The following is a 40,975-nucleotide window of genomic DNA, read 5'->3' on the forward strand; positions in this document are numbered from 1 at the left end:
AATGAAGATCGCACAAGTAAAAAAAATACGCAGGATGCAGTTTCTTCACAGGACGATACAAGTCAGGGTTTGCGTGAGTTATTTGAAGATGAATTAAAGGACATATATTGGGCTGAAAAGGCCTTGGTTAAGGCAATTCCCAAAATGATAAAGGAATCGACTTCTGAGGAATTAGCAGCAGCACTCTCTGACCACCTTTCTGTTACGAAGGAACAGGTAAGCCGGGTGGAAGAAATTTTTGATTCAATTGGCGCTCCAGCCGAGGTAAAGAAATGTGAAGCGATGGCTGGTTTAATTAAGGAGAGTGAGCAAATTATGAAATATAGCGAAAAGGGATTCGTACGTGATGCCGGTATTATTTCGGCAGCTCAGAAAGTGGAACATTATGAAATAGCCAGTTATGGAACGCTTGCTGCGTTTGCAAAAATATTAGGTGAAAACAAGGCTGTCACATTGCTTAACGAAACACTTAATGAAGAAAAAGAAGCTGATGAGAGACTTTCTGAAATTGCAGAATCTTCCATTAATATTGAAGCAGTTAATGCAGAGTAGATAATAACATATAAATTTTTCGAGTACCAAATAATCAATTTAATTAAACAATTTAAAACCTAAACAAAATGTCAGAAAATCAAAAAGACCAACGGTTTCAAAACAATCCAAATGGTCAACAACAAAATCAAAAAGGTCAACAAAATCAAGCTAACCGTAATCAACGTGAAGTTACTGCTGAGGAAGAAAGAACTAACACTTCAGAGACAGAAAACGAAGATCTAGGTACTTCAATGCCTGGTCGTGAAGGCAAAACTCCCGTTGCAGGACAAGAGAACCGCCAGGGAGGGACTAAAACTTCAGGTGAGAGCCGGGATTATAGTTCGAGTTACAACCAGAGTAGTCAAAGCAGTGGAAAGCAAAGTAAATAAGCTACCGTGGAGGGCATAGCGCCGGTTTGTACCCCGGCGTTATGCCTTAACTATTTTACATAGCAAAATAATTGTGTTGTCCGCTTCCTGAAGGAAGTGTCTATATAAATAAATTCAAGAATTTGGTTAGATATTTAATTTGATAGGATAATAGTCTCCAATCACAATTAAATAACACAAATTAACTTGAGTTTGTTCCCGCGATTTTCACTCGTTTGGATTATTCGGTATATGATTAATCTAAAGCGGGTGATTTCGTGTATATAATTATTTTGTGTATGATAGAGGTTATATCGAATTAGATTATTATATACATTTTCAAAAAAATATATGGAAAAACCTGACCGGCAGGTATAGAGTTTTCGTGTTTTGGTGGCCAAAATCAAATTGCCACTAAAGCACAAAAACACTAAATCCCACAAAAGGCGTATTCAAGATAAATTCTAATATTTCCCCTAAAAAAATTTTGATAGTACTTGGGTTGAGAGTTGGAAAACAAAAAAAGAAAGTTTACTCCTTAAAATAAAATTTATTTACTTAATCAATAGTCCAGTAATTTTAACGCTAAATATGCAGTTTGTTCATTTAGACTATTGTTAACAACAGTAGATTTATTTATAAATTATCGATCCTCGGTAGGAACTAGAGCTTCAGTGTGAGTGGGAGGATAATTGCCGGAATCATGTCGGTTAATGAACCGCTTAATAAAGTTGTTTAAAGAATTGAAAATCGAAGTAGAATATTTATCTAACACCGGTACAGCCACTTTTTCAATTATTACCGATGAAAGGAATCCTTTTAAAGATGTTGATCTGCCAAATATTCTACCAATGAAGTAACTTGCCCAGGCATTTAAGCTTATACTTTTCAGGTCCCTCTTCACCTCATTGTTTTGTGAAAGCTTATGTAATAAATTATCTAAAATAGTTAAGGGATGAATTGTATAATAAATTTCCTTAATACCTTTTTTGAGTTCTTGTTCCTGATCGTATTTTTGAACTCTCAATTGCATAATTCTGCGTTGAAGATCAATATAATTATTGATCGCCTTTTTTTCAGTGCCTGTTGTCATAAAGCATTATTTTTAAAACTGGTCTTCCTTACATATTTCTTTAATAATCTTATTTTGGAGGGGCTTTTCCAGCAGCATCTTTCTGAAACAGATCATAATTATGCTTAAAGCAAGATAAGCTCCTCCAACAATAAGAAATCCTTCATAATCATTATTGAGAACAGAGGAAATGTATAATGCAGCAGCAAAGCTTAGAAAAACAACACTTAAAATTATAACGGGAATAATTAAAAACCGGGAAACAATTCTTGATATGTTAACCGAAACCTTTTCGGAAATTTTTAAAACCGTTAAATCATAACAGGTATCTATATATCTCTTAAATTTATCCAGTATATTTTCAAATGGCTGTTCGTACTGCATAAAACATTTTTTAAATAAATAATAATTGAATTGTTTATTTACAGCTATACCCTGGAATACTGTTCCGCTGATGACTTTTGTTGATCTGCTTTACCATTGGCAGATTTCTTTAATTCATCTTCAGCTCTTTCTCCAAAACTTTCTACTTTGTCTTTAAATTTTCCAGCTTTGCTTTTTAAATTATCCGTCAGGTCTTTGCTGCGCCAATTGCTGCTCCGAATAATAACGCACCGATAGTTTTTCCATAATTTTCCATGTTTTCATTTTTTTAAGCCTTCCCTGTAAATCAGTTAAAGGCGAGTTAATTAATAGTTTTATCCTTATATATTCTTCAATATTGTGCCACAATCTGTTTGTTTTATAAATGCATCATTAATAGGTAATTAGAGAAAAACAAATCAGTTACAGAAATAACACTGGGGAAACCTTTTCCCCAGTGTGGGAAGTTTGATAATTACCAGCTTTCAGAATGTGATATATTTTTATTTTCATTGGAATCGGTTAGAGAGCATTTATCTGCAAATCTTATTCCTTCGGATCTGTAATTATTGTAGTGATGTATAAAATAAGCATAGCTAATAAAAATGTAGCAAAATGTGATAATCCTAAATTGAACTTTTGGCTAGTTCTGTACCTCGTGTTCCTTTTTGGATATTTCCTCCACTTGCGTTATGAATGCGGTAATTTTGCTATCGGAGTATGGTCCGTAAGCATCTGATATTGCACCCTTTTTTTTATCCGATGTTTCAATTGCGTAAAGAATACAATTGTCTGCAGGGTCACTTTCTCCTTCGAAACGATAAAAATTAACTATCCTTACTTGTTCAGGAGTGTACTTATTCCTATTTTCAGCCACCAGGAAATTCCCCTTAATGAGAAAATTTTCGGTATAGCCTTCTTCTATTAGTTTTGCCATGCATTCCACTAATGTGGTCATTTCCGTTTTTTGGGTTTTGGTTTTCATGATTTTTTAAATTATAAATCCATATTCACTAATAATCTTTAAATACAATCATATAGTAATTTCCAGCTCATACATACCGAAAATATAATCCGGTTATACTTTATTGAAGTGTCAGATCCTAGACAAGATCCACACCATTTTGAACTTGTACCACCCCTTCACCATGGTAAGGTGTAATCCCGATAGTTACATCAACTTTATAATAATAGTTTCCTCCATTTAATTTACCAAAGTCGGCGTACCCGTTTCCATCTGTATTTTTTGAGGCAAGTATAATATCGGATGACAAGTCTGATTGAGAAACTGCAATCTTGATAGTCGCATTTGGAACTGCATTACCATCTTTTTTTACTCTAAATGCCAAACCGCCTTTAAATGAAAAGTTAGGTGAGGTACTTTGATTGGTTGGCTGAACATCATTTGTTTTTTTACAACTAACAAAAAGGATTGAACCTATTATACACAATCCTATAAATAGATTATTAAATGTTTTCATAAAATATATAATTTAAATATTCCTACTCTCTTTAAGGCTTTTCGGTTTCCGCCATGATCGCTAAACCAATAAAATACCAAATGCAATTATTTTTTTTAATTGGTTTATATTATTCAGGTACAGCGAATTGCTTTTGTCAAAAAAAACAAATTCGATTTCATACAATTTGTGTTTTGTAGAATTAAAGCCTCGTTTCGAGTAAAATATTGCTATTCAATTATAAAACCCGTCGTATAAATAAAAGAATCCTCCCGGCTTTTTTATTTGTAAGCGTCTTTGTTTTAAAGTATTCAGCTTTTAAGTGTTTCCATTTTTTTCTGTGCTGGTTTTATCTCCACCTGGATCAGGGTTTGTTTTATCTGAATTATTGCCTGATTGGTTGAATTCAGAATTATACTTGCTGGTTTTATCGCCCGGATTGATTGTATCATAGGGCATAACCCGACTAGCCTCTTTATCAGTAGCGAACCCGGTTTCATAATCACTTTTTAAATCGGTGTTATTATTAATGGAGTTCTCCTTCTTGCGGTTTTGTTCGCCTGAGGGTTTATTGTCAGAATTGTCTTTTTTTCTTGAGCTGTCAAAATCGCTTTCCTTTTTCCAATAGTCTTCATTGGTGTTTTTTTCAGGCTCTGGCATACCTGAGCGTTCTCTTGTTTTACCTGTGCGAGTCGCAGTGGTTTTTTTCGTGGTTTTCATGACTATTTTTTAATGAATGAATATTATATTATAATAATGCGTGTAATAATTATACCTTATTTTTTATTGTCACAAATAATTAATTGCCAATTAATTATAGCTTGCGTATTGTGCCCATTGTATAACACAGATGTGGAATAATATTCCTGAGTTGAGTAATAATTATCCGTCTTTTATCCTTTAATATTGTGTAATTCATTATATACATACGTTTTCTGCTTTGGCATATTTTTTATATCAGTTTACATCTAACCAATAAAATAATAATCATGAAAAAAAATCAAGAAAGATCTGCTGGCTCAAGCCGGGAAAGATCAAATCAACAAAGGGGTAAAACCGGTTCTACCCGTAATCAGACTGATACAACCAGAACAAAAAGTCAGTATACGGAGAAGAAGAAAAATGACCAATCGAGAACAAGGGACGATGAAGATTTAAGGGATGATGACGATTATTAGAGTTCTACATCCAATTCTTGACAAACGGTATCGAAAAAATGCGAGTAGTTTACTCGCATTTTTTTTGAAAAAGAAAAAATTACGCAGCCGAAAACATGAAAGTAAAACTCTTACTTAAAGACCATTTCTTACACAAGAAAAAAGCTATACAGGATCATTTCCCCTGATTACTCTTAAAATAATCGCTATCAGCGCAATTAACAATAAGAGATGTATTAATCCACTGGCGCTGTAAGCAAAAAAGCTAATTGCCCACACAATAACTAATACAACGGCAACAAAATAGAGCAGCTTATTCATAATTAAAAGATTTAAAGAATTTATACTAAATTATTATTTAAGATGTGGCCAATTATTATGCCATCCCTGCTAAACCTCTTTAAGCAGTTTGAATGAACGATTAAATAAAAGAGTGAACCCTAAAGTGTGGAAAACAGTCCCGACAGTGGAGAAATATGTACGCTGATTTTTAAATTTGCTGTGTGACCTATTGAAAGAATTATTTTTTCTTTTTCCCGAATAGTTTTTCCAAAAATGTTTTGTTAAGATCGTCCTCTAATTTATAAATATTGATAGAGTGGTCGATCGAAGGTTTTAGGGCATGAACAAAGGCATTCCTTAAAAGATAACTTATAGCCTTCCACATATTGGCGTCGGGAGAATCAAACTTGCCTTTAATCGAAACTTTGGTCCCGATTTGATCCGAATAATTATTTTTAAGCAATTCAGCGGCCCCTCCAACAATCAGTTCCCACAATACCTGTTTTAATTTTTCATCTTTCTTCCAGATCGCGACTTTTATATCTTTTATCAAAGGTTTTACATATCCCCCGAATTCCCCATTCTTTGCGGCAAATTCAGTATACAATCCGAAACGACCTGTGGTCACTTCAAAATTACCGTAAGCTCTCAGTAAATCATTTAACAGTACAAGGTTCAGCTCTGTCAGTTCTGCGTTCATATCAAATGTTGGAATTTCATTTAATGCGTCAAAATCAACATTCATAGTAAAGTTCCCTCCATAAGCATGTCCTGTGGCCTGGAGGTGTGCAGGAAGCAATTTGTTGCTGTCATTTACGTTTGAAAGATTCGTGGCTTTTATAGTAACGTCTTTTAAAGCTACATCAACCATAGGTTTAGCCGCATGATCTATATAATGTATCTGCCCGTTCATAATTTCAAAATGGTTAATGGTGAGCGGGAATAGATCCTTAATAAGCTTCTTAAAATCAGCAGTATCAGCTTTTACATTTTCATTTTTGTGAACACCTCTTACAAAATTTAATACAGGATCTTCTACATATATTTCTCCAACGACAGAACCTTTTAGCAATGCACGCCATTCAACAGATAAATCAATAACAGGAGAGGTAAAAAAAGGGATAGTGTCTTTTTGGGTACCTTTCACATTGTCGATCTTCACTAATTTAATATCTTTTATAACGTATGCTCCTCTTATGAGTGCCATATCAATGTCCTTTACATGACCGTAATATTCACTCAGCTCTGCCAGTTTTTTATTTACATAATTAAGTACTAAGTAGGGTAACGAAATACGGAATAAAATGAGTAAAGCAAAAATGGAAATTAAAATCCAGCGTAGTTGTTTATTTTTTTTTATGCTTTGCAACATTTCTCTCTGTAAATTTTTAATAAAAGTCAAAACCAGGTGTCGTTTTTAAAGCAGCAGCCTCCGGTATTTCTGTAAAATAAAAAGAGCAAGTATTTTTTTAATAATTAATCCATGCCTTTTAGTTTTAGCTATTGAAAATAGCCTGAATCAAAGAAAATAAACGTTAATTTTCGATTAATCATCCTGAATTGTAGTTATGTTGCACGGCAACGGAGATAGGTGTACGCGATTGAAGGTAAAACATAAATATGCCGGAGGTGCAGAAATTTGTTCCCAAGCTGGGAATAGATTTTCAGTGAAAATTTCTCATATAATTGAAGAAGAACAAAAAACAGCACTTTATTTATTGGCACTATATTTTGACAGGAAATTTTAAATTTAAAGAAAATGAAAAAAATATTCTTAAGTATAATTCAATTTACGATTGCTACTATAGCAATTTCACAAAACACGTATGTACTGGATAAAAACCATACAAGTGTTGGATTCAGTGCAACTCATTTTGGAATTTCTCACGTAGAAGGCAGATTCAAAAATGTAGAAGCAACTATTAAGGCAAGTAAAGATGATTTTACGGATGCGGTTATTGAAATGACTGCATCTGTTAATTCTATAGATACAGACATTGAAATGCGCGATAATGATTTGAAAAGTGAAAAATGGTTTAATGCAGCGCAGTATCCTACGATTGTTTTTAAGAGTACTTCATTTAAAAAAATAAACGATAAAAATTATAAACTCGAGGGCAACATTACAATCCGGGGTATAAAAAAGCCAATAACCTTTGATGTTGTTTATAATGGCAAGGTGTTGAACCCGATGAGTAAAAAGAACTCCGTAGGATTTACCATTACAGGAAAACTGAACCGGAATGATTTTGAAGTAGGTGCCGATTCACCTACTGCTGTAGTTGGCAACGAAATTGAATTGAGATCAAATGCTGAATTTATTGTTAACTAATCCCAATGAACGATGTAATTTAATATGGAACGATGTTGGCACGATAATTTAGCATCACAGAAAAGATGGTTCTACATTTAATAAAATTTTAAAAACAAATTTGCTATGGAAACAAAAAATGATTTCGAAAAAGACACTGATGATAAATCAGTACCTAATAATCCCCAAAAACGGATTCCAACAAAACCTGATAAGAATCCTGATCCAACGAAACCAATTCCGGGTCGTGAACCTGAAAAAATTGATCCAACACGTATCGACGAACCTTCAAAAACTGATTCGACATATATAGATGAGCCTTCAAAGCCATCGAAAAAATAAAATGGATAGGATTATTGATAAATACAAATAACATGGACACAATTTTAAAATCAATAGAGAAAAGGGGTTTTTTTATCGCACTTTTTCTTGTGATTGCTATATTTATTTCAATGAATGCATTTGATTCTCAGGGGCCGCATGGAGGTAGGATTGAAAAGGCGGAAAATTATTATATAGAACTGAAAAATCCAGGGAAAGACTTATATATCTACTTGTTAGACGGGAAATTAAAAACAGTTAATAGTAAAGGTATTTCCGGTGAAGTGAGATTGTTTTTCAGGGATAGTACTACGTTAAATATTCAGTTAAAGCCTACTGCCGATAGTGCGTTTGTTGCTGAGGCAATTTCGGATTTTTATGCTTGTGATATTAGCTTTAATGTATTTGGAAAAACTGTTTCTGCAAAATTTGATAATCCAGTCCAAGTGGTGGATAAAGGTTTGAAAAGAAAAGGTAAGGAAAGATAAAGAGTGACAAAATCCATCAAATTTTTGTTTAAAAAATGCCCCAAAAAATAATTGATGCATTCTGCCATCCGGCTTAATTAGAGTTAAGCTGGTTTAAAGCATTGTATTAGGTCATAAATCATTTCAAATGAGATGTCATTTAAGATAAAGAATACCCGGATTAATGAATGGGTGAAGAGATTACTAACTAAAACCTCCGATTTATCTCCTGTTTTTTAGCTTTTTTCATCAAAATATCGCCATTTTCTTCATTTTTTTGGCAAAATCTCAAAAAATACCCCTTTATTTTTATAATATCTCCCCTAATCTTATAACTTTGCGCACCTTATTTTACCATATATAATGGCCGGTAAAAGAAAATATATTATTTCATTCAGTGGCCTGAGTCTTGGTAAACATGAGTACGAGTATAACCTTACCGATAAGTTCTTTGAAGCGTTAGAATATTCTGAAATTAAAAAGGGAGATGTTCGGGTTGATGTGCGGCTTAACAAACAGTCAACCATGCTCATACTCGACTTTATTATACGCGGCGAGGTAACAGTGCCTTGCGACCGTTGCGGGGATGATTGCCAGGTAAAGATCAAAGGGGAATACCAGTTGCTTGTAAAATATGTTGGTACAACCGATCTTAATGAGAAGCCTGAGGAAGACATGATAGCGCTATCCGCCAACGATGGTGAACTGGATATCGCCCACCAATTGTATGAATATACGATACTCTCGCTTCCCGCGAAACGCGTTCATGAAAAACTGTTGGAGTGTAACCAGGAAGTGATAAAGAAATTAAAGGAAATTGAATTAGCTGAACAAAATCAAAGTGTTGACCCGCGATGGGACAAGCTTAAAGACATTAAGTTTAACAATTAAAAATAAAGTAAAATGCCAAATCCCAAACGAAGACATTCCAAAGCAAGAACAAGATCGAGAAGAGCTCATTTTAAAGCTCACGGAAGCGCTTTAACTACTTGTCCGACTACCGGGGAAGTACACCTTACGCACCGTGCCTATTGGCACGATGGAAAACTTTACTACAAAGGTAAAGTGGTAATGGAAAAGGCTGCTGCTTAATTAAGCAGGATGTTGCCATCTTAAAATTGTTCCGGTTATCCCTGAAGGAATTAATCTTCTCAAACTGCAATTATTGATGAACATTGGTATTGATGCTATGGGAGGCGATTTTGCCCCTGATGCGGCTGTTTCAGGAGCCGTGTTAGCTTTCAAAGAACTTCCCAAATCTGTCCGTCTTGTTCTCATCGGCGATAAAGAACAGATCATCCCGATCCTTACAAAAAAGGGCGTTGATCCCGCCGATTTTGATATTGTTCATTCCACCGAAGTTATTGCTATGGGTGAACATCCTACAAAGGCTTATTCTCAAAAACCCAACTCCACAATTTCAATAGGCTTTAAAATGCTTAAGGAGGGAAAGCTTGATGCTTTTGCCAGTTGCGGCAATACCGGGGCAATGTTGGTAGGCTGCATGTTTACTATTAAAAGTATACAAGGCGTTATTCGTCCATGCATCACATCATTACTCCCAAAATTCAAAGGCGGTTTCGGTATCATCCTCGATGTGGGGACCAATGCGGATTGTAAGCCCGATGTACTATACCAGTTCGGAGTTTTAGGTTCGTTATACACAAAATATGTTTATGGGATCGAAAACCCTAAGGTTGGTTTGCTGAATATTGGGGAAGAGGCGGAAAAGGGAAACCTCGTATCCCAGGCCACTCACACATTAATGAAAGATTCCAATGATTTTAATTTTATCGGTAATGTTGAAGGCCGCGATATCTTTAACGACAGGGCCGATGTAATCGTATGTGATGGATTTACCGGCAATGTAGTGTTAAAAGAAGCTGAAGGATTTTATTATATGATAAAGAAGCGTGGCATTAAAGATGAATACTTTGATCGGTTCAATTATGAGAATTACGGAGGCACACCGGTTCTGGGAGTTAATGCCAACGTAATTATTGGTCATGGAATATCAAACGATACAGCTTTTAAGAACATGGTATTGTTGTCAAAAAATATTACTGAAGCCAAACTGGCCGAAAAAATTAAACAAGCATTTACATAACAATTCCTTCTGCCTCAGGCGGAAGGTCAGGAGGGTCCTCATGACTAAAATAACAGCTGCCATTACCGCGATAGGAGGATATGTTCCGGATTATGTACTCAGTAACCAGGAACTGGAAAAGATGGTGCCCACTACAGCCGATTGGATAGAATCCCGTACAGGCATCAGGGAGCGGAGGATATTAAAGGGAGAGGGTTTGGGAACATCGGATATGTGTGTGAAAGCCATCGAAGAGCTTTTGAAAAAACGCGGAATCTCTGCACTCGATATAGATCTTGTTATTATAGGAACAGTAACTCCCGACCATGTTTTTCCATCCACGTCAAATATTGTATGTAATAAAATCGGTGCAAAAAATGCCTGGGGATATGATATATCTGCAGCCTGCTCGGGATTTGTTTTTTCACTTGCTACAGGTTCGCAATTCATCGAAACCGGCAAATACAAAAAGGTTATTGTTGTGGGTGCCGATAAAATGTCGGCCATTATAGATTACGAGGATCGTTCTACCTGTATTATTTTTGGAGATGGAGCCGGAGCGGTTCTGCTCGAACCCAATACCGAAGGGTTAGGAATAATCGATTCAATCCTTCATGCTGATGGATCAGGTGCGCAATACCTGCATCAGAAGGCCGGCGGATCAGTGAAGCCTCCTACGCATGCTACTGTGGATGCGAAAGAACATTACGTTTACCAGGAAGGGCAGACTGTTTTCAAACAGGCTGTTGTTGGCATGGCCGAAGTTTCAGCTAAGATAATGGAGCAGAATAAACTTACTTCAGGAGATATAGCATGGTTGGTTCCTCACCAGGCCAATAAACGCATTATTGATGCCACGGCGAACCGGATGGGTCTTACCCTTGAAAAAGTGATGTTGAATATTCAAAAATACGGAAACACAACAGCCGGCACGATCCCTCTCTGTCTTTGGGATTACGAAAAGCAGTTGAAGAAAGGCGATAATATAATTATTTCAACATTTGGCGCCGGGTTCACCTGGGGTTCAATTTATTTGAAGTGGGCGTATAATTCTTAAAAGTGACTATTTAGTATAGTCCCCAAATTATTGTTAAATTCAATCGAATAATCAAGCAATCGTTTTAAATTAAAAATTGGCACATATGAAAATAACTGAAATCCAGGATCTGATAAAGTTTGTTGCTAAATCGGGTGTTAGTGAAGTGGAGCTTCAAACCAAAGACATAAAGATCATTATCAAAACAAAGAACGGCAGCGTTAAATATGCTGAAACTCAGGTTATACAGGCTACTCTTCCTTCAATAACTACACCTGTTTCGCATATTGCCGCTCAACCGGCACAACCTGTTGCCACATCTTCAACCCAGCCGGCGGCAGAGAAAAAATCTGTAACATCAGCAGATGATTCGAAATATGTAACCATTAAATCACCAATGATCGGTACTTTTTATCGGTCTCCGAGCCCTGATAAGCCCCCCTTTGTTAATGTGGGAGATGAAGTGACTGTCGGTAAGCCCGTTTGTATTATTGAAGCTATGAAGTTATTCAATGAGATTGAAAGTGATGTAAAAGGGAAGATTGTAAAAATACTGGTGAATGATTCTACTCCTGTGGAGTATGATCAGCCATTGTTTTTGGTGGATCCCAATTAATTGTACAAATAGTGAATAGTTGCGAATTTACGAATGGACATGTTGGGCTTTTCGCAAATCCGTGAACATTTGTTATCCGCACCAGTTTAAAAAAGGGAAAAATGTTTAAAAAAATATTGATTGCCAACCGTGGTGAAATTGCCTTGCGTGTGATACGTACCTGCAGAGAAATGGGAATACAGACCATTGCTGTGTATTCAACTGCCGACAAGGAAAGCTTACACGTTAAATTTGCCGATGAAGCTGTTTGTATCGGACCTCCTTTGAGCAAAGACTCCTATTTGAATATGCCGAACATTATTTCGGCAGCTGAAATTACAAATGCAGATGCGATTCATCCCGGTTATGGATTTTTATCCGAGAATGCGAAGTTTTCAAAAATATGCAAGGAGCACGATGTGAAATTTATCGGCGCCTCTCCCGAAATGATCGAATCCATGGGCGATAAGGCTTCCGCCAAATCAACCATGATAAAAGCAGGTGTGCCTTGTATTCCAGGATCAGAAGGGTTACTTATTGACCTGGAAGATGCAAAAAAGGTTGCTAAAAAGATCGGATATCCTGTTATTATGAAAGCTACTGCAGGGGGCGGAGGTAAAGGAATGCGTATAGTTTGGGAAGATTCGGAACTTGAAAAAGCATGGACCACAGCCCGTCAGGAAGCTGCCGCTTCTTTCGGCAACGATGGAATGTATATGGAGAAATACATTGAAGAACCCCGGCATATTGAAATACAAATTGTAGGCGATCAGTACGGGAAGGCATGTCATTTAAGTGAGCGTGATTGCTCAATTCAGCGCAGGCACCAGAAATTGGTGGAAGAAACCCCTTCTCCTTTTATGACCAAGGAATTGCGTGATGCTATGGGCGAAGCTGCTATAAAAGCCGCTATGGCTGTGAATTACGAAGGTGTTGGAACGGTTGAATTTTTGGTGGACAAGCACCGGAATTTCTATTTCATGGAAATGAATACCCGTATCCAGGTTGAACACCCGATCACCGAAGAAGTAATTAACTACGACCTGATCCGCGAGCAAATATTGGTAGCCGCCGGGGTCCCAATCTCCGGAAAAAATTATTATCCGCAATTACATGCCATCGAATGCCGTATAAATGCGGAAGACCCATTCAACAATTTCAGGCCTTGTCCCGGAAAAATCACTACGCTTCATACACCAGGTGGCCATGGTGTTCGTGTAGATTCACATATTTACGCAGGTTATACTATCCCTCCGAATTACGATTCAATGATCGCTAAGTTGATCACTGTTGCCCAAACCCGCGAGGAGGCTCTCGCAAAAATGCACCGCGCGCTCAGTGAGTTTGTTATTGAAGGGATTCAAACAACAATCCCGTTCCATTTACGATTGATGAAGAATGAGGATTTCATTAAGGGAAATTACACAACTAAGTTTATGGAGTCGTTTGATCTGAAGAAGTGATTTTTTATAATTGTTAAACGGGTTGCTTCTTGAATCTGGCAGCTTCTATCATCCTGCAATTTATTTGAATTGCATTACAAAACGTTTAACTTTATCTGTGATAGGCGTAGCTCCTAATCTTCTAGTGTAAGCTAATAAAATTTGATTTGACCCTCTTAATGCCGTTAATATGAATATTTTTCATTTTAAACTTTCATTAAAGCAGAACTATTTCACATGGTGTTGTTTGTTTATCTTTCTTATAAATCAGACTTATTCACAAGTGCCCGTTATCCGTTGGGATAAAACCATTGGAGGCATTAATGACGACAATGGATATAGTATAGTTTCACTTCCTGATGGAGGTTTTGTTGTCACTGGCAATTCATCTTCCCTTCCCGGAGGAAATAAGACAGCCCCTTCCATGGGAGGATGGGATTATTGGGTAATACGTCTTGACTCTACGGGAAAGTTGATATGGGATAAGAGTTATGGTGGAATAAAAGATGATGGTTTCCAGGTTACCTCTGGGATTTTCCTTCCGCAGGATAAGGGTCTTCTCCTTGGGGGTTTTTCCAATTCCAATCCCGGCGGGAACAAAATCTCTCCACTCAAATCGATCAACGACATCTGGCTGATTAGGCTCGATTCGGTGGGGAACAAAGTTTGGGAAAAAAGTTTCGGCGGAAGTAATTATCCCAGCTCTTCGACGAATTACCTCAAATTTCTGCAACTGAAAGATGGGAATATACTTATTGGTAGTAACATCACGGGGTCGGGAGGAGATATATCACAACCCAGCTTTGGATATTATGATTACTGGATCATTAAAATAGATATGAACGCAAATAAAATCTGGGATAAGCGTTTTGGAGGCAATCGTGACGATTACCTTTCAGATGTTCTGGAACTTAAAAACGGGGATTTATTACTTGGGGGATATTCTTATTCAGATGCCGGGGGAGCAAAAACTAATCCTAATCAAGGAGGAGTGGGTTCTGTTTATGGTGACTACTGGGTAGTCAAAACAGACTCAACTGGAAAAAAAATCTGGGACAGAACCTATGGAGGGACTCAGGGTGATTATTTATCCTCTATGTGCAAAGTCTCAGATTACTCTATTCTGCTTGCCGGACAATCTAGTTCAGGTATAGGGGGAAATAAAACCTCGCCCAATTATAGCGGAGTTGATTACTGGGTTATTAAAATAGATACTTCAGGCGGAAAAATTTTTGAAAAAACGTTTAATTATAGCAATGGGGATAATTTAATGACTATTGCGCCCCTGTATAATAAAAGCTATCTGCTATCTGGTTTTACTCATAGTCTAAGTTTAAATGACTGGGAGTTTTACATCATAAATATTGATTCTCTCGGGAATAAAAACTGGGAAAAGATAGTCGGAGGCTCAGGAGAGGAAATACTTAAGGGTGCTATAGCTTCGCCGAATGGTTTTGTTCTCACAGGTTCTTCTACCTCACAGACGGGGAAGGACAAATCTGAAAACAGTTTTGGTAAAAACGATGCATGGGTGGTTAAGTTCTGCATTCCTCCTGTTTCCAGAATTACTGTAAATGGGGACAGCGTTCTTTGTCTAGGGAACTCCACAATGCTGGAAGCTCCTCAGGGAAATTATATATATTCCTGGTCAAACGGCGCAAAGACGCCTTCTATATCTGTAAAAGATTCAGGAAGTTATTTTGTTATTGTTTCTGATTCGTCCGGTTGCTCCGCAAAATCCACTCCGGTAAAAATAAAAGTTCAGATACCTGCGCAGATAATAGCCAGTGGGCCTCTTACTTTTTGTGCTGGAGGTTCTGTAAATCTTACTGCTTCACAAGGATTTTCATATACGTGGTCTACAGGAGCCCAAACAAATAGTATTAAAGTAACTTCTCCGGGATCTTATGTTGTTACCGTAGCAAGTGCCTGTGGTATTTTATCAGCGGGACCCGTATCGGTCATAGTTAATCCATTGCCCGGTGCATCTATATCTCCTTCCGGTAATGTGTATACCTGTTATAATAATCTTCCCCTTCTCGCTGCGGGGGGAGGTGTTTCCTATGTTTGGTCCACTGGGGAAACAACATCTTCTATCACAGCAAATGATGATATCTCTTATTACGTTATTGCTAAAGATAATAACGGATGTACAAAGCAGTCTTCCTTTACTAATATTTATTTCGATTATCCGGCCTTTTTTACGATCACAAATGGCGATACTGTAAATTGTAATGGTGAAAGTATTTACCTCTCGCCAAATCCCGGGGCGACTTCTTATTCATGGAATACAGGATCCAACATTCCGGTTCTTTCTGTCACACAAAGCGGAACATACCAGGTAACCATAAGTAATCAATGTGGAACAACGACTTCTCTTCCTCGGAAAATAACATTTTATCCTTATCCGCTTACTTCTATAACCGGGAATCATAGGGCGTGCTCAGGCAGTCCTATACAGCTTAGTGCCCATGGGGCCATGACGTATAAATGGAGCAGCGGAATTTCTTCTTCTGATTCTGTTATTTCTGACATACCTGTGCTAGATAAAAAATATATTGTTCAGGGCTCGAATGGTCCCTGTAGCAGAAATGATACTTTCCTCGTAAAAGTAGATTCATTGCCTCTGGCAGATTTTACTTATACCGTCTACGGTGCAAAAGTAACATTTGGTAATATTTCTAAAGCCTCCGAAAAATTCAAATGGTTTTTTGGCGATGGAAACACTTCTGTTCAAAAGAATCCGGTTCATTTTTATGCTTCTGATAGTATAAGAACATATACAGTATCACTTATTGTATATAGTGACAGTTGCGGATCCGATACTATATCTTATATTTTTAAGGCCGGTCTTGGAGAGGTGAGTACTTTTTCGGGCCGGGGTTTGAGTGGAACATTAGAAGGGCCTCCTAATATTGCAGGCTTTTGCATTCCTATGAGAATCGCCTATTATCCTCGCTCAAAAAAAATCTTCCTCATTGAATCGGCGGGCTTTTGCGGCATGTTCGGATCCACCATCCATATGATAAAACGCTTAGTGCGATTGCGGTAAATAAAAAAGGAGCTGTATTTGTGGCTTCGGGGAATGCTATTTATTATGTTGATACAGTTAAAAAGAATTTAATTGTCTTTGCACAAGGTGCCGACTTTGATTTCATTTCGGGACTGAGTTTTGACCAATACGATAATTTATATGTATGCGATCAAAGTCGCAGAGAAATTAAAATGGTAGACTCTTCAGGCCAGGTATCTTGGATAGCCGGATTTGCCAGTCAATATGGGCATAGTGATGGCTTTGTATATAACGCAACATTTAAATACCCTATCGATCTTTTTATGGATACACTTCAAGATTGTATTTATATTGCCGATGATCAGATGATAAGAAAGATTGATCTAAACAGCAGTTGGGTAAGCACTTTGGCAGGAGATACCATTATAGGTTATGCTGACGGGAAAGGGAAGGCCGCCCGGTTTCGCAATATCACTTCGATATGTGCAGACAAAAACAATAATATTTTTACTGCCGAGCTGGGGCAAGTGATAAGAAGAGTAAGTAATGACAGCAATGTGGTTACAAGGGCAGGTACTACGGTACAAGGTTACAAGGATGGGCCCGCTTCCACCGCTCAGTTTAATGCTCCTTACGGAATTTGCATAGATGAAACAGGTAACCTGTTTGTTTCTGAAGCCGGAAACGATGTTCTGCGGAAAATAAGAGCTCAAAAGAATATTATCAGTAGTATTTCTTCATATTCTATACTTACAGCGAAGAAAAGAATTTCGGTTTATCCTAATCCCTTTGGCGAAACGAGCACGGTTGATCTTTCAGAAATAAAAAAGTCTGTCAACGATAATCTTAGTTTTCATTTATTTAGTGTACTTGGAAAAGAAGTAATGATCCGCAGCAATATTTCCGGCAATAAATTGTTGATCGAAAAAAAAGATATGGCAGTCGGTATTTATCTATATAAAGTAGTGTTGAATGAAAAATGTATTGAAGATGGAAAATTGATTATCCAGTAAATTGGGTAGCTATTTCCCCGCATTCGCAAATAATTCATTTGCCTTATCCCAGTTAACAACGTTCCACCATCCTTCAATATAGTCTGCACGCTTATTCTGATATTTTAGGTAGTAGGCATGTTCCCACAAATCAAGTGCTAAAACAGGTTTCCCTTTAAATTCCGAAACATCCATGAGTGGATTGTCCTGGTTAGGTGTGGAACCGATTTTAAGAGTCTTATTTTCAAGAACATTGTTATCAACTACAAGCCATGTCCAGCCCGAGCCAAAGCGAGTCATCGAAGCTTCGCTGAATTTCTTTTTAAAGTCATCGAATGTTCCGAATGTCTTTTTAATAGCCTCGGCCAGATCTCCTGATGGAAGTCCGCCTCCGCCGGGCTTCATTAATTGCCAAAACAAACTATGATTGTAATGTCCGCCGCCATTGTTGCGTATGGCGGCTGGTTGTTTCGAAATGGCAGGAAACAGGGTTTCAACATTTGGATTCAATCCCGCAAGCCCGGCAGATGCTGCTTTATTTAAATTGTCCACATATGCTTTGTGATGTTTATCATGATGAATCTCCATCGTCATCTTGTCGATATGTGGTTCGAGCGCATCATATGAATAGGGAAGGGTAGGCAATAAAAATGCGCCGCCGGGCTGTTGAAGTTCCTCTTTGTTGATATTCGCGCTAACTTTATTGAGTGACTTAACAAGAGATGAACCTGCCACACCAGCCATAGCTAACAAGGCTCCTTTTTTAATAAAATCTCTTCTGTTTGTATCCATAACATTATACAAAATTTATGAGCACCTGATTTTTTTCAACTGCAGTACCTTTTTTCACATTTATCTTTTTAACAATTCCATCCGTCGGCGATTTTAAAATGTTCTCCATTTTCATAGCTTCCAGTACAATAATCGCATCGCCTTTCTTAACTGCATTTCCTTCGCTCACCCTTACATCAATAACCAGGCCAGGCATGGGAGCTTTAATCTCGTTTACTTTATTGTTATTCAGATTATCTATTCCCAGCGTTTTCAGGAGTTCATCAAACTTGTCTTTTACACTCAACTTATACTTTGTACCATTGACAGTTATTTCAAAAAATTTCTCAATAAGATCAGCTTTCACAACTTCGGCTGTGTAGGATTTATTCCCCAAAATGACATGAAAACTTCCACGTTTTATTTCAATAATATCCCAGCCAACTAATTTGTCGTTTATTTTTCCTTCATTTTGAGAAGTTACATCTACGGCAAATGAATACTTATCATTTACGTTTATTTTATACATGAATTAAAGTTACACTTATTTATTTATCCTTTTTTCGACCTCCCATAAAATACAAGATACTCCGATCCCGATTAACATGCCACCTAATACATCGGTTGGATAATGAACTCCCAGGTACATTCGTGAATATGCCACGGACGAAGCCCACAAAAAAGAAGGGGCAATAACATACCACCTGGGATAAGCAAGACTTAATGAAGTTGCCGTGGCGAAGGCTGAAGAAGTATGTCCCGAGGGGAAAGATAATTTACCTACATTACATTTTTTAGTAATACACGAATTTTCAACAAAAGGGCGCTGCCTTTTAAGGCTGTATTTAAGTGTTGTAGTTAACAATGCAGTTGCGAGTACAGACGAACCGATAAAGTATGCGTTCCTGATTGAAGAAGGATTATTGTGGTAATCGCCGGCGACTAATATACTTACAGGTAATACAATACTGATCGGTGTAACAGACGATGACAACCCCGCATAGAAAATATCTTTATGCAGGTTTTCTCCTGAATTGATCTTATCGAGCAGGCGAATGTCCCGATTTTGAGCATTCGTATTTAGCAAGAGGAGCAATAAATAGCTGAAGAAAGATCCTCTCATTTTATGCCTGTCAAATATGTAAGATCGTAAATCCAGATCAACTAATTTGCTGCCGCAAGTTTGCTTTTATTTTTTTCGTATAACAGGTGTACAATACCATCGGACAAACCTATCTGGGGGACATACATTTTTTCTATTTCGGCTAACCGCATTATGGTAAGAAATATTTTTGACGCGGGCATAATTACATCTGCACGATCAGGTTTAAGCCCCAGCTCACGGATGCGCTCCTCGTAGCTATATGCTTCCAGCAATTCGTAAATTGATTTGAGTTTACTGTAAGAGATAGGCTTGCTTTGTTTTTTGCGGGATAGCGCAAAAAGTTTATTGATATTTCCGCCCGAACCTATTGCTGCCAATGGTTTGTAGCCTTTGGTATTATCCTTTATCCAATCTTTGAACTCGCCCCATAATTCTTTACTCACCTTGTCATGCAGCATGCGTATAGTGCCGATATTAAATGAGCGTGAGACCACAACTTTATTTTTATTGAATAATGTTATTTCTGTGCTGCCACCTCCCACATCAATATACAGGTAGGCGTTGTCGTTGCTTAAATGTTCCGCGATATGATTGGAATAAATAATATCCGCTTCTGTTGAGCCATCTATGACTTCAATTTTTATCCCGGTCTCTTTCTTTATACGATCAATTATCTCGACGCTGTTACTCGCCTCCCGCATTGCTGATGTGGCGCAGGCGCGGTAATCTATAGCATCATAAACATCAATGAGGCATTGAAACGCTTTCATTGATTTGATGAGTTTTTCAATTTTTTTTTCAGATATTTTGCCCTCGAGGAATGCGTCTTCGCCTAAACGGAGAGGGATACGGATAAGTTCGGCTTTTTTGAAGACGGGATCGTGTTTACCATTAAGGACATTGCAAAATAATAATCGCAATGCGTTTGAGCCTATGTCGATAGCTGCAAATTTCAACGTTGTTTAGTTATCAGTTGTTAGTTGTCGGTTGTTGGTGGACACAGATAGCCAACAACCGACAACTAACAACTACTTCCATCTTTTCTGTTTCAACAATCTGTAAATTTCCTCCTGGGCGCGGAATTTAATCTTCGATTCAGTTGTACGGTATTTATTGTCCTGCTTTTTATTTATAATACGCGCTTTGGTATTATCGTTCCATTGAATGTCGATCATTGTCCGCAACATCATTTGTATCGTTTTATTATAAACAGGTGTCGCTACTTCCGAACGATTATCAAAATTCCTTGCCATCCAGTCTGCCGAAGATAAAAAGTATTTTTCATTGTTATTATTGCAAAATATGAACAGGCGGCTGTGCTCAAGGTACTTATCAACAATGCTGATAGCTTCTATATTTTTACTGTACGCTTCTCCGGGAATTAAGCTACACATCCCGCGAATGATCAATTTTATTTTAACGCCCTCCTCACTTGCTTCATATAGCTTTTTAATAATATCACGATCAACCAGGTTGTTCAGTTTTAAAATAATATAAGCAGGCTTCCCGGCCTTCGCGTTTTCAATTTCTTTGTTGATAAGATTATTAATCTTCTTTCGCATAAAGAAGGGGGCTACGAGCAAATGTTTATAAGTTCCCCTTTTAAGATTGTCGGCGTAAAAATTAAAAAGACGGTCCACATCTGCTGTGATGCGCTTGTCAGTTGTAAGTAAGCTATTGTCACAATAAAACCTCGATGTTTGTTCGTTAAAATTTCCTGTACCAATGTGCGCAAATTGAACCGTTTTTCCTCCTTCTTTTCTCGATATTAAAAATAATTTGGAATGAACTTTGAGCCCGGGTACGCCATAAATTACAGTAGCACCTTCTTCTTTCAACTTATCGGCCCAGTGGAGGTTGGCTTCTTCATCAAAACGCGCCTGCAATTCAACCACAACTGTAATTTTTTTTCCGTTTTTAACAGCGTTTATTAATGCATTAACTATACGTGATTGCTTTGCCACACGATATAACGTTATTTTTATTGAAATGACCTTGGGATCAATTGAGGCCTCGCGTAACACATCAATAATATGATGAAAACTTTGGTAAGGATACGACAACAAAACATCCTTTTCACGAATAACATTTAAAAAACTTTTTACACCTGAAAACGCTTCATGATCAAGCGGGTGTGGATTTTTATACTGAAGGTCGGCTGTACCAACATTCGGGAAATGCATAAAATCTTTGAAGTTATGATAGCGGCTGGCCGGGATAAGATTGTCCGTTTTGATCATTTTGATCTTCCTCATTAAAAAGTCAAGCATGTCGTTCGGCATGTCGTTGTCATACGTAAGGCGGACCGGTGCGCCCTTCTTCCTTTTCTTCAGACTCTTTGAAATTTTTTCAACGATACTTTGTGTTACATCATTATCTATATTAAGTTCCGCATCGCGTGTAAGTTTAATGGAATAAGCCTCAACTGATTCATGTTCAAAAATGGCGAACACATCATCAAGGCAAAACCGGATCACGTCGTCCAGCAGGATAATATATTTTTTTTCACCTTGTTTTGGTAAAGTGACAAACCGGGATAATACTTCCGATGGGATCTCTATTAATGAATACTTGGGTTTTTTATCACTCCGGTTTATTTTCACCAGAAAATAAACGGACTTGTCCCGGAGGTAAGGGAAGCTGGGTGAACTATCGACCATAATGGGAACGAGAGCAGGCATTACTTCATCATGAAAATACTGTCGGACAAATTTGCCATGTTCTTCGTTCAGCATGCGTTCATTTAAAATATAAATACTTTGTTTACCGAGTTCATGAAGCAGTTCTTCATAAATACCCTCAAATTTATTGGCCTGACCGATCACCGTTCTTTGAATTTTACCTAACAGCACCCGTACCCTGAAAAACTCGTCGCGATTGTTAGAGAAAATTCCCATGAATTTTATTCGTTCAATAAGGGGAACGGTTTTATCTTCTGCCTCCTGCAACACCCGCTCATTAAATGATAGCCAGCTCAATTCGCGGTTTAATAATTCTACATGTTTGACGCTCATAATAATTATAATAATTTAATGCAGCATGTGGTTCTTCGGGAAGTCAAACCACTTAAAACGGGCTGTTTCAGCTGCTTTCCAACTGGTCGAATCAAATTCAAGGCACACGATCCCGCAAGTGGGGATGTTATCAATGCCGCGGCCCGACAAAATATTGGCTACTTTGGTAATAGTTGGATTGTGTGAAAATAGATATACACTTTTAAATTTATCTTCAATTCCGGCCAGAAGCGTTATAAAATTTTCGGGACTTGTTTCATATAACCCTTTATTGATAGTGATTTTATTCTCCGGGAAATTAAAATTCCTGGAAAAAATAAGTGCGGTGTTCACAGCCCGGATAGCCGGGCTTGAAATGATCGCATCCGGCAATTGTTTTTTTTCGGCCAGTTGTTTGCTCATATAATGCGCGTCACGATAACCTCTTTCGTTTAGCGGCCGGTCAATATCCGGTAATCCATCATAACTCCAATCGGATTTAGCGTGGCGAACCAGGAATAGATGCTTCATAGTTTAATTTTGAAGTAATATGTTTTTAACGCAGGCATAATGTACTGTTCCTACTATTGTGTAACCAAAAATAATGTATTATGATCGCACATTCAATTCAAATTTCGGAATTATTGCCGGATTCCTTTGTTAAAATTATTTTAAATACCGGTAAACATAAATATGGGTATATTCAAAATCCGGCGCCTTCAGATAGTCAGGTACTGCTCTTTCGCGTCCCGATTTGACGGAAAATTTTAATGAAATGTCGTTCGAGATAATCGATTCAGAAACGGTTGTTTCGATCGACTCATTAATGAAATGATCCCGGAAGATCACAATACATCAGCCAAGTGCTTGCTGTTTGTATTTTCTACAATTGACAGTTGCTGTGAGATCCACTGTACTGCCTGAGTTTCGGAGTTAAATAACCTGTAAGGATACCGGGGTTTGTTTCTTTTTAAGTTAAAATACAAGGTTGCTAAAATACGTTGATGCAGAGCTTTTATAACTATTGCCAATGCCATTTGATTTCTATATACGTCGAAATCAAACATTTCCATTTCTCTTGCTTCTTTTGTTATTCCCCCATAAATTCCCGGAATTACAAGTAAGGCATAAGGGTCCGATCCGTTGTTTGTTAATCTGGCACAGGCATCATGAATGTCTAATTGATCGGCAACATCAACTTCATATTCGTCTTTTTTAAAACGTATCTCAATTATTCCGTCTTCTCTCTTGCTTACAATTGCAAGGGTCGTTTCAACCGATGAAACATCGGTTTTGGTGTGCAAGACATTTTCAGTGGATTGAGACATATTAATTAATAATAATTCCTACGGATCATTAAACTCTAAGCAATTAGAGTAAAACAAATTTAAAAAACTTGCGATAACTCTGCAAATCAATGGCTTACTATTTAGCTGCGTAGTATGTAAGAGTAAGCTAAATATGGTCCATCATGGGTGAAACTAAGATCAATTTTATTAATGGATTTATGGTTAATTTGCACACAAGGAGGTCTGCCTTCATCATTTGAAATACTGATTTCAGACATTTCAATCCTTTGGGTTTGAGCAATATGTTTTTTTGCTGATTCTCTTATCGTATGTGATTGTTGTTCGGGTTTGGTTGCTGTGGTTTTTTCAATATTCCATTTTACATGCTTTAAATAGGAAAATTCGGAGGACGCATGACTATAAATAAAATTCCTTGTCACTAACGTTTTTGCGAATAGTTTAAAACCTAAAGCAGATATTGAACTATCCAGAAATTTAACGCCGGAGCTATTTTCCCTATTTATCATTTTACTTTTGAGCAATGCGCTGCTGAGCTGCACTTTATATGATAAAGGCACATATGATCTTATTCCGGTTGATCTGTTGACCACTTTATACGCGCTTTCTTTTATTGACCATAGTACCCAAATCATGTGATCGGGCATATCTGATGCAGAAATTAATTGCTGTTCAGAAGGCGTGAAGAGTTTATCCAGAAAGCGTTTCTGCCCGGACCTGTTTAAATTCCGTCCGTCTTCCATATCAACTATATCATTGCCCAGCATCAGTTCACAGGTAAAATTTCCGGTTATTTACTCTCCCATTTTTTGAAGATGAGGCAGCTGTTCACGTCTCCAAATCCAAAACTTGCTTTCGCGATTATTTTTAAGTTGTTCATTTTTATTTCTTTTCTTACAACTTTTTCTTCGGCTATTAATTTGAGTATTTCAGGATGCACATCTTCGCAATTTATTGATGGATGCAAAAATCCCTTATGTAATTGCAGTACAGCTGCAATACTTTCTATTGCACCCGCAGCTCCCAGGCAATGCCCGATCATTGATTTTGCAGAGTTGACATAAGGAAAATCTTTCCCTTTCCTGTTCAAGGCTTCGGTCCAGTTTTTTATTTCAACCGGATCGGCCATCGTGGAAGTCAGATGACCACTAATGGCATCAATATCTTCCGGTTTGATACCCGATAACTCAACTGCCGACCTGATACATCGCTGTACCCCGTTCGAATTAGGGGCTGTCATTGTTCCACCCTGACGCTGGCCCCCGCAATTTACAGATCCGCCTAACACTTCAGCATAGATCCGCTGCTTTCTTTGTAAAGCCGATTCCAGACTTTCCAACATTAACAACCCGGCGCCTGCACCGGGCACAAATCCAGCAGCAGAAGCGCTCATTGGCCTGGAGGCCGATTCCGGATTAGCATTGGAAACCCTGTTCAGCACTCTCATTGAATCAAACCCGGCCCATAAATAAGTGGAATTTCCTTCGCAGCCTCCCGCCAGCATTCGTTTAGCATGACCCGCTTTTATTCTTTCATATGCATCAATAATCGCTTCTGTTCCTGTACTGCAGGCGCTTGAATTTGTGGTAACCTGGTTGCCCAATGCCAACAGTCCGCCGAGGTATGCACTGGGGCCGCTATTCATACATTGTTCTACCATTGTACTTCCCAGCCTTTTTGTATTCCCATTGTTGATCATTGGCACCGCCGTTTCTCCCAGTATATCCGCTCCCGCCAGGCCGGCTCCCAATACGACCCCGGTATCCCAATCAGGTTCTGCCAGCTCTTCAGGCATTTTCAATCCTGCATCAAGCCATGCTTCATGGCCGGCAATGCATCCGAATAATATACTTGCGCTGAATGATTTAAATAATTCCTTCGGAAAATAGTGTTGTTGCAGCTCTTCACTAACTTCAGGAACACCTCCGATACAAGCGGCAAACCGGAATGCCTCCAGTTCAGGCAAATATTTAATCCCGGAGGTGCCTTTTCGGATAGCCTGCTCAAAGGCACCGATCCCCATTCCATTAGGAGATACAACACCCATGCCGGTAACAACCACTCTGTGTTTAGTATCATTCATGCCTTCACGTACTGACCTGTTAAAATACCGCTGCACAGCAACTCTCCGTTTTCGTTGCGCATCTCTACATTGCTTTTAATATTACCAAGCCGGTAATGCACCAGTTTCCCTTCCACTATTACCCGATCACCCGGCAATACTACTTTTACAAACTCCACCTCTGCTCTTGTAAACAAGATCGCCTTTTTTTTTACTTCTTCCAATGATGTTTTTAAACTTTCCAGGTAGATACCTAATGAAATCAGGCCGATCTGTGCCATAGTTTCTGTAAGGATCACTCCGGGAGTAATGGGATTATTTTTGAAATGTCCTTGGTAAAAATATTCATCTTTTTTAAACCGATAAGCGCCTTTTGCATGATGCTCATCCAATTCCAACAGCTCATCAATAAACCGGAATGGAAAAGTTTGGGGAATAACTTCGAGGATGATTTTAAGGTGGGAATCAGAAAGCATTTTGGGGTTATTCATTCCGCAGATGTTTAAAAAATTTTCGGACAGTATTATTTTGTATGATGCCTGCTCTACTCTCCATTCATCAATCCGCCCGCAATTTGTTCACCTCCATCCGCCCGTATAATCGCACCATTTATCCAGGATGATTCATCCATACATAGTAAATAAATCACTCCCGCCACATCTTCGGGAGTTGTTAAACGCTTAAACGGATTCCTTGACCTGGCAAAGGCCGCTACTTTTTTACTCCCGGGAACCATACGCAGCGCAGGTGTGTCAGTTACTCCTGCCTGAATAATATTAGTACGTATACCATAAGGAGCGAATTCAACTGCCATGGAGCGGCAAAGATTTTCCAATACTCCTTTTGCCATCGATACCGCCGCGTAACCTTTCCAGGCGACAGAGCTGCCCTCGCTTGTTAAGCCAATGATGCGGGCATCCCCTGTAAAATATTTTTTATCAAATAATACTTTGGTCCAAATCGCTAAACTTGTCCCCATCGAAAAAATGGTTCTGGCAAAATCTTCCTCTTCCAGTAAAGCGGTATCGGTTTCTTTGCCATTCTCAGAATGAATCAATGGTTTTAAATTTCCATAAGCAATACTGTGTAATAGCAATCGTATTTTTCCGTTTCCGGCTAATACGTCGGCTAGTTGCGAAAGTATTTCCGTTCTCCCGCTTTCTGTTAAAGCATCGTTGTTGAGTGCGACAAAGCTAACTCCTGTTGATCTTATTTTTTCAAACTCTCCTTCGATATCATTCATCGAACCCCTTCTGTCCTTATGTACAATAAAAATATTCATTCCCTGTTCCGCTAATTTTTTAGCTGCAGCCAACCCAAAGCCGCTGGATCCGCCCAATATCAATGCCCAGTATTTTTTTTCTGAAAATGAACCCATATAGAAATTGGAAATGTCGGAAAGAAAGATCAACCCATTCGACCGGATGTGTGATTATTTCTTGCCGTCGTTTTTAAGAGCTAATTTATCACTTATTACATTTATTGCATCTTCAACGGTAATGATCTTTGCGGCAGAAGGATCGTCAATGGCTATTTCAAAAGCATCTTCAATATCAAGTAAAATATCTACAAATCGCGCCGAATTTATTTTCAGATCTTTAATAATATCTGTTTGTCCGGTAAGTGACGCTAAAACAGTTTCATCTTTAACATAAGGACGTATCACTTCCAATACCTTGGCCTGGATAGTGGTTTTGTCTGCTTTGTTTGTTTCTGCCATAATACATACTAATTTTTATCAGTGCTCCCGGCGGGAGTCGAACCCACAACCTTAGGCTCCGGAGGCCTACACTCTATCCAGTTGAGCTACGGAAGCTAAATAGCTAATGTTTAAAAAAAGCTGAGACATAATATCACCTGCTGATACTGCATAAAAGTTCCAGGTTTCAGGTTTCAGGTTCAAAAAACCTGAAACCTGGAACCATTTTATTTAACCAACTCCTTCAACTCAATCTCATCCTGCACGATAAACGAACTTGGAAAATCAGGAGAAATCTCTTTTAAAAATTTGAACGCTTCTGTCCTTGTTCTGAAATCACCTACGCGGATTTTAAAGTTGGGCTGCTCATATTTTTCGTAGGCCATAGCCGAATTAAATGCCTGCAGGAATTTTGCTTTTATTTCTTTAGCCTTTTCGCGGTCCGAACCAAAATGTATCTGAACCCGGTATCCTTTTACTTTGGCATCCTTTTTTTCATTGATCAGCAGTTTTTTGTTCATCAGTTCAGCTATGCGGTTATCCTGAATATATTCCACTTTGCCGCTATCCACTTTTGCCGTTTGACCCTGAATCCCTTTCAATAAAAAAAAGCTTAGGTATACAGCCGCAAGAAAAATCCTGTAATATTTTCTAATCATAGATCTGCGCAAAGTTAGAATTTATATGCCAAACGCACATATTTTATTCAACGCTGGATGCACTTTTATCGATAAACCATCAAAAAAGCATGACCAAGACTGTTATGCCACTACTAAATTGTTAATATCTAAAAACCAATTGATTACACGTTATTTAGAATCAATATAAATTGCATTTTTTTTAACAAATTTTAACTTTTGAAAGGGTGTAGCAGTTAAATTTGCCACAAGTTGAAAAGCATCATTACATTTTATTAATAAATTGTTAATGCGTATGGCTACTACTCCCTCCCGGAAAATCAAAACATTTTTACTTACAATTACCTTCTTACTTTCATTTTTGATTCTCTCTGTTTCCTCTGTTTTCGGAGCTGATGCGGCCAAACTATTCAAACAAAATTGTGCAGTATGCCACCGCCTTGATGCCACAAAACTCACAGGCCCGGGCCTTGCGGGTATCGCAACACGCGTTCCTTCCGAAAAATGGCTATTCGACTGGGTAAAAAACAATGAAAAATTAAAAAAGAGTGGCGATGCATATGCCACAAAAATAACTGCGGAATATGGCGGAGCTTCCATGAATGTAATGGAGGGAGTTTTGAGTGATGATGAGATTAAATCGGTAATTGAGTATATCAAAAATCCTCCTGTGGAAACCCCCGCTGCAGGTGTTGCCGCTACTTCAACTGAAGGCCCTGCGGTCGAAAGCAACCCGATAAACACCCTTTTGGTACTTGGTGGAATAATCGCATTGCTTTTGATCCTTGCCATAGTGCTTCGCAGTACAAAGTACAACCTGTTAAATGTAATTGCACAAAAGAAGAATCAACCTGAAGTTTCTGATAGCGGCTGGTGGGGAGAGACTAAGATATGGATGAATCAGCACAAGCGTACAGTGGCTTTGGGTATAATTATATTGTTGCTTGCACTTTCAAAAATGGCCTGGGACGGTATGATGAACATTGGTGTTTTTACCGGTTACAAGCCCGAACAGCCGATCAAATTCTCTCATAAAATTCATGCCGGCGATAATGCGATCAATTGTCAGTACTGCCACTCTTCTGTGGAGAAGAGTCGTCACGCAGGGATCCCTTCACCAAACGTTTGTATGAACTGTCATAAAGGAATTGATAAAGGTCCGATCACAGGTACAGCCGAAATTGCCAAGATATATGAAGCCATTGGGTGGGATCCTGCTACGCAGAAGTATGATAAAGCGCCCAAAGGTATTAAATGGGTAAAAGTTCACAATCTCCAGGATTTTGTTTTCTTCAGTCACCAGCAGCACGTTAAAGTTGGTAAGCTCGATTGCAGCAATTGCCATGGTGATGTAAAAACAATGACGGTTGCCGAACAGGTACAGCCACTCACAATGGGCTGGTGTGTTGATTGTCACCGCAAAACTGAAGTGGCCGGCATGAAAGACAATCCATACTATGAAGAATTACACAAAAAATTAGCTGAAAAATACAAAGGACAAAAAATTACGGTCGACAAAATGGGCGGTATTGAATGCGCCAAATGTCACTATTGATAAAAAGTTACTGCGTACGCAAGTACATGTAACAAATAACGTATAATAATAATCTATGGGTAAAGTAACAAAATACTGGAGAGGATTGGAGGAATTGGCCAACAATCCTGAATTTGTTAAGCACCAGCAAAACGAATTTCCTGAAGAAGTTCCGGTTGAACAGTTTTTAGGAAATAATTCGCTCGAAAACACTTCTACTTCCCGCAGGGATTTTCTTAAATTTTTAGGATTCAGTGTTACTGCTGCGTCATTAGCTGCCTGCGAAACGCCTGTTAACAAAGCCATTCCTTATACTATAAAACCCGAGGAGATTACTCCGGGTGTTGCCAACTGGTATGCTTCCACTTATTTTGACGGACAGGATTATGCCGGCATTCTTGTTAAAACCCGTGAAGGTCGCCCTATTAAAATAGAAGGTAACGAAATGTCACCTGTAACGATGGGTGCCACGAATGCGCGTGTACAGGCTTCCGTTCTTTCACTATATGATTCATCGCGTCTTACAGGTCCATTAACTAAAGGATCACCTTCCACGTGGTCCTCTATAGATAAGGATATCGTTCAGAAATTAAACACAATAGCAAGTACCGGTGGCAATATTCGTATACTTAGTTCAACTATCATCAGTCCTTCAACAAAGCAGGCTATCGCTGACTTTACGGCTAAGTATCCTACAACAAAGCATGTTACATATGACGCCGTTTCATGCAGCGCTATTATAAAAGCCAATACACATAGTTTTGAACGTCCCGCTGTTCCTTCCTATTTCTTTGACAAAGCGAATATGATAGTAAGTATAGCCGCCGACTTTTTAGGTAACTGGCTATCCCCTATAGAATTTGCGAAACAATATTCCAAAGGCCGGAAGTTGAGTAAAGAGAAAGCTGAAATGTCAAAACATATTCAGTTTGAAGCCAATCTTTCATTGACCGGCGCTAATGCGGATGAGCGTTATCCTGTTAAACCATCTCAATTGGGTTCAGTTGCTACCTCTTTATATAATGCAGTTGCCGCTATGGCCGGGGTTCCGGCGCTTGAATCATCAAAACTTCCCATTGATGAATCCATTAAAAAGGTTGCAAAGCAACTTTGGGCTAATAAAAAGAAATCGTTGGTAGTATGCGGGATTAATGATGTTGCCATTCAAATGGTGGTGAATGGAATAAATACAATGCTTGACAGTTATGAAAATACTGTTGACCTGCGTACTCCAATGCTTGTTCGTCAGGGTGATGATGAAGCTTTTGTTGAATTAGTGAATGAAATGCAAAATGGGAAAGTTGCGGCACTAATTACTTACAATACCAATCCTGCCTATACTACACCAGGTTCGCTGCATTTTAATGAAGCGTATAAAAAAACAGGATTACGTATTTCCCTTGCCGACAGGGCTGATGAAACAGCTGAAATGGCAGACTACATTTGTCCCGATCACCATTACCTTGAATCGTGGAATGATGCCAATCCTAAAGTTGGTCAATATAGTTTATCACAGCCAACCATTGCTCCCATTTTTTCCAAAGCCACCAGTCATGAAGGAACACGTGCAGCCCAGGAAAGTTTATTGAGATGGGCAGGCATAACTACTGATTATCATTCATACATTCAAAAATATTGGGAAACCAATCTGTTCCCACACCAAACCAAAGAAACAAACTTCCGTACTTTCTGGAATACAAGTTTGCAAAACGGAGTGTTTGAATTAGGCTCAACAGGAGTTGTTGAAATAAAAAAAGATGCAAAAGCGGAGGAGCCTAAAGCTGCCCGCACAGAAAACAGCAAAAAAGAGGAGTCTAAAAATCCGGAAGAGGCCACAGCTGTGGTACGTATGGATTTGGCTATGGCCGCTGCCCGTATCAACAAATATAATTCGAAAGAAGGAAAACTGGAATTGATGTTGTATGAAAAAATATCAATCGGCAATGGCAACCAGGCCAACAATCCCTGGTTACAGGAGTTGCCCGATCCGATCTCTAAAGTAACATGGGACAATTATGTTACCATGTCACCGATAGACATGAAGGAAAAAGGATACAGATTGCAGCAACGTCAGGATCGTGAGGCCAGTATTGTAAATGTAACTCTCGGTAATGCCACCATCACATTGCCGGTATATCCTCAACCCGGACAAGCTCAGGGTACTATCGGCATTGCGCTTGGCTATGGCCGTACTAAAGCAGGTATGCTGAGTGCGAAGTCGGGAGTGGTTGGCCAGAACGTTTACCCGTTTGTACAATTGGTAGATGGAGCAATGCATTACAGTGTTTCCGGGGTTCAGCTTTCGGAAGAGGTTGGAACCACTGAACTTGCAGCTACTCAGGTTCACCATACCATCATGGGCCGGAACCTTATTCGTGAAACTACTTTAGAAGAATATAAAAAGAATCCGGGATCTGGAAATGAAGAGGAAAAATTGGTAACACATGCAGGTAAAAAGGACCCTGTTGAAGTTACATTGTGGGATGAGTTTGACCGCCCTGGTCACAAATGGGGAATGCTGATCGATCTGGGCTCGTGTATAGGTTGCGGATCCTGCGTTGTAAGTTGCACCGCCGAAAATAACGTTGCGGTTGTTGGTAAGGATCAGGTTAGACGCACCCGTGAAATGCACTGGCTGCGTATTGACAGGTATTATCAATCAGACATGACAAAGGAACGCGCCGAAGAAGAGCACCTGGGTTCTGTTGATATGTACCTTGAAATGGAAAATCCAAGTGCGGAAAATCCCAGGGTTATTTTTCAGCCTGTTATGTGTCAACACTGTAATCATGCACCTTGTGAAACAGTTTGCCCCGTGCTTGCTACAAACCATAGTTCAGAAGGCATGAACCAGATGACCTACAACCGGTGTGTAGGGACAAGGTATTGCGCGAATAACTGTCCATTCAAAGTGAGGCGATTCAATTGGTATAATTACAATGAAAATGCAGATTTTGCCGGATTGAATCCGGCGCAGGATGATTTGGGCCGCATGGTGTTGAATCCTGATGTGGTAGTTCGTTCACGCGGTGTTATGGAAAAGTGTTCTCTATGTGTGCAGCGTGTACAGGCCGGCAAATTGGATGCAAAAAAGGCAATGCAAAAATTGCAGGATGGAGCCATTAAAACGGCTTGTCAGCAAAGCTGTCCGACTGAAGCCATTGTATTTGGTGATGTGAATGATGAGAGCAGCAGGATATCGGCATTGCGTAAAGATGAAAGGAATTATTATATGCTTCATGAACTGGATATAAAACCAAACGTTTCGTATCTGGTTAAAGTCAGGAATACAGAATTAGCTGAAGGAGTTGGTCATGAAGGAGGAGGAGAACATAAAGAAGAAAAAAAGGAAGTGGAGAAAGAGGAAAAGAAAGAAGGATAAAATTTCAGGAACAGTAATTAGAAAATTTAATAATACAATATGCATCAGGAATCAGAAATTCGTGAGCCGTTAATTATCGGCAATAAATCGTATAAGGACATTACCGATGACATTATTCGTCCTATTCAGGGCAAAGCCAACAAATATTGGTGGATTGTTTTTACCCTGGCTGCAACAACCTTTACCTGGGGCATATGCTGTTTGGCTTATACTATTGGTACAGGTATTGGTGTATGGGGCTCCAACAACGGTGTTGACTGGGCCTGGGATATCACAAACTTTGTATGGTGGATCGGTATTGGTCATGCCGGAACACTTATTTCTGCGGTACTTTTATTATTCCGTCAAAAATGGCGTATGGCCATCAACCGCTCGGCTGAAGCGATGACAATATTCGCTGTTATGTGTGCGGCTATTTTTGTTACCCTTCACACCGGTCGTCCATGGCTTGACTATTGGCTGTTTCCGCTTCCGAATCAATTCGGTTCGCTTTGGATCAATTTTAACTCCCCGCTTGTTTGGGACGTGTTTGCCGTATCAACTTATTTCTCGGTATCACTTGTATTCTGGTACACAGGCTTGATTCCTGATTTTGCTACGATCCGCGATAGAATGACAAAGCCGCTTGCAAAAAAAATATACAGTATTCTGAGTTTCGGCTGGAGTGGCCGTGCAAAGGATTGGACACGTTTTGAAGAAGTATCATTAGTGCTGGCCGGGTTGTCAACTCCACTTGTATTTTCCGTTCACTCAATAGTATCTACAGACTTTGCTACTGCGGTATTACCGGGCTGGCACACCACAATTTTCCCTCCTTATTTTGTTGCAGGGGCTGTGTTTTCCGGGTTTGCAATGGTACTAACACTCATTTTAATTATGCGCAAAGTGTTTAGCCTGGAGAGTTACATCAATATAAAGCACATTGAATATATGAATATCGTTATTATCATAACCGGTTCTATAGTTGGTGTAGCGTACTTAACAGAATTGTTTATGTCGTGGTATTCAGGAGTGGAATATGAGCAATACGCTTTCCTGAATCGTGCTACAGGTCCGTATTGGTGGGCATATTGGAGTATGATGACCTGTAATGTTATTTCGCCGCAGTTGTTCTGGTTTAAAAAAATACGGACTAGTTTGATCGCGACCTTCATCCTTTCAATTGTTGTTAATATTGGTATGTGGTTTGAGCGGTTTGTAATTATTGTTCCAACACTTTGTCGTACGTTCACTCCTTCAACCTGGAATATGTACCATCCTACTTTTATTGACATTGGTATTTTTGTAGGAACGATCGGAATGTTCTTTACATTTTTCCTGTTGTTTGCCCGCTTTTTTCCTGTAATAGCTCAAAGTGAGTTGAAGTCAATTTTGAAAAGTTCGGGTTCGGAGTGGAAGAAGAAAGGTCATTAATTTTTTAAAGAGTTAATCAGAAGCAGCATAAACCACTGTTTACAAAATAAAAAATATGAGCAAAGTAACTCTACATGGTATTTATGATGATGGCGATCAGTTAAAAAACGGTGCACAAAAAATTGTAGCGTTGGGCATTCGTGTGAAAGAAGTTTTTTCGCCGTTTCCTATTCATGGTATTGATCCGGTTATTGGTGTAGAACGTACCCGTTTAGCAATTTGTTCATTTATTTATGGTATTACTGGGGCCGGCTTAGCCACATTAATGATGTGGTACATGATGATATCCGACTGGCCAACAGAAGTCGGGGGTAAACCAAACTTCACCTATCTGATGAATATGCCGGCGTTCATTCCTATTACATTTGAAAGTACTGTGTTATGTGCTGCGCATGGAATGGCCATTACCTTTTATTTAAGAAGTTGGATCCTTCCCGGGGTAAGTGCTAAAAATCCGGATCCGCGTACCACAGACGATAAATTTTTGATGTTGCTGGAAGTGGATCCGGCGGATCTTTCTAAAGTAGAAGCGGTTTTGAGAGAAACAGGGGCTTCAGAAGTAAATAGAAAGTAAGAAGTAAAACAGGCAGAAGAAAATGATTATTAAATCAACAAATATGATCAGAAAGTTTTTTTCAGGGATGCTGATTCTTGGCTCTTTCGTTGGTATTCTAAGTTCATGTGGTAAGAAAGACGCTAACAGCCCGGGAGTTGAGTTTATGCCCGACATGTATCGTTCTCCGTCAGTTGAGGTTTATAATACAAATCCAATGTACGCGGATAGTATGGGAAATCGTCTTCCGGTTGCCGGGACGGTTCCAAGAGGTTTCATGCCTTATCCTTATGGGAATGATACCGCAGGGTATGCCACCGCGGGCAGGGAATTGAAAAATCCGATCGCTTTAACCACCGGAGTATTACAGGACGGAGAAGAATTGTATGGTAAATTTTGTGTTCATTGTCATGGTGCCCAGGGTGGCGGCGATGGACTTGTTGCTGCAAAGCTTCCCGGCGCACCTCCCGCTTTCGCAGGCGCACTTAAAAATTTACCGGAAGGGAAAATATTTCATACAATAACTTATGGTAAAGGATTGATGGGGTCTCATTCGTCGCAATTAAGCCAGGAAGAGCGCTGGAAATTAGTGCATTATGTGCAAAAGCTGCAGCATGCCAATGATGTGCCCGCAGCTGATTCTGTAAAGACGGCTATGGCGAAACCGGCCGAAGGAGAGCAAAAAAAATAGTTCAAAAATATATAGGCGAAATGCGTAGCATTCACGAACTCAAAAAAATTAATAATTAAAGAGCTAGGTAATTATGAATCAAACATTCACATTTACAGATAAAGCCAAACGCTTTTGCTACATATTAATGGGCATCGGCATCATCGGTTTAATTTGGGGATATGCAAGTGATGGCAATGTTCCTGAGGATATGGCCGGGCATTATCATCATAATCGTTTTTGGGGAAATCTGCTTCTCAATACATTCTTTTTCATGGGAATTGGTTTGGCGGCTACTTTCTTTTTGGCTCTTCAGTATGCTGCAGAGGCCGGATGGGCCACCACAGTAAAGCGTGTTATTGAAGCGGTGACCTGTTATTTACCTGTTGGTGCTGGCTTGATGTTACTCATGCTGGTGTTGGGTGCACTTGGTATTCATCATATTTACGAGTGGATGGATCAGGATGTATACAATGAAAGCTCTCCGTTGTTCGATGAAGGAATGTTGCATAAGCGTGGCTACTTAAATCTGCCTTTCTTTTTTGCCCGTACATTAGCTTATCTCCTGGTATGGAGTGGTTTTCAAAAATTGTTCCGCAAGCGCTCACTGGCAACAGATATCAACGGAGACAATGATCATATCCTGCATTTTAAGAACAGGAAAAGCGCTGCAATATTTTTAGTGTTCTTTGGGGTAACCTCATCTACTTCTTCCTGGGATTGGTTAATGTCGATCGATGTACATTGGTTCAGTACTATGTTTGGCTGGTATACTTTTTCCGGGACATGGATAAGTTCAATTGTTTGCATTACTTTGCTTGTTTTGTGGCTGCGTAAAAACGGATATCTACAGGAGGTTCAGGAGAGCACTATTCACGATCTTGGGAAATGGATGTTTGCTGTAAGTTTTTTATGGAGCTATTTGTGGTTCATGCAGTTCATGCTTATTTGGTACACCAATCTTCCGGAAGAAGTAAGTTATTATTTTGACCGCCTTCATATGTACGGCTACCGCTGGCCTATGTGGATCATGTTCATTATTAACTTCACATTCCCCATGATCATGTTAATGTCGCGTGATTCCAAGCGCAATTCAGGGTTCTTAACAATTGTAGGGTTATGTATTTTATTTGGTCACTGGATGGATCTTTATGTAGTTATAATGCCTGCCACTGTTCATCAATACTGGCATATAGGCATAACTGAAATAACTATAGGTTTGGGATTTTTGGGATTGTTCCTTTACATTGTTTTACGCAACCTTGCTAAAGAACCATTAATGGTGAAAAATCACCCTTACCTGGAAGAAAGCAAACACTTGCATATATAACCCCCTGGTTTCCCCAAATGGGGAGCGAAGAACTGGATAGAAGAAAGTAATTAATTAAAAAATACACGTATGATTAAGTTATTAGTTTACGTAGCAATTGTTCTCCTGATTATTACCATAGCTCAGTTGGTGCGGGTCTTTGAACTGGCAGCCGAATTGAAGGGGTCTAAAAACAATGAGGTTACTTATAAGGACCATCGCAATCAGGGGCGTATGATGTTTGGGTTTTTATTTCTGTTCATGGCCTTTTGTCTGTGGCAATGTGTAAAATACAAAGATAGTATCTTGCCTGAGTCGGCCTCGGTTCATGGTGTTGATCTCGACTGGCTCATGTGGTTCAATATGTCGTTCATCGGTATTGTATTTGTGATACTTAATATTTTGTTGTTCTATTTTACATACAAGTACTACAGTCGTCCCGATCAGCAAGCAACTTATTATCCGCACAATAACAAACTGGAGTTGATATGGACTATAGTTCCCGCAGCCGCATTGGCTGTGATCATTATTTTGGGTATAAAAATGTGGAATACCATAACAGAGCCTGCTGCAAACGATGCAATTATCATCGAACTGTATGCCAAGCAATTCGACTGGTCGGCCCGCTATGCAGGCAAGGATAATCAACTCGGCCATTCCAGTTATAAGAATATCGGAGGTGCAAATGCGCTTGGGATGGATACATTAGATGCCAAAGGAATGGATGATATTATTGTTCGGAACGAGTTGCATATTCCACTCGGTAAACAGGTGGAGTTTAAAATCAATTCACGTGATGTTATACACAGTGCTTTTATGCCTCATTTCAGGATACAGATGAACGCGGTGCCCGGAATGGTCACTTCAATGCATATGACACCATCCATCACAACCGAAGAGATGCGAAAACGCCCTGAGGTAATCGATCAGATGAAAAGGATTAACAATCTGCGTGCGAAGAACGGGCTTGATCCTTATGAATTCAATTACATTTTACTGTGTAATAAAATTTGCGGTGCGTCACATTACAATATGCAAATGAATGTTGTAGTTGATACGCCTGATCAGTACGAAATTTGGTTGGCTAAACAAAAACCGTTTTTGGCGAAAAATTAATTCGTCCTTTTTCTTCCTCAAAGGGAGAAATGATTGTAAATGGCAGGTTAAAATTGAAAATTAAAATAATAAAGTATGTCACACGATAATCACGGACACAGTGCTCATGCTCACGAACACAGTCATGAGCATCATCACGAAGAATCGTTCCTAACAAAATATGTTTTCAGCATGGACCATAAGGTCATCGCGCGTCAGTTTTTGATAACGGCTGTTATTATGGCGCTGGTGGGCATGGTTATGTCAACATTGTTTCGTTTGCAGCTTGCCTGGCCCGGACAAAAGTTCTGGTTAGTGGAGTTTTTATTAGGCGACAAGTGGGGTAAGGATGGCATTTTAGATCCTAATATGTACCTGGCTCTTGTTACAATTCACGGTACCATCATGGTGTTTTTCCTGCTTACAGGAGGGTTAAGTGGCACGTTCGCCAATTTACTTATTCCTTACCAGGTTGGGGCGCGTGATATGGCTTCCGGGTTTTTGAATATGCTTTCGTTTTGGTTCTTTTTGGCATCTAGTGTAATAATGTTATTGTCGCTTTTTGTTGAAGGTGGACCTGCATCTGCCGGATGGACGGTTTATCCTCCGTTAAGCGCACTGCCTCAGGCCATTCCGGGCTCAGGCTTAGGGATGACCCTTTGGTTGTTGAGTATGACAATATTTGTTGTTTCAGCTCTTTTAGGAGGCTTGAATTATATAATAACTGTATTTAACATGCGTACCAAAGGGATGTCGATGACCCGTTTGCCTCTCACGATATGGGCTTTCCTTATTACCGCTATTCTTGGTGTCCTCTCCTTTCCGGTTCTTGTATCGGCTGTAGTTTTATTGTTGATGGATAGAACATTTGGTACAAGTTTCTACCTGTCGGATATATATATTGGCGGACAGGCCCTTGAACAGAGCGGAGGCAGTCCGATCCTATACCAGCACTTGTTCTGGTTCCTTGGTCACCCTGAAGTATACATTGTGTTATTACCCGCTCTTGGCATTGCTTCTGAGGTTATAGCCACCAACGCACGCAAACCTATCTTTGGGTACCGTGCGATGATCGGCTCCATGCTGGCCATCGGATTTTTATCGTTTATCGTTTGGGGGCATCACATGTTCATTACTGGGATGAATCCTTTCCTGGGTTCTGTATTCGTATTCACCACATTGTTGATCGCTATACCGTCAGCAGTTAAGGCGTTCAATTATATTACAACGTTATGGAAGGGCAATCTTAAATTAACGCCTGCCATGTTATTTGCTATCGGTTTGGTATCAACCTTTGTTACAGGCGGCGTTACAGGCATTATACTTGCAGACTCAGCGCTTGATGTTCCTGTACACGACACATACTTTGTTGTAGCCCACTTCCACATTGTAATGGGTCTTTCGGCCGTATTAGGTATGTTCGCAGGGGTTTATCATTGGTTCCCGAAACTTTTCCTTCGCCAGATGAATAAGAAATTAGGATATCTGCATTTTTGGACAACCTTTATTTCGGCGTATGGCGTATTTTTCCCGCAGCACTTTTTAGGCCTTGCAGGTGTTCCCCGTCGTTATTATACCAATACCGATTTCCCGATGTTTGATCACCTGGTTGATATAAATATTCTTGTTTCGATCTTTGCCTTTATTGGAGCCGTGGCGCAGTTCATTTTTGTATTCAACTTTTTCTACAGCATATTCCGGGGACCTAAATCAGAACAAAATCCATGGCATAGTAATTCACTGGAGTGGACCACACCAATGGCGCATACCCACGGTAACTGGCCGGGTGCTTTACCCGTGGTTAAACGTTGGGCATACGATTACAGTAAACCAGGTAAACAATTGGATTATGTTCCGCAAACAGTTCCCCTTGAAGAAGGTGAAGTGGATGGCGGTGCACATTAATTAGTTAAAAGAGCAATTAAATCCCATCACGCTTAAGCGTGATGGGATTTTTATTGTGCAATATGTTTTTCAATACTTTTAGTCCAATCAATATTGGTATAATTTGCACCTTTGCAACATACAACCTGTTTCGCTGATGATAGCCATTAATAGCACACTTGTATCGGAAGATATTTTTGATGAAAAATTTGTTTGCGACCTGGGCGCATGCAAAGGAGAGTGTTGCGTGGCTGGTGTGTCGGGAGCCCCGCTTGAGAAGGAGGAAGTGGAGATATTGGAGACCATACTGCCCAAAGTAAAACCATACATGACAAAGGAAGGCATTGCGGCAGTTGAAAAGCAAGGTGTTTATGTGATAGATGAGGACCGTGACCTGACCACACCGCTGGTAAACGGAGGAGTTTGTGCTTTTGTATATATGGAGAACAAGATCGCGAAATGCGCCATAGAAAAGGCGTATTATGAAGGTAAAGTGAAATTCAAAAAGCCCATCTCGTGCCACTTGTACCCCATTCGTATCACGCAAAAAAAGGGAGTGGAGAGGGTGGAATACCATCGTTGGAACATTTGTACCCCGGCCTGTTCATGCGGAACGAAGTTGAATGTTAGCGTATACAGGTTTTTAAAAGAACCGCTTATCCGCAAATACGATAAGCAATGGTATAAGCAGTTGGAGCTTGCTGCAGAGATAAGGAAGAAGAGTAAATGAGTCTGCCTGTTGATGCTGTCTGAACGGGCAAGGCTAGGTTGCCGCTATTGCTTCCCTGCAATTTGAAACAGTCAGTCAGCCAACAACATGAGAAATGAAACCAGATAAAGCCCGGAAGCAATTCGCGGCTCTCGCCAGGAAGTACAGGACACCAAAACAAGTACAGGCGTTTCTGAGAAAATTTCCTTATAATCATGAAATGGTCATGAGCTAGAATGAAGCACACCAACCGAGGATGAATATTTAACTTCGTGCAAAACATGAAACGTAATGCAAGAAATAAAATTCAAACAGGTTGTAACAACCGGTTGCGGTATAGATGTCCATAAGG

Annotated in this window: 43 protein-coding genes and 1 tRNA gene (1 of these 44 running past the window's edge); 23 read left to right on the forward strand and 21 right to left on the reverse strand. The window is 39.3% G+C overall.

What is annotated here, in order from left to right; genetic code table 11:
* A protein-coding gene (locus HYU69_02010; protein ID MBI2269112.1) for a ferritin-like domain-containing protein crosses the window boundary here: on the forward strand, positions 1–552 show its 3' portion. It extends 24 nt beyond the left edge of the window; 552 of the gene's 576 nt are visible here — the last part of the coding sequence; its start codon lies off the left edge, out of view; it ends in the stop codon at positions 550–552.
* Positions 553–620: 68 nt separating this feature from the next.
* The gene (locus tag HYU69_02015) at positions 621–923 is read left to right on the forward strand and encodes a hypothetical protein (GenBank protein ID MBI2269113.1); all 303 of its coding nucleotides are present in this window, start codon (positions 621–623) and stop codon (positions 921–923) included.
* 622 nt (positions 924–1,545) lie between these two features.
* Here HYU69_02015 and HYU69_02020 read toward each other — a convergent pair.
* The 5 genes from HYU69_02020 to HYU69_02040 form a co-directional block, all read right to left on the reverse strand.
* Positions 1,546–1,995, reverse strand: coding sequence for a hypothetical protein (locus HYU69_02020; GenBank protein ID MBI2269114.1), 450 nt, complete (start codon positions 1,993–1,995; stop codon positions 1,546–1,548).
* Between the two features lie 12 nt (positions 1,996–2,007).
* The gene (locus HYU69_02025; protein ID MBI2269115.1) at positions 2,008–2,358 is read right to left on the reverse strand and encodes a hypothetical protein; all 351 of its coding nucleotides are present in this window, start codon (positions 2,356–2,358) and stop codon (positions 2,008–2,010) included.
* Between the two features lie 622 nt (positions 2,359–2,980).
* Positions 2,981–3,322, reverse strand: a complete 342-nt coding sequence (locus HYU69_02030) for a hypothetical protein (protein MBI2269116.1) — start codon at positions 3,320–3,322, stop codon at positions 2,981–2,983.
* A gap of 118 nt (positions 3,323–3,440) precedes the next feature.
* Positions 3,441–3,818: a hypothetical protein gene (locus tag HYU69_02035; protein ID MBI2269117.1), complete on the reverse strand. Its 378-nt coding sequence runs from the start codon at positions 3,816–3,818 to the stop codon at positions 3,441–3,443.
* Between the two features lie 297 nt (positions 3,819–4,115).
* Positions 4,116–4,517: a hypothetical protein gene (locus tag HYU69_02040; GenBank protein ID MBI2269118.1), complete on the reverse strand. Its 402-nt coding sequence runs from the start codon at positions 4,515–4,517 to the stop codon at positions 4,116–4,118.
* Positions 4,518–4,786: 269 nt separating this feature from the next.
* On the opposite strand from HYU69_02040, the gene HYU69_02045 reads away from it, so the two are divergent.
* Positions 4,787–4,975: a hypothetical protein gene (locus tag HYU69_02045; protein ID MBI2269119.1), complete on the forward strand. Its 189-nt coding sequence runs from the start codon at positions 4,787–4,789 to the stop codon at positions 4,973–4,975.
* 144 nt (positions 4,976–5,119) lie between these two features.
* Here HYU69_02045 and HYU69_02050 read toward each other — a convergent pair whose 3' ends face one another.
* The gene (locus HYU69_02050) at positions 5,120–5,275 is read right to left on the reverse strand and encodes a lmo0937 family membrane protein (GenBank protein ID MBI2269120.1); all 156 of its coding nucleotides are present in this window, start codon (positions 5,273–5,275) and stop codon (positions 5,120–5,122) included.
* Positions 5,276–5,474: 199 nt separating this feature from the next.
* On the reverse strand, positions 5,475–6,608 hold the full coding sequence (locus HYU69_02055) for a DUF748 domain-containing protein (protein ID MBI2269121.1): 1,134 nt from the start codon (positions 6,606–6,608) through the stop codon (positions 5,475–5,477).
* Positions 6,609–6,995: 387 nt separating this feature from the next.
* Between HYU69_02055 and HYU69_02060 the strand changes: the two genes are divergently transcribed.
* From HYU69_02060 to HYU69_02110, 11 genes are all read left to right on the forward strand, one after another.
* The gene (locus tag HYU69_02060) at positions 6,996–7,568 is read left to right on the forward strand and encodes a polyisoprenoid-binding protein (GenBank protein ID MBI2269122.1); all 573 of its coding nucleotides are present in this window, start codon (positions 6,996–6,998) and stop codon (positions 7,566–7,568) included.
* 105 nt (positions 7,569–7,673) lie between these two features.
* A complete protein-coding gene (locus HYU69_02065; protein ID MBI2269123.1) occupies positions 7,674–7,889 on the forward strand; it encodes a hypothetical protein in 216 nt (71 codons plus the stop codon).
* 32 nt (positions 7,890–7,921) lie between these two features.
* Positions 7,922–8,356 (forward strand): hypothetical protein, encoded by a 435-nt coding sequence (locus tag HYU69_02070; GenBank protein ID MBI2269124.1) that lies wholly within the window; start codon positions 7,922–7,924, stop codon positions 8,354–8,356.
* 342 nt (positions 8,357–8,698) lie between these two features.
* Complete coding sequence (locus HYU69_02075; GenBank protein MBI2269125.1) at positions 8,699–9,226, forward strand: DUF177 domain-containing protein; 528 nt, start codon at positions 8,699–8,701, stop codon at positions 9,224–9,226.
* Positions 9,227–9,238: 12 nt separating this feature from the next.
* On the forward strand, positions 9,239–9,427 hold the full coding sequence (gene rpmF, locus HYU69_02080) for a 50S ribosomal protein L32 (protein MBI2269126.1): 189 nt from the start codon (positions 9,239–9,241) through the stop codon (positions 9,425–9,427).
* Positions 9,428–9,503: 76 nt separating this feature from the next.
* Positions 9,504–10,442: a phosphate acyltransferase PlsX gene (plsX, locus tag HYU69_02085; GenBank protein ID MBI2269127.1), complete on the forward strand. Its 939-nt coding sequence runs from the start codon at positions 9,504–9,506 to the stop codon at positions 10,440–10,442.
* A gap of 40 nt (positions 10,443–10,482) precedes the next feature.
* Positions 10,483–11,478, forward strand: a complete 996-nt coding sequence (locus tag HYU69_02090) for a ketoacyl-ACP synthase III (protein MBI2269128.1) — start codon at positions 10,483–10,485, stop codon at positions 11,476–11,478.
* A gap of 85 nt (positions 11,479–11,563) precedes the next feature.
* Entirely contained in the window at positions 11,564–12,073 is a 510-nt protein-coding gene (gene accB, locus HYU69_02095; protein MBI2269129.1) for an acetyl-CoA carboxylase biotin carboxyl carrier protein, read from the forward strand.
* Between the two features lie 101 nt (positions 12,074–12,174).
* A complete protein-coding gene (gene accC, locus HYU69_02100) occupies positions 12,175–13,515 on the forward strand; it encodes an acetyl-CoA carboxylase biotin carboxylase subunit (GenBank protein MBI2269130.1) in 1,341 nt (446 codons plus the stop codon).
* A gap of 226 nt (positions 13,516–13,741) precedes the next feature.
* Positions 13,742–16,546, forward strand: coding sequence for a hypothetical protein (locus HYU69_02105; protein MBI2269131.1), 2,805 nt, complete (start codon positions 13,742–13,744; stop codon positions 16,544–16,546).
* Positions 16,489–17,520 carry a T9SS type A sorting domain-containing protein gene (locus HYU69_02110; GenBank protein ID MBI2269132.1) on the forward strand — a complete coding sequence of 344 codons (1,032 nt, stop codon included), beginning with the start codon at positions 16,489–16,491 and terminating at the stop codon, positions 17,518–17,520. The genes HYU69_02105 and HYU69_02110 overlap by 58 nt, the downstream gene beginning before the upstream one ends.
* Positions 17,521–17,529: 9 nt before the next feature.
* Here HYU69_02110 and HYU69_02115 read toward each other — a convergent pair whose 3' ends face one another.
* The 14 genes from HYU69_02115 to HYU69_02180 all read right to left on the reverse strand — a co-directional run bounded on the left by HYU69_02115 (position 17,530) and on the right by HYU69_02180 (position 28,038).
* Positions 17,530–18,243 carry a superoxide dismutase gene (locus HYU69_02115; protein MBI2269133.1) on the reverse strand — a complete coding sequence of 238 codons (714 nt, stop codon included), beginning with the start codon at positions 18,241–18,243 and terminating at the stop codon, positions 17,530–17,532.
* Positions 18,244–18,295: 52 nt separating this feature from the next.
* Positions 18,296–18,799 carry an acetyl-CoA carboxylase biotin carboxyl carrier protein subunit gene (locus HYU69_02120; protein MBI2269134.1) on the reverse strand — a complete coding sequence of 168 codons (504 nt, stop codon included), beginning with the start codon at positions 18,797–18,799 and terminating at the stop codon, positions 18,296–18,298.
* A gap of 15 nt (positions 18,800–18,814) precedes the next feature.
* Positions 18,815–19,393 (reverse strand): phosphatase PAP2 family protein, encoded by a 579-nt coding sequence (locus tag HYU69_02125; protein ID MBI2269135.1) that lies wholly within the window; start codon positions 19,391–19,393, stop codon positions 18,815–18,817.
* Between the two features lie 41 nt (positions 19,394–19,434).
* Entirely contained in the window at positions 19,435–20,331 is an 897-nt protein-coding gene (locus tag HYU69_02130; protein MBI2269136.1) for an exopolyphosphatase, read from the reverse strand.
* A 72-nt stretch (positions 20,332–20,403) separates the two neighbouring features.
* Positions 20,404–22,389, reverse strand: a complete 1,986-nt coding sequence (gene ppk1, locus HYU69_02135; GenBank protein ID MBI2269137.1) for a polyphosphate kinase 1 — start codon at positions 22,387–22,389, stop codon at positions 20,404–20,406.
* Between the two features lie 15 nt (positions 22,390–22,404).
* The gene (locus HYU69_02140) at positions 22,405–22,899 is read right to left on the reverse strand and encodes a histidine phosphatase family protein (GenBank protein ID MBI2269138.1); all 495 of its coding nucleotides are present in this window, start codon (positions 22,897–22,899) and stop codon (positions 22,405–22,407) included.
* A 314-nt stretch (positions 22,900–23,213) separates the two neighbouring features.
* Entirely contained in the window at positions 23,214–23,696 is a 483-nt protein-coding gene (locus HYU69_02145) for a hypothetical protein (GenBank protein MBI2269139.1), read from the reverse strand.
* Between the two features lie 101 nt (positions 23,697–23,797).
* Positions 23,798–24,442 (reverse strand): 4'-phosphopantetheinyl transferase superfamily protein, encoded by a 645-nt coding sequence (locus HYU69_02150; GenBank protein MBI2269140.1) that lies wholly within the window; start codon positions 24,440–24,442, stop codon positions 23,798–23,800.
* A gap of 23 nt (positions 24,443–24,465) precedes the next feature.
* Positions 24,466–25,758: a beta-ketoacyl-[acyl-carrier-protein] synthase family protein gene (locus HYU69_02155; GenBank protein MBI2269141.1), complete on the reverse strand. Its 1,293-nt coding sequence runs from the start codon at positions 25,756–25,758 to the stop codon at positions 24,466–24,468.
* Positions 25,755–26,213 (reverse strand): beta-hydroxyacyl-ACP dehydratase, encoded by a 459-nt coding sequence (locus tag HYU69_02160; GenBank protein MBI2269142.1) that lies wholly within the window; start codon positions 26,211–26,213, stop codon positions 25,755–25,757. Before HYU69_02160 ends, HYU69_02155 begins: the two co-directional genes overlap by 4 nt.
* A gap of 68 nt (positions 26,214–26,281) precedes the next feature.
* Complete coding sequence (locus HYU69_02165) at positions 26,282–27,115, reverse strand: SDR family oxidoreductase (protein ID MBI2269143.1); 834 nt, start codon at positions 27,113–27,115, stop codon at positions 26,282–26,284.
* A gap of 54 nt (positions 27,116–27,169) precedes the next feature.
* The gene (locus HYU69_02170; protein MBI2269144.1) at positions 27,170–27,457 is read right to left on the reverse strand and encodes an acyl carrier protein; all 288 of its coding nucleotides are present in this window, start codon (positions 27,455–27,457) and stop codon (positions 27,170–27,172) included.
* Positions 27,458–27,479: 22 nt separating this feature from the next.
* Positions 27,480–27,553 (reverse strand) — tRNA-Arg (locus tag HYU69_02175).
* 110 nt (positions 27,554–27,663) lie between these two features.
* Positions 27,664–28,038: an SPOR domain-containing protein gene (locus HYU69_02180; protein ID MBI2269145.1), complete on the reverse strand. Its 375-nt coding sequence runs from the start codon at positions 28,036–28,038 to the stop codon at positions 27,664–27,666.
* Between the two features lie 331 nt (positions 28,039–28,369).
* Between HYU69_02180 and HYU69_02185 the strand changes: the two genes are divergently transcribed.
* From HYU69_02185 to HYU69_02225, 9 genes are all read left to right on the forward strand, one after another.
* On the forward strand, positions 28,370–29,629 hold the full coding sequence (locus tag HYU69_02185; protein ID MBI2269146.1) for a c-type cytochrome: 1,260 nt from the start codon (positions 28,370–28,372) through the stop codon (positions 29,627–29,629).
* A 55-nt stretch (positions 29,630–29,684) separates the two neighbouring features.
* Positions 29,685–32,990 (forward strand): TAT-variant-translocated molybdopterin oxidoreductase, encoded by a 3,306-nt coding sequence (locus HYU69_02190; protein MBI2269147.1) that lies wholly within the window; start codon positions 29,685–29,687, stop codon positions 32,988–32,990.
* 39 nt (positions 32,991–33,029) lie between these two features.
* Positions 33,030–34,403: a polysulfide reductase NrfD gene (gene nrfD, locus HYU69_02195; protein MBI2269148.1), complete on the forward strand. Its 1,374-nt coding sequence runs from the start codon at positions 33,030–33,032 to the stop codon at positions 34,401–34,403.
* Positions 34,404–34,458: 55 nt separating this feature from the next.
* Positions 34,459–34,977, forward strand: a complete 519-nt coding sequence (locus tag HYU69_02200) for a DUF3341 domain-containing protein (GenBank protein ID MBI2269149.1) — start codon at positions 34,459–34,461, stop codon at positions 34,975–34,977.
* A 43-nt stretch (positions 34,978–35,020) separates the two neighbouring features.
* Positions 35,021–35,647: a cytochrome c gene (locus tag HYU69_02205; protein MBI2269150.1), complete on the forward strand. Its 627-nt coding sequence runs from the start codon at positions 35,021–35,023 to the stop codon at positions 35,645–35,647.
* A gap of 190 nt (positions 35,648–35,837) precedes the next feature.
* Positions 35,838–36,956 carry a quinol:cytochrome C oxidoreductase gene (locus tag HYU69_02210; GenBank protein MBI2269151.1) on the forward strand — a complete coding sequence of 373 codons (1,119 nt, stop codon included), beginning with the start codon at positions 35,838–35,840 and terminating at the stop codon, positions 36,954–36,956.
* Between the two features lie 69 nt (positions 36,957–37,025).
* Positions 37,026–38,051 carry a cytochrome c oxidase subunit II gene (locus HYU69_02215; protein ID MBI2269152.1) on the forward strand — a complete coding sequence of 342 codons (1,026 nt, stop codon included), beginning with the start codon at positions 37,026–37,028 and terminating at the stop codon, positions 38,049–38,051.
* 75 nt (positions 38,052–38,126) lie between these two features.
* Positions 38,127–39,935: a cbb3-type cytochrome c oxidase subunit I gene (locus HYU69_02220; protein ID MBI2269153.1), complete on the forward strand. Its 1,809-nt coding sequence runs from the start codon at positions 38,127–38,129 to the stop codon at positions 39,933–39,935.
* A 136-nt stretch (positions 39,936–40,071) separates the two neighbouring features.
* The gene (locus HYU69_02225; protein MBI2269154.1) at positions 40,072–40,644 is read left to right on the forward strand and encodes a DUF3109 family protein; all 573 of its coding nucleotides are present in this window, start codon (positions 40,072–40,074) and stop codon (positions 40,642–40,644) included.
* Positions 40,645–40,975: the final 331 nt, after the last annotated feature.

The sequence above is a fragment of the Bacteroidota bacterium genome (assembly GCA_016183775.1).
GTDB lineage: Bacteria > Bacteroidota > Bacteroidia > JABDFU01 > JABDFU01 > JABDFU01.

Excerpts from the sequence above, each read along its gene's own strand:
- HYU69_02155 (MBI2269141.1), bottom strand. The coding sequence starts at position 25,758 with ATGAATGATACTAAACACAGAGTGGTTGTTACCGGCATGGGTGTTGTA.
- HYU69_02120 (MBI2269134.1), bottom strand. The coding sequence starts at position 18,799 with ATGTATAAAATAAACGTAAATGATAAGTATTCATTTGCCGTAGATGTA.
- HYU69_02050 (MBI2269120.1), bottom strand. The coding sequence starts at position 5,275 with ATGAATAAGCTGCTCTATTTTGTTGCCGTTGTATTAGTTATTGTGTGG.
- HYU69_02045 (MBI2269119.1), top strand. The coding sequence starts at position 4,787 with ATGAAAAAAAATCAAGAAAGATCTGCTGGCTCAAGCCGGGAAAGATCA.
- HYU69_02020 (MBI2269114.1), bottom strand. The coding sequence starts at position 1,995 with ATGACAACAGGCACTGAAAAAAAGGCGATCAATAATTATATTGATCTT.
- HYU69_02090 (MBI2269128.1), top strand. The coding sequence starts at position 10,483 with ATGACTAAAATAACAGCTGCCATTACCGCGATAGGAGGATATGTTCCG.
- HYU69_02065 (MBI2269123.1), top strand. The coding sequence starts at position 7,674 with ATGGAAACAAAAAATGATTTCGAAAAAGACACTGATGATAAATCAGTA.
- HYU69_02070 (MBI2269124.1), top strand. The coding sequence starts at position 7,922 with ATGGACACAATTTTAAAATCAATAGAGAAAAGGGGTTTTTTTATCGCA.
- HYU69_02215 (MBI2269152.1), top strand. The coding sequence starts at position 37,026 with ATGATTAAGTTATTAGTTTACGTAGCAATTGTTCTCCTGATTATTACC.
- HYU69_02145 (MBI2269139.1), bottom strand. The coding sequence starts at position 23,696 with ATGTCTCAATCCACTGAAAATGTCTTGCACACCAAAACCGATGTTTCA.
- accC (MBI2269130.1), top strand. The coding sequence starts at position 12,175 with ATGTTTAAAAAAATATTGATTGCCAACCGTGGTGAAATTGCCTTGCGT.
- HYU69_02055 (MBI2269121.1), bottom strand. The coding sequence starts at position 6,608 with ATGTTGCAAAGCATAAAAAAAAATAAACAACTACGCTGGATTTTAATT.
- HYU69_02225 (MBI2269154.1), top strand. The coding sequence starts at position 40,072 with ATGATAGCCATTAATAGCACACTTGTATCGGAAGATATTTTTGATGAA.
- HYU69_02165 (MBI2269143.1), bottom strand. The coding sequence starts at position 27,115 with ATGGGTTCATTTTCAGAAAAAAAATACTGGGCATTGATATTGGGCGGA.
- HYU69_02220 (MBI2269153.1), top strand. The coding sequence starts at position 38,127 with ATGTCACACGATAATCACGGACACAGTGCTCATGCTCACGAACACAGT.
- ppk1 (MBI2269137.1), bottom strand. The coding sequence starts at position 22,389 with ATGAGCGTCAAACATGTAGAATTATTAAACCGCGAATTGAGCTGGCTA.
- HYU69_02210 (MBI2269151.1), top strand. The coding sequence starts at position 35,838 with ATGGCCGGGCATTATCATCATAATCGTTTTTGGGGAAATCTGCTTCTC.
- HYU69_02205 (MBI2269150.1), top strand. The coding sequence starts at position 35,021 with ATGATCAGAAAGTTTTTTTCAGGGATGCTGATTCTTGGCTCTTTCGTT.
- HYU69_02115 (MBI2269133.1), bottom strand. The coding sequence starts at position 18,243 with ATGGCTGGTGTGGCAGGTTCATCTCTTGTTAAGTCACTCAATAAAGTT.
- HYU69_02140 (MBI2269138.1), bottom strand. The coding sequence starts at position 22,899 with ATGAAGCATCTATTCCTGGTTCGCCACGCTAAATCCGATTGGAGTTAT.
- HYU69_02060 (MBI2269122.1), top strand. The coding sequence starts at position 6,996 with ATGAAAAAAATATTCTTAAGTATAATTCAATTTACGATTGCTACTATA.
- HYU69_02075 (MBI2269125.1), top strand. The coding sequence starts at position 8,699 with ATGGCCGGTAAAAGAAAATATATTATTTCATTCAGTGGCCTGAGTCTT.
- HYU69_02170 (MBI2269144.1), bottom strand. The coding sequence starts at position 27,457 with ATGGCAGAAACAAACAAAGCAGACAAAACCACTATCCAGGCCAAGGTA.
- HYU69_02125 (MBI2269135.1), bottom strand. The coding sequence starts at position 19,393 with ATGAGAGGATCTTTCTTCAGCTATTTATTGCTCCTCTTGCTAAATACG.
- HYU69_02185 (MBI2269146.1), top strand. The coding sequence starts at position 28,370 with ATGGCTACTACTCCCTCCCGGAAAATCAAAACATTTTTACTTACAATT.
- HYU69_02150 (MBI2269140.1), bottom strand. The coding sequence starts at position 24,442 with ATGCTGGGCAATGATATAGTTGATATGGAAGACGGACGGAATTTAAAC.
- plsX (MBI2269127.1), top strand. The coding sequence starts at position 9,504 with ATGAACATTGGTATTGATGCTATGGGAGGCGATTTTGCCCCTGATGCG.
- HYU69_02160 (MBI2269142.1), bottom strand. The coding sequence starts at position 26,213 with ATGCTTTCTGATTCCCACCTTAAAATCATCCTCGAAGTTATTCCCCAA.
- HYU69_02200 (MBI2269149.1), top strand. The coding sequence starts at position 34,459 with ATGAGCAAAGTAACTCTACATGGTATTTATGATGATGGCGATCAGTTA.
- HYU69_02035 (MBI2269117.1), bottom strand. The coding sequence starts at position 3,818 with ATGAAAACATTTAATAATCTATTTATAGGATTGTGTATAATAGGTTCA.
- HYU69_02190 (MBI2269147.1), top strand. The coding sequence starts at position 29,685 with ATGGGTAAAGTAACAAAATACTGGAGAGGATTGGAGGAATTGGCCAAC.
- HYU69_02040 (MBI2269118.1), bottom strand. The coding sequence starts at position 4,517 with ATGAAAACCACGAAAAAAACCACTGCGACTCGCACAGGTAAAACAAGA.
- nrfD (MBI2269148.1), top strand. The coding sequence starts at position 33,030 with ATGCATCAGGAATCAGAAATTCGTGAGCCGTTAATTATCGGCAATAAA.
- HYU69_02015 (MBI2269113.1), top strand. The coding sequence starts at position 621 with ATGTCAGAAAATCAAAAAGACCAACGGTTTCAAAACAATCCAAATGGT.
- HYU69_02030 (MBI2269116.1), bottom strand. The coding sequence starts at position 3,322 with ATGAAAACCAAAACCCAAAAAACGGAAATGACCACATTAGTGGAATGC.
- rpmF (MBI2269126.1), top strand. The coding sequence starts at position 9,239 with ATGCCAAATCCCAAACGAAGACATTCCAAAGCAAGAACAAGATCGAGA.
- HYU69_02025 (MBI2269115.1), bottom strand. The coding sequence starts at position 2,358 with ATGCAGTACGAACAGCCATTTGAAAATATACTGGATAAATTTAAGAGA.
- accB (MBI2269129.1), top strand. The coding sequence starts at position 11,564 with ATGAAAATAACTGAAATCCAGGATCTGATAAAGTTTGTTGCTAAATCG.